We start from the raw sequence: 57,671 nt of genomic DNA on the forward strand, positions 1-57,671 counted from the left end.
GGAACATTGTGTAAGAGAAAACTATTTCCTTTAGAGGGTTACTGAAACTACAGCGTTCCGTTTATACCATCAACAGTAAAGAGGCTGGGAAATGGCGAGACTCCTGCAGGGAAATAGAGCTAAGGTGAGATCCGCGAGTGCAACGAGCTAGCTCACCAGCTCCCCGCGGAAAGCGAGTTATTTCCCAGCCTCGTTCCTCTTATACAGTAAACGGAACAGTTCATTCTCTTCATAAGTAAGAAAGAGACACGGAAATGGTGAGACTCCTGCAGGGAGATAGAGCCAGGGTGAGATCCGCGAGTTGAACGAGCTAGCTCACCGGCTCCCCGCGGAAAGCGAGCTATTTCCCAGCCTCGTTTCTCTTATACAGCAAACGGAACAGCTCATTCTCTTCATAAGTAAAAAGAGACGCGGAAATGACGGGACTCCTGCAGAGAGATAAAGCCAGTATGAGATCTGCGAGTGTAATTAGCTGGCTCACCCAAACTTAAAAACACCTCAGCACAGTAGAAAATAAAGAGCCAAATCATGCTGTTAACACTGCCCCATAAGATCTCTTTTTAATAAACGAAAAAGCAGCCTGGGCTGCTTTTTTTAATTACAATATTATCAATAGTTTCACAACATGTGAATTTTCTGTGAATTTAATTAAGCTGTATTAAAGCTTATGAAAACGCTTTATTCATAAAAAGGAGTGAAAACATGGCGAAAAGAGCTCAAGATTTAAAGGAACAACATCAGCATAATGTCAAGGAGATCCCGAACTCTAAGCAGGGAGTGAAGATTTTTGAACTGCCTGTTCTCTGGTTTACTATTTTTGCAGCAATCACCGTCCTCTGCTTATACACCGGAAATCTGCCGGGTGGCATGATTGGAAGTCTACTGGTAATGATTGTTTTTGGTGAACTGCTTGGTTGGATCGGTGACCGTACTCCAATCGTTAAAACATTTTTAGGCGGCGGGGCGATTATCGCTATTTTTGGTGCAGCTACTCTCGCTTATGTCGGCTGGCTGCCAGAAGCTTCAATTACTTCCATGACAGAATTTATGAAAGACGGCGGATTTTTAAATTTCTATATTGCAGCACTTATAACCGGAAGTATTCTTGGTATGAACAAAGATATTTTGATTAAAGTAGGTTTACGTTATTTTGTGCCGATTTTTGGTGCGGTTATTGGTGCAGCTGCCATAGCAGCTCTCCTCGGTGCACTCGTTGGCTTTTCTTTGAGAGACGCGGTTTTAGTGATCACCATGCCAATTATGGGCGGAGGTATGGGCGCAGGTGCTGTCCCTATGAGCCAGCTTTATTCAGAATTAATGGGGAATGATCCATCCTACTATATTTCTATGCTCGTACCGGCTCTTGCCTTAGGTAACGTATTTGCCATCGTTCTTGCCAGTATGCTCAACTTGCTCGGCAACAAGTATCCTTCACTTACAGGTAATGGACAGCTTATCAGCGGCTTTCATTATAAAGAAACAAAACAGTCGTATGATATTCAAAAAATGGGCATTGGACTACTTGCAGCAATTACATTCTTTGCTTTAGGTTCACTGCTTGGTGACTTCATTCCACTTCACCCTTATGCTCTGATGATTATTGCAGTAGCTGTAGCGAAAATTGCGAATATCATACCGCAAAGTATACTTGATGGCGCCAGTCAGTGGTATAAGTTCGTAGCGAGCAACTGGACATTTGCCTTGCTATTTGGAATTGGTATCGCCTATACGGATCTTGGGACTGTAATTGAAGCATTAACCCTTCAATATATTCTTACTGTCTTTGGGGTAGTACTTGGAGCCATTCTTGGCGCAGGTTTACTAGGAAAACTGGTTGGCTTTTATCCGATCGAGGCTGCGATTACAGCAGGTTTATGTATGGCAAACATGGGCGGTACTGGAGATGTTGCCGTTCTATCTGCTTCCAGGAGAATGGAGCTTATGCCATTTGCGCAAATATCCTCCCGACTTGGCGGTGCACTGATCTTACTGTTAGCGGGATTAATCATCCCACTGTTTATGTAAAAATGAATATTTCAAAGAGAGCGTTGAATTTCAGCGCTCTCTTTTTTCTGTTCCTTCTAAGTTTCATAATTAACAGGAAGAAGAAGCGAGAGACGTTTCTTATGGATTTTAGAGTTACGGAACCTTAACGTAAGAGGACTAAATTATAGGATCTTCCTCCAACCGTATCCTTACGTTTCCACCATCTCCACCTCCCCCGCTTAAAGGCGATTCATTTCCAAGCCTCTTCTCACTACACATGATAAACGGAACTCCTTTTTCTTTATCACCAATGAGAAGAATTTTTAGTCATCTTTCATTATTTATTCCAAACAGATGATTTTTCCACATAATTTTTTCCATAAACTATGTAACCGCTTCACCTGGCATAAAGTCTAAATCACAAGCGTATCATCCAATTTGTAATTACTATAAGTTATGGAAGAAAACCTTACACAACTTGTGACAGAGCTCTTAATATTTGAAATAATCAGCCTATTATAAAACATGGAGGACTGATTATGGATAAAGAAGTGAGTCTGTATAAAGGAAATAAGAAAATTCTATTTATGACTACTTTTGCTTTTTTCTTAAGCTTTGTTGTTTGGTTCAATATGGCGCCTTTTGCCTCAACTATTCAAAAAGCATTACAGCTGTCAAATGAAGAAATTGCTGTGCTGCTTTCCATTAACGTAGCTCTTACAATTCCCGCAAGAATTATTATAGGTATGTTAGTGGATCGTTTTGGACCAAAACATGTTTATACCACCCTATTAATTTCTGTTAGTATTCCCTGCTTTTGGTTTGCTTTTGCCAATTCGTTCTGGCAGCTGTTTATGGCGCGTGCATTATTATCTGTGGTAGGTGCTGGTTTTGTTATTGGAATTCGTATGGTTTCTGAATGGTTTCCTGCCAAGCACATCGGGTTGGCAGAAGGAATTTATGGAGGCTGGGGAAATTTCGGGTCATCAGCCGCTGCATTTTCACTGCCGCTTCTAGCCTTATTGTTCGGTGGTGAAAGCGGTTGGCGCTATGCGATTGCTATAACCGGTATACTATGTATTGTCTATGCGGTTATTTATTTCAGATCCGTCGAAAATGCCCCTTCTGGAAAAGAATTTAAGAGACCGAAGCGAAGTGGTGCCATGGAAGTTACCAGCTACAAGGGCATGGCTGGATTGATTATTATGTCCATTCCCTTATATGCAGCCCTCGCATTAATCACATGGCAATTGAGCAACACTTCACTCATCTCTAATCAGATAGCTATCCTCATCTATGTTATCCTTGCTTCCGTTTATTTTTATAATGTTTATAAAATCTGGGCCGTCAATCGTGATCATTTAAGAAAAGGAGTTCCTAAAGAAGAGCAGTATTCTTTCAAACAAGTGGCTATTTTGGATTTTGCCTATTTTATTACATTTGGATCTGAATTAGCCGTCATTTCAATGCTGCCTATGTTTTTTGAAGCTACCTTCAGCATGGGAGTAGCGGCTGCCGGCATGATTGCCAGCTCATTTGCTTTTATGAATCTTGTCGCAAGACCCGGGGGCGGATGGCTAAGCGACAAATTCGGAAGAAAGAAGACCCTTATCATCTTACTTGGAGCTACTTCTGTGGCTTATCTGGGTATGGCTCAGATTGGATCTGACTGGTCTATTATTGCAGCTGTGCTGCTTACTATGACGTGTTCCTTTTTTGTACAAGCTGGAGAAGGTGCCGTCTTTTCTATGGTCCCTCTTGTAAAGAAACGAATGACCGGACAAATTGCCGGAATGGTAGGAGCTTATGGAAATGTGGGATCGGTTCTTTTTCTAGCCATACTCGGGGTGCTTAATCCTTCTCTCTTCTTTCTAGGCATATCCATTATGGCTTTCTGCTGCTTTATCGCCTGTTTCTTCTTAAAGGAACCAGTAGTAGAACGAGCACCTGCTTTTCAGCCTGTGAAAGAACAGAATGCGAGAAAGTCCGGTGAAGAAGTGGCTATTTAATTTTAAAAAAGGTGATCTCTCAAAAAGAGATCACCTTTTTTAGTATGCTTTTTCAAACAGAGTAAGAAGCCAGTCAAACGACTTGGTTTCTAATTGTGAAATATACTCCTGCCCCCTGCCTGTAGACTGAACATAACAGTATTCTTTATCATCCGGACAGTGAAACCAGCGCTCCTTTATCTTATCCTTGACATTTAAATAGGTCGGCCTGTATTTGTCTTCATGGAAAAAGGACGGAAGTTTCCATATGCTTGGCTTATTTTTATGTTCTTTGGAAGACAGCAGCAAATCACTAGTCAGTCTGGGAAAATAGCCGCACCCTGGAATATCCTTATCTTCAAACAGCTTTTCGGCGGCTAAATAGATCGTATTGTCTATCCGCTTCTCAAAATCTATTTCTGAACCATGAGGATGAGTGCTTTTTACATGGACCGGCAGCTCTTTCTGGCTGTGTTTATCTATTACTTTCCCTACTTTAAGCCAACCATATATAAAGTAAGCCCCCTCTGTCCAGGCTCCTCTTGGATCCAATGGATGAACACGGTCTTTCATGGGCTTGAATCTACTAAAAAACAGGAACACGCTTCCTTTCTTTACTTCATGATTACGAAGATGACTTGCCGCAGAATCAGCCTGTCCAAATGCTCCTAAGTTTGGACCATTTAAAAGCCATGGACTTTCCCCGAGCATCGGGTCATAGTGGGCATAAGCCTGTTGAATAACTTCCCTGCTCTTACTGCTGTAACCCATGGCCGGATCATGAATCAGATCATATAAATTCTCTGCTTTCATACCTTCCAGATAATTTTCTTTAAGCTTTAAATCTTTAAAAGATAACCCTTTCTCATGATATATATCACCAGGAATCGGCAGTACAATATATTTTCCTGTTTTTGGATCATATGGAGAATAACCATACCCGGCGGAGGAATCAAACCCTTTTCTACTGAAAATAAGCTTATTCATTTTAACCTCCTCTTTTTTGATTAATGGTATTCAGTGATAATATAAACCAAGTAAAATAGGCGGCAATACAAATCAAAAGTATTTTCACAAATAATAAAGGAACGACGAACAGTGCTGAATATAGAATGGAGACCCATAAAGCAGTGATCCCCATGATTTTTCCTTTAAGGGGAATCCCTTTATATTTACGGTAATTCTTAATATAGTGTCCAAAATATTTATTTTCCAGAAGCCACCAATACATCCGGTCTGAACTGCGAAAGAAACAGGCTGCTGCTAGAAGCAGTAAAGGCGTTGTTGGAATAAGAGGCAGTACAATCCCTAATACCCCTATGGCTAAAGACAACCAGCCGATTATAATAAGCAGAAATCTCTTAATATTTTTCATGGATGAACCCTCACAGTTTGGCTGTAACTTCTTTCTCTACTTACTGGCAGATTCCCAGCCTTCTCTCCAAGTAAACCAAATCCTTCATATGTTAAAATAGAAGAATACTGGAATGTGTTTAGGAGTGGGAGATAGATGGACAAAAAAGACATTGCCGGCATCCGCCGACAGCTGAAAACAGATAATGATTTATTAAAGATTACAGATATTTTTAACGTGTACATTATGAAGGAAACAACGGATATATACCATCACCAGAGCCAGCCGTTTGAGATGCTTGACCGTGATCAGCAGGAGCTTTTCATGAATAATTTCAAAAAAATACTAACCGGCCAGCTCGATGAAAAACTATTTGAACTAAAATTCCAGCGTGATACAGAAAATCACACACAGCTTATTTTACATAAAGGGCTCCTGAGCAATGATGTGGAAGACTGGAAGGCACAAATGCTGCAAATGACAGAAAAAATTTTAAAAGATCATCCTTATGAAAAAGATGTAGTGCTCACCTATATCCGTGCGGAGTATAGGAAGCCGATGAAAGCCCGAAACGAAGAAGCAGAGGAAAGTGAACGGGATGCCGTTTACTCTAACCCCTTTATCCTTTGCAGTTTGAACAAAACCGAAGAACCAAAAAAAGAAATTCAATTCGATTATATTGAGAAAGAATTTAAATACAAAATTGAAGTAGATCCTGTGATTGACTTAAAGAACCCGATGACAGGCTTTCTTTTCCCTACCATTACGGATGGGGCTTCAGATGTCAATCATATTCTTTATTCAGCATCAAAAGCCAATGAACCAGATTACCGTTTTATCGAAGAAGTATTAAACGGCGAAGAAATCATGACAGCAAAGGAAGACAAGGCAGTATTTGAAGAGGTTATTAAGGATGTTGTCGGTGACCAGTTGAACACCTCCACCCTCTCAAAAGTTTATGGAGAAATTAACCGGGTTGTCGAAGAAAATGAAGACGATGAACCACCTAAACTTGACTATAAAGACGTAGAGCGGGTATTAACTCAAAGTGGTGAGCAAGTGGAACCTGACAGAATTAAAACCGCCTTTGAGCGAATTACGGACGATGAAACTTATGAACTGAAAGCCAGCAGTATCGTACCGAGATATAAATCCAAATCTATTAAAATCAATACAAAAATTGCCAACATCTCCATAAGCCCGCAGGATCTGGAATATGTACGCCAGGTAAACTATAAAGGAAAAAGATGCATAATGATTGAAATCGAAGAAGATGCAGAAATTGACGGATTTAAAATGCTTCCGGAAGCTTTTGGTGAATGACCACTTTTAAAATAAACTGATAGAGTATCTCTATCAGTTTATTTTAAACATTTCCCTCTGCGAATTCCCCCCTTTAAATGAGAATGATCTGAAAATTAATAAAGACCAATCTACCGCTTTTAAAAAACTAATTATATATAGTTCAATTCTCTTTGTAAGATCAGTAATTTCCTCTTTTGTTATCTAATAATTAAAAATCCCTGAAAATTTTCAGAAAATTTACATAAAACGCTTTCATTTTACTGTTCTTTTTATTACAATTATAATCTGAGAACAATTATAATGATTTCTCTTAGAGGAGGGAAAGGTAAAAGTGGACAAAAATGAAATGCATGAAAGCCAAGCAGGAAAATGTCCGGTTTCACACGGAAAAACGAAGGAAGAGAATGCAATTACGACTACAAAAGTAGGTACAACGAATAAAGACTGGTGGCCAAACCAGCTGAATCTTCACATTTTACATCAGAATGACAGAAAGACAAACCCAATGGGTGAAGACTTTAATTATGCTGAGGAATTCGAAAAGTTAGATTACGATGCTTTAAAGCAGGACCTTCATGAATTGATGACGGACAGTCAGGACTGGTGGCCTGCGGATTATGGCCACTACGGCCCGCTTTTTATCCGGATGTCATGGCATGCGGCAGGTACTTACCGTACAGGTGACGGACGAGGCGGCGGCGGGACAGGCAATCAGCGTTTTGCACCGCTGAACAGCTGGCCGGATAATGCCAACCTTGATAAAGCACGGCGTTTACTATGGCCCATTAAGCAGAAGTACGGAAACAAAATTTCGTGGGCAGACCTGCTAGTACTGACGGGAAATGTGGCCCTTGAATCTATGGGGTTAAAGACGTTTGGGTTTGGAGCAGGACGTGAAGACGTATGGCATCCTGAAGAAGATATTTACTGGGGCCAGGAAAAGGAATGGCTTGAAGACAATCGCTATTCAGGGGACCGTGAGCTTGAAAGTCCACTAGCTGCCGTGCAGATGGGGCTTATTTACGTAAACCCTGAAGGACCAAACGGAAACCCTGATCCCCTGGCCAGTGCCCGAGACATCCGTGAGACTTTTGCCCGTATGGGAATGAACGATGAAGAAACTGTCGCCTTAATAGCCGGTGGCCATACATTTGGTAAAGCCCATGGTGCAGGAGATGCCGAAGCACATGTCAGCGCCGCACCCGAAGCCGCTGATATTGAAGAACAGGGATTAGGATGGAAGAATACTCACGGAAGCGGAAAAGGCCGTGATACTATTACGAGCGGCGTAGATGGCGCCTGGACAGCAAATCCAACGACATGGGATAACGGATATTATGATCTATTACTCGGTTATGAATGGGAGCTGACAAAGAGTGCAGCCGGAGCCAATCAATGGAAACCGGTAAGTCCTAAACCAGAAGATCTTGCACCTGATGCTGAAGACCCTTCTGTTAAAGTGGAAACGATGATGACCACAGCTGATATGGCCTTACGAGAAGATCCGATTTATGAAAAAATCTCCCGCCGTTTCCATGCAAACCCGGAGGAGTTTGCAGATATGTTTGCTCGTGCATGGTTCAAATTGCTTCACCGGGATATGGGCCCTAAATCAAGATACCTTGGTCCTGAAGTTCCAGAAGAAGATCTGATTTGGCAGGACCCCATTCCGGAAGTGGATTATGAATTAACAGATAACGAAATTAAAGATATTAAAAAAATCATTCTTAGTTCCGGACTTACTATAAGTGAGCTTGTGACCACGGCTTGGGCTTCGGCCAGCACGTTTCGCGGCTCTGATATGCGCGGCGGAGCAAACGGCGCCCGTATCCAGCTGGCCCCGCAGAAAGACTGGGAAATAAATGAGCCTGAGCAGCTTTCAAGAGTATTATCGGTTTATGAGGCGATCCGCAGTGATTTAAATAAGAAAATCAGTATGGCAGATTTAATAGTTCTTGGGGGAAGTACAGCCATAGAAAGAGCAGCACAGAATGCAGGGGTCGATATAACCGTTCCTTTCACTCCCGGGCGCGGTGATGCTGCACAAGAGCAGACTGATGCTGAGAGCTTTGAGGTATTGGAACCGATGGCTGATGGCTTCCGCAACTATGAAAAGAAAGAGTACACTTTGAGCCCCGAGGAGCTTCTCGTAGATAAGGCTCAGCTGTTAAACCTTACGGCTCCTGAAATGACAGCATTAATCGGTGGCATGCGTGTACTTGGGACAAATTATAAAGGTACAGAGCATGGGGTGTTCACCGAACGAGTCGGTGCCCTATCCAATGATTTTTTCGTAAATCTTTTAGACATGAGTATTGAATGGAAACCTGTGGACTTCAACATCTACGAGGGAAGGAACCGCCAAACAGGTGAACTCGTCCATACAGCCACACGTGTGGATCTCGTATTCGGTTCAAATTCAGTTTTACGAGCTCTTGCAGAAGTTTATGCACAAGATGACAACAAAGAAAAATTTGTTCATGACTTCGCAGCTGCTTGGGTTAAAGTTATGAATGCCGATCGCTTTGACCTTAAACAATCTGATCATTTGCTGATGTCTCAGCAAGTATAATTACCACCACCTTGCCCGAAATCCTTAAGGGAAAAATTTATTTTTTCTTTTTAAGCAAAGGCAAGGTGTTTTTCTTTTTTCTAGAGCAGCTTCCGGAATACGCGAGTATTGGATTCCCCCCTATCTTCCAGCAAAAATTGTTACTCTTCTACTCTTTTATTAAATATTAATCATTTATTGACAGCCTCCCTGCCTCATGCTAGGCTTGTAATCAATTAAATAAATCTCTTATTCAGAGTGGTGGAGGGACTGGCCCTAAGAAACCCGGCAACCGATCAGAAGTGATTGTGGTGCTAATTCCAGCAGAGCAGCTTTAGTTCTGAAAAATAAGAGAGGTGCGTTTAGATAAACCTCTCTTATTTCGAGAGGTTTTTTTAATGCCCAATAATTTAATATCGTAGATCACTATGGTGCGGCCTTTAATTTTAAGGCTGCTTAAAAGGGAAGGCCGGTGAGAATCCGGCACGGTCCCGCCACTGTAATAGGGAGCATTCTGCTTTTGTGTCACTTTCTAAAATTTAGATGGGAAGGCGCAGGATGCAACGAACTTAAGTCAGGAGACCTGCCAAAGTGATTTCTCACTCAACCTACGGGATATAGGGAGGTGTTACGCGCATTGCTCAGAAGCAGTTTGTCTTTTAAAGTATTTTGCGATATCCATCTCTCTTAAACTAAGAGAGATTTTTTTATTTCCTAAAAAAATTCAGGAGGCATGCATATGATCAAAAGTTCAAATATCGGTTACCCGCGAATTGGAGAAAAGCGTGAATGGAAAAAAGCTTTAGAACGATTCTGGAAAGGTAATACATCAGAAAAAGAGCTTTTTAGTGAATTACAAACATTAAGAATTAACGACCTGAAGAAACAGAAAGAAGCCGGACTCGATTTAATTCCCATTGGAGATTACAGCCTGTATGATCACGTTCTTGACACAGCCGTAATGTTCGGATTTATTCCAGAGAGGTTCAGACACCAGGACTCTTCTTCTTTGAAAACTTACTTCGATATTGCCCGTGGAAGCAAAGAAGCCGTCGCTTCAGAAATGACGAAATGGTTCAATACAAATTATCACTATATCGTACCGGAAATTAGTGAGAATGATGAGCCTCGACTTACAGAAAATCGTCTCCTCCATTATTTTTTAGAAGCTAAGGATAAGGCTGGCATTATTGGCAAACCTGTTATTTTAGGACCCGTCAGCTTTTTGAAATTATCAAAAGGCTTCGAAAAGGAAGCTTTACCAAGACTGGTTAATCGACTTGTCCCTTTATACATACAGGTCCTCAAAGAACTCTATGAAGCGGGTGCTGAGTGGGTACAAATGGATGAACCTGTATTAACTACCCAGATGAGCGATGAGGAGTTCAAGTTATTAGAAAGCGTTTATGAGAGAATTAATGATGAAACGGAAAGCCTCCATATCCTTCTGCAAACATACTTTGAGGGAGTTGACCGCTATGAACAGATTATTTCTCTGCCAGTAGATGGAATCGGTCTTGATTTTATTCATGATGGCGGCGCTAATTTAGAAGCTATGAAAAAGTATGGATTTCCGAACAATAAAACGTTAGCAGCTGGTATTATTAACGGCCGTAACATTTGGAAAACCGATCTCACGGCCAAACTGACAAAGCTTGAGATGATAACAAACCTTGTCGACAAAAACAGACTGATCATACAGCCCTCCTGCAGTTTACTGCATGTTCCAGTTACGGTGAAGTCAGAGCAAAATTTAAAGCCTTCTTTAAAGAATGCCCTGGCTTTTGCAGATGAAAAACTTACAGAAATAAAACTCTTAGCTGATGGAATACATCATGGAAAGGAGCCAATCGCTGACAAATTGGACGAGCAGGCTGAGTACCTTAACAGCTTCTGGCACTCTGAGGCACGCACCAACCCTTTCGTTCGGCAGGAAGTGCAGTTATGGGAAGAAACGGATCCCAAAAGAAATGCACCTTACTCAGAACGTCAAAAAAACCAGCAGGAATTTTTCGAACTGCCTCTGCTTCCAACGACGACAATAGGAAGTCTCCCCCAAACAAATGAAGTCCGTCTGGCTCGTAGAAAGTGGCGAAAAGGGGAATGGGCGGATGAAAAGTATGAAGCTTTTATTAAGGAAAGCATGAATGAATGGATCAAGCGCCAGGAAGAAATAGGCCTGGATGTACTCATTCACGGGGAGTTCGAGCGAAATGATATGGTCGAATTTTTCGGTGAAAAATTGGCCGGCTTTGCATTTACACAGTATGCCTGGGTACAATCTTACGGTTCGCGCTGTGTTAAACCTCCTATTATTCACGGTGATATCTCCTTAACAGAACCAATGACCGTTAAAGAAATTGCCTATGCTCAGTCATTGACTGACAAACCGGTCAAAGGAATGCTCACAGGTCCAATTACCATTTTAAACTGGTCTTTCGTTCGCGACGACATTAGCAGATTTGCTGTTACAAAGCAAATTGCCTTAGCCTTACAAAAAGAAATAAGGTTTTTGGAAGAAGAAGGCATCCATATGATACAAGTCGATGAACCTGCCTTAAGGGAAGGACTGCCGCTTAAACCAGATAAACAGCAGGAATACCTTGATCAAGCTGTTTATGCATTTAAGCTCGCAACATCTGCAGTCCAGAATAAAACCCAGATCCATACACATATGTGTTACTCAGAGTTTGGAGAGATTATGGAGGCGATCGATCGATTGGATGCAGATGTAATATCTATAGAAGCCGCACGCAGCCACGGAGAACTAATTACAGATTTTGAGAAAACAAACTACGAAAAAGAAATCGGACTTGGTGTCTATGATATCCATAGTCCGCGTGTGCCAGAGGCTTCAGAAATGGAAAGTTATATTCACCGGGCTTTAGCAGTCCTGCATCCCTCTCAGTTTTGGGTGAACCCGGATTGCGGACTGAAGACAAGGGGGACCAGTGAAACAGTAGAATCTTTAAGAAACATGGTAAGAGCCGCCCGTTATGTGCGCGAGAACATCAAAAAAGCTGGTGATCCTGTTCACTAACCCTTTTAATAATGGTTTTAAAAGTAATAATCTTCTAGTATAATAGAATTATTACTTTCAAAGGGGAGAGAATGATGAGAATATTTGGAATTTCAATTATGCTCTTATGTGTTCTCAGTTATTCCTTCTCACTACATGGGCATGAGTTTAATTCCCACTTTGTAAGTGATAGCCAGGAATTGGTTATATATGATAGTTCACAACCGCTGGATGCAAGTTCAGGTGACTCCTTTATTAAGGCAGCTCCTTTAATTCCAGGTGTGATCATTTTTCTTATAGCCAGCTTAATTAGTGTTCACATTCCTATTTTTAAACGATTACAATATTTGACCCCCGTATTTTACCAGTCGAATTATGTGATCCATCACCTTTGATTCCTAAAAAACTTCAGAATCAAAGGAGGAGATTACAAATGATGTGGTTTCGTTTCATAATGATTGCGATGTTTTCACTGACAGCTCTTTCCCTGTTTACTTATCAGGGTACAGAGATCTACCATGCATTTATGGATTTCTTTAAAAAATAGAGGAAAATCCCCCTTAAGTTCAAGGGGGATTTTTTCATGAAAATTTTAAAATGCTCCAGACCCTCCTCCGCCTCCTCCGACACCAGTTCCGCTTCCGGAAAAACCTCCAGAATTGGTCGAAGCTGAAACGTGATGGTTTGCAGAATCAAAGCTGTTGTTTAAGGTTCCGGCAAGGATGAGAAAAATAACCCAATCATTAGTATTCATGCCAGGTGAAGCAGCCAAGTCCCTTGTACCGAGTCCGATTTGGTATAGAAGGGCAGGAATTTGGTCTTCTTTTTCCCACGTCTTCCAATCGTCTCCTTTTTTAAGAGGCTTAAGATCTTTTTTAAGTCGATGTCCCAATATAGTCAGCGGCTGATAAGCAATCGCAAATCCTATTAAATAGATAAACAGAAGAAGAGAGAAGAACATCCAGGCCAGCTGCCCAAATATCGGAAAAATTATTAGGAAGGGCAAAAGAACTAAAGCAAGGACCAATGCACCCCATCTGGTTCTTGTAGATCTTTCAAAGAGAGACAGCTGTTTATATTCTTTCTTTACTTCTTCCTGCCACTTCTGAAAATTTTCCTGATAAGCTGTATGGTTTTCTTTATTCTTTGTATATTCCTCCAGGTCCTTTGTGCTGAACGTTTCTCCGTCCCCTATCTGATGAAAGAGCCAATCCATTAAGTGATCTTCATGGCTGTATTCTGTGTTGCGGCTGACTACTCGAAAACCTTGGTCAGAAATCTTTTCAATATAACCTTTTCGATATAAGTCAAGAAGCGCCGAGGTTAAAGCTTCGTTCGTTAAATAACCGCCCTTCATAAAGGCAATCATGGCAGGCAGACTCAGTTTCTCCTTAGGGAAATTCATTCCCCCGCTTTCCTGCCGTTGTGCTTCACGTCTGGTTTCCGTTCTTTTCCTCCAGCCGATAATGGTTAACAATAATGCAATGATCAGGAAGGTGCTAAAGATATACGGCGCCCAATTGCCCCAGCGCTCTTCCTGCTTGGCTTTCGCAGCCATATTTGCATCCAATTCAGCTTTATCTGATTGAATAGCAGAAAGCATGTCTTGATCATTTGTTAAGGCGGCTGCTGAAAAAAGATCGGAATCATAAGTTACACGAATGTTTCCATTTCTTCCATCCGGCACTTCTCCCATTGCAAAAACGACAAGTCCACCTGTCTGCACCTCTTCTGTGTTGTAAGCTTCTTCTTCTCCATAAGCCGCTTTAACTTCCGCCGGCGCCGGAGGTTCTACGAAAATTGTTAAATTCTCATACGTTGATTCATTGCTTTCATCAAAAAATGGCCAATAAAAATCAGCTACATCAGAATAAACATCGATTCCATTTTTAATGGTGTAAAAGAGCTGGATGGTTACTTCCTCATCTTCACCACTGCGATGGATTTTATAAATTTCATCCTCCAGTTCGACTTTAAGATCATTTCCGTTTTCAGAAGCATGGAAGTTAGTAATAGAGGTACCTTCTTTAGGGATCAGGCTTCGAGTAATGCCATTAAATTCACCTTCAAAGCTGTAAGTATGGGATTCGGATACTTTCACCTCTCCATTTTCCTGCAACTCAGCATGAATCTCCGTCTGGTCAATTTCAAAGTCTACCGCCAGTGCATAAGTTGGAGAGGCAGCTATAATTATGATCATAAACAATCCAATCAGGATTTTTTTCATCATCTTCCCCCTCTTTCTTTCTCATATATACGATTTCGAAGAGTAAAAGAATTCATTACTCTTGGAATTTCATAAAATGAACTTTTAACGAGAACATCTAACGACGATTGTTTTTGCCGCAAAGTCGTAAATATTTTGCTTTTTCCTATTGGTAAGTGGAACAATCAAAAAAGCTATTATACAAATATTTACACTGATTAAAATTATATAAAGAATAGTCCCGGAAAAAACTGTCGGCAGCATGAGCCTCCAGATTACAAAGTGTGCCAGTTCCCATGGGGAAAATTTTATAATTGAACGTGCAAGAGAGCGGAAAAAGCTTATCCTCCCTCCCTTCTTATCCGTAACCATAAGACCCAGCTTTCTTTTCCCAAAGGTCCCCTGCCAATGAGACTGTTCACTGATAACAAAGTAAAGAACAACAGGCATAGTAATAAATAGAAACCCGGTGAGTTCAGCAGCAACAGGAGATTCTGTGAATAATGGGGTGATTGACTGGCGAAAAATTATAGAGATTGAACCGATAACTACGGTTCCATACAGCGAGATGAGCAGATAATCTAATAAGAACGCATAAATACGAAGTTTAAATGATGCGGGTGTCATATTGTTAGTCCCCCCTTTATTACGTAATGTAGTCTGCTTCCATACTTATTTGATTCATCCTTTTAAAAGACGGCGACCTGAAACTGCATGACGAGGGAATGAGGCAGGATGATGGGGAGAAAATTCTAAAAATTCTAAGGAGGCGTTCATGAGATTTCCTTCTTTCCACCTATTATATTTTATCGTCTATCCTTTTTCTCTCATTTTCTGCAAGTTAAAAAATGTACATATAATAAAAGTAGTTTTTTCTTGATCTTGTAATTGTCCTTTTTTAAGAACTTTTTTTACTATGTATTAATCAAAATCTTTTTAACCAAAAAAGCCCCCTGGTGTCCCAGAAGGCTTTGCAGGTTATTCTATAATTTTCTTACCACCGACAATAGGGAGAACTAATTTACTTCGTACTGGATCGACTGTAATTTTAGTCCCCGCTTCCGGACGAATGGTGTAATTATAATCAGACCCCATCACAACTACTCCAATCCTATGCTGTTTTTCAAAAATATAGTCATCCGGCTGCATGCCCCAATTGAATTTATATTCTTTACCTGGAGTCAATCTATGAGATTTTGAAACTGAATGGCGATTTTGCGGGTCAAGCCATCCTCTTGTGACAATTTCAAATGACCCATCCGGCGCATAATCCACCAGCAGTGCCGTTAAGTTTGCTGCAGGCTTATCAATGCTTGCTCGAATGGACATTTCAGGAGTGCCGCTCAATCTTGCAGGCATCATAAGCTCTTCTGTTTGAAAAGCAAGGCGATTTTCATGCTCTGTTTCTGGGTTGGCGGCTAATTCACTGGCTTTTCGTAAAGGACTATCTATAAAAGAATTACCGCTTTTATTTTTTCCTTTCATTGGTTTAACTTGAAGAGCTCCATCTTTCTGAAAATAGAGAGATATATCTTTTGCATTCTTATCCGGCCAGGAATCATACGTTTTCCAGCTGCCGTCTTCCCGCTGAATGTCCACCATTGGTTCATCCATAATGCCATTATTGATATTGTACAGCTCATGATCAAACCACCGGTTTAATGTGTTAAGCCATTCTTCATTACGGATCGAATATGGATTTCCATGTCCATACTGGTGAAGCCACAGCTTTCTATCAACATTCCCTTGCCCTAGAGCTTCCCACCACTGGGAAAGGTGCTGCATTTTTACATTCCAGTCATTTAACCCATGTACAGCAAAAACGCTGGCTTTCACATTTTGGGCATCTTTAACGTAATTACGCTCATCCCAGAAATTATTGTAATCCCCTGTTTCCCTGTCTTGTAAAAGCTCAATCTCCTGTAAAGTTTTATCGCACATCTCCGAGTTTTCCCGGGTAGTTACAGCTTTTGCAAGAACATCTGTGTCTTCCCCTTGATATCCTCCTGGAGCGACCACTGCACCATTTGCACGATAATAATCATACCAGCTGCTGATTGCAGCAATCGGAACAATCGTTTCCAGCCCATCAACTCCTGTAGCTGCCGCAGCATTAGGAAGAGTACCGTTATAAGATATTCCTATCATTCCAGTACTTCCAGTTGACCAGCTCGCCTCTACAATATTCCCATCACTATCGTAAGCTTTTGCCCGGCCATTAAGCCAGTCAATTACAGCTTTTGTACCCAGCGTTTCATTCTCTCCGCCGGAAGTCGCACATCCATTAGAAAGGCCGCTTCCAAGGCTTTCAGCAAGCACTACCGCATAGCCACGCGGAACAAAGTAATCGTCATAATACCCCGGAAATGAAGGTTCACTCGGTCCAGCTGTATTTGTCTCTTGGTTTTCCGTCAATCTCATTTTATTACTGGAGGATGCTTTTCTGTGATCGGCAGGATGTAAAGGAACATCGACATCATGAAAGTCAATGGGATTCAATCCGGCACGATATGGGCTCATTTCGTATATTACAGGAACCTTAAGCCCTTCCTCTGTTTCCTTTGGTCGAATAATGTCAGCATGGACCCTATCAAGCTTACCGTCCCCATCACTGTCAATGGATGTTTCAATAAATACTTTTTCCTTAATCGCTTCATCATATGAAAAGACCGGCTGTGTCTTACCATCCTTCACTTCTATCTCTTGCACTTCATCGGAAATCGCTTTCTTCTCATCAGCCGAAATGTGAGTGGTAACACCTATAGATAGCAAAATTGATAAAGCAGCTGTATAGAACATACTCCTCTTCCCCAAAAAATCCCTCCTTAATTATTTTCATAATATTTACATTCAATGAAAATATAAGAAATCCTTTCCTTTTTTGGTGAAAAAAGAGAAAACAGTCGGAAGAGCTCAGGGCAATGGCCCCATTAAAGGTGATTTTATTTACTACCGAGCCCGGCTATAGTGTCAGCGACAAAATGGTGTGGAAAAGCAAATAAATGGTATATAAAACTTCTAAGTTGGCAGAACTATATTTTGAAAGGAGGAGATGAGCTATGAATAAAGAACGTGCAAAGGAAATATTCAATTCTTCAGAAATGATTGATGTTACTCACGAGGAACGTCCCGTTTATATTGAGGAAGTCATTGAAAGAAATGAAACCGCACGGATTCATCCTGTAGACCAGCCAAACGTCTACCAGGAAGTACCACTTCATGAACTAAAAGAGACAGGAAAGTAAAAGGTCTCTTTATTCTTATTAAGTAAAGAAATGGTGTTTCTTTTAATATGTGTGAGGAGTAAAACAGCTGGGAAACTTCCCGCGGGGTCGTTAAGCTATCGCTTCACTCGCGTATTTCACCATGCCTCTGTTTTTCCTGCAGGAGTCTCTCAATTTCCCAGCTTCTTTATTAATAGTGGAAACGGAACACGGGAGTCCATGGGGTTTCTATCAAGAAACAATGGTCAGGAACATAAATAAGGTTTCAAAATAAAAAAAGAGCAAGTACCTGTTTAGAGTACTTGCTCTTTAATCTTATTTCATAAATACGTGATTACCGATAACGGTTATTACTTCTTTGCTTTCCAGGTAGTCACTTTGAGCTTTGTCTGGATTGTAAAAGAAAAGTGACCCATTGTCCAAACCTTGATAAGCAAGGGCTTCATTTACAGCACGTTTTGATTCTTCACTGGCTGGATTATTAATTGAACCATTTAATACAGGCGAGAATTGAATACCGTCATTGATTACGTTGTGAATTGTATCAGGGAAAATATCGCTGTCCACACGATTTAGAACAACTGTAGCCACAGCTACTTTTCCTGAGTAGTTTTCACCTTGAGCTTCAGCTTCAACAAGACGGGCAAGAAGATCTTTTTCATACTCGCTTACCCCTTCAGGAAGCTTTAGCTGTTCTCCAGCATTAATACTGAAATCACTTTTATCATTAATGGCTTGAATCTGCTTTGCAGATACACCATTTTCCATCGCAATTTTATAGATTGAATCGCCTTCTTGGACGGTATAAGCGTTTGAACTAGCGAAGCTCTGTGCAGGAAAAGTAAAAGCTAATGCACAGAAAGCTGCTAATCCAGCCATCCACATTTTTTTAAACACTTGAAATCTACCTCCTAGATTTTGATCTATTATAAGTTAACATAAGAGGCAAATCTCTTTCATTATTAATTATTTCCAGTCTTTCCAATCCTTCAAAGAGTTATTTTTATCATATTTTCCGAAGGATCGTGGATAACAAAGCTTTCTCCATCCACTTTTGGTTCATAACCTAATTCCTTTAATCGCTTTATGGCAAGGTCCCTTGTCGCTATATCAGGATATACAATTGAAAAAAACTTTAAGCCTGCATTATTCTCAGCAGAAGGCTGCGCCCCTACTCCAACCCATGTATTTAAACCGATATGATGATGATATTTACCTGAAGAAATAAATACGGCGCGTCCGCCTAAACGGCTGACCGTCTCAAACCCAAGAGCCCTGTAGAAAGCTTCTGTATTTGTAAGTTCCGATACGTGAAGATGGATATGACCTATTACACTTTTTTCCGGGAGAGCTTTCCATGCTGAATCACCCGCAAGTTGAAGCAGTCCTTGAGTGTCTAAGGGATCGATACCCATAATCACCTGGGAATCCTGCCATTTCCATTCAGTTGAAGGTCTGTCTGAATAAATCTCTATTCCATTTCCATCAGGATCTTCTAAATAAAGCGCTTCACTGACAAAATGGTCGGAGGAACCGATAGGAATACGATTCTCTCTTAAATGTTTCAAAACTTTTGCTAATGATAAACGGTCAGGAAGTAAAATCGCGAAATGATAAAGGCCGGTCGTTTGTTCCTGCTTTGGCTGAATATTATTCGGCTGTAAAATAGTTAAAAGAGGTGTTCTTCCATTAGCAGTGAGAACAGCTTCTTTATGGGATCGTCTAAGCACATGAAAGCCGATCGTTTCCTTATAAAACTTTAGTGAGCGTTCTAAATCCACCACTTTGAGCTCCACATGACCAATAAATAGATTTGGATATTTAAAAAATTGCTGTTCCACCATCTTTACCTCCACTAGTTACTTTATGTAAGTTACTATATCAGTACATTGGCTAAAGTAAAGCTATTTGTTCTATTAAGCTAGTATGTCTAATATAATTTATATAAAAATCTATGGAAAAGGCAGGGAAAAATATGTATAAGTTCTATTGTCGAACATATCAGTTCACTTTAAAAATGGTTTCCCAGTTGTCTCCCCTTCGAAAACCGGCCCTGTTAGAAGGCCATAACAGCTTAAGAGAGCTTCCGAAAGTTATTAAAGAAAAAGGGATAGAAAACATACTGATCGTAACAGATCAGGGAATTAAGAACTTAGGGTTAATGGATGAGTTGATAAAGGAGTTAGAAAATCAATCAATAGATTGTGCTATTTATGATCAAACGGTAGCAAATCCAACAATTGAAAATATTGAAGAAGCCATGATGGTTTACAACGCGCACTACTGTCAGGGCATAATAGCTTTTGGAGGCGGTTCTTCTATCGATTGTGCAAAGGCTGCCGGGGCCCGCATCGCTCGTCCGGAGAAAAGCATTCCTCAAATGAAAGGCGAACTTAAAATAAGAAAAGATATACCTTTTCTCGCAGCCGTTCCTACTACTTCAGGAACAGGGAGTGAGGCTACTCTTGCCGCTGTGATCACAAATAGTGAAACACATGAAAAGTATGCAATTAATGACCCCGTCCTTGTTCCCGACTATGCTGTCTTAGATCCCCTGCTTATCATTAAGCTGCCTCCTTCATTTACAGCTTCTACAGGCATGGACGCTCTCACCCACGCTGTTGAGGCTTATATTGGCAGGAGTAATACTCAAGAAACAGAAGACTTCAGCAGAGAAGCGGTCAAGCTCATTTTCGAAAACCTATTAAAAGCATACTCTAATGGAGAAAACGTAGCGGCTCGAGAAAATATGCACAAAGCCTCTCATTTAGCTGGAATGGCTTTTACTAGAGCTTATGTTGGTTATGTACATGCTATCGCGCATACGCTGGGAGGTTTTTATTCAATTCCACATGGTCTGGCTAATGCAATTATACTCCCATATGTCTTGCGATATTATGGAGAAGCAGTGTATAACCCTCTTGCTGACCTGGCGGAGGCAGCAGGCCTTAGTGAGCCAGAAGAAACTGTTGACCAAAAAGCGGTGAAATTTATCGATGCTATTGAAAAAATGAATGAGGATATGAACATACCGAAGAAGATACCTGAGATCGAGGAGAGGGATATCCCGTTAATGGCAAGTCGAGCTTTTCATGAGGCAAATCCTCTTTACCCTGTGCCGAAAATTTTGACTAAGGAAGACCTTAGAATGCTTTACCAAATGATTAAACAATAACTGTAAGATTTGTTTCATTTACTTTAATAGTGTAAAGAGGAAGGGAGATAACTTGCTTTTTAGCGGGGAGCCGGTGAGCTAGCTCGTTCCACTCGCGGATCTCACCATGGCTCTATCTCCCTGCAGGAGTCTCGCCATTTCCCAGCCTCTTTAAATTAAATGGGGAAAACGGAACGCTGTAATCTCAGTAAGCTCTCTAATGGGAACGATCCTATTTTCTTAAATATTTCCGTTACTCCAAAAAACATAAAGGGCCGGGGGAAACGGCGAGACTCCTATGGGAGGGTAGAACAAGGTGAGATCCCGGAGGGCTAAAAGCCCGAGGAAGCTCACCGTTCGCCCATGGAAAGCGAGTTGTTTCCCCAGGCCCGATTCTCTTTATCAAGAAAAACGGAACAAAGGAATTCCCTTCAACTTTCTATCGAATTTATCCTCACTATTCCATTGTTTCTTTACTTCAATAAACATAAAGGGCCAGAGGAAACGGCGAGACTTCTATGGGAGGATAGAACAGGGTGAGCCCATGGAAAGCGAGTCTTTCCCCAGGCCCGGTTTTCTATTAAGGTAAACGGAACCAGTGTGCCCAACTGCTTCCAAATCAGTAAGCTAGAAATGTTATTTCGACAGAAAAGCTCTTTCAAAAGAATAAAACCCGGCACAGAGTACCGGATTTTATTACTTATAAATGTCATCGGCATGGTCGTATCTCATTTTTTCTGACTGAGTTTTTTCTTCCTGTTTTTTCACCTGAGATGTTTTGCTATGGCTGGATGACGTCATTTTTTCATTAATTTTACTTTGATTCTTATAGTCTTCTTCGTTTAGCTGCATATTTCTTTCCTCCTGAGAATTTTGAGTAAAATTAGTTTACCCTAATCGTCAGGTTTCATGAAAAATGATTTACCCGTTCCTCAAATATAAAGAAAATTCTTATTCTCCTTCCACTACATTAATTTGGGAAGCTGCCGCCTTCACGCGTTCACAGGCACTCTCTACAGTTTCTCCTTTGCTTAGCGCTACAGCCATACGACGGCCGACATTTGCGGAAGGCTTTCCAAAAAGTCGGACCTGGGTATTTGGTACAGTTAACGCTTCTTCTACACCCGATATTTGATAATGATTGGTTTCAATAGTTGACTTCACAGCGTGACTGGCTCCAGGTGCGATAAGCTGAATTTCTTCTAACGGAAATCCTAATATGGCCCGAACATGAAGAGCAAATTCTGATAGTTCCTGTGTGACTAGTGTTACCATACCTGTGTCATGGGGGCGAGGAGACACTTCACTAAAATATACTTCTTCTGAGGTAATGAATAGCTCTACTCCAAAAACCCCATAACCGCCAATCCTATCCGTCACTTTTTTTGCAATTGCCTCTGCCTGTCTTATCTGTTCTGTACTCATCTCATGCGGCTGCCAGGATAATATGTAATCACCGTCTTGCTGAAGGTGGCCTATAGGCTTACAGTAAAACGTTCCTGAAGCAGACCGGACGGTTAACAATGTAATTTCAGAATCGAAATGGACAAATTCTTCCACAATAACTCGCGTACTTTTCCCCCGCCCGCTGTTAATGGCTTCTTCCCAGGACTTCTCGATATCTTCTTCTGTTCGGCAAAGGCTCTGTCCCTTACCTGAAGAACTCATAATTGGTTTGATTACACATGGAGTCCCAATTTTAGCTACCGCATCTTTCAACTCTTCCAAGGAGTTGGCAAACTCATACTGAGCAGTCGGTATTTTGAGCTCTTCGCTTGCGAGGCGGCGAATACCTTCACGATCCATCGTCAACTGGGTAGCATAGGCTGTTGGGACAACATTATATCCTTCCTCCTCCAGTTGAAGAAGAATATCTGTCGCAATTGCCTCTATTTCCGGAACAATCAAATCTGGTTTCTCTTGTTCAATTACTTCTCGTAATTGCCTGCCGTCAAGCATATCAATAACGTGGAAACGATGAGCCGTCTGCATAGCGGGTGCGCCTTCATATCGATCGACTGCAATAGTTTCTATCCCTAGCCTCTGAGCCTCTATTATCACTTCTTTCCCTAACTCGCCTGATCCAAGGAGCATCATTTTTTTTGAATAGCTTTGATTTGGTGATCCATACATAGTAAAACCTCCGAATGTTTAGAATTACAGCTATTTTAACGTTAATCAACTAATGTTTTCAATAGTATCATCATAATTTACGAACAATAATTAAAAATTAACTAGTAATGTTCACTATTAACACATTAAGATTGGAGGCTCAGTTTACATTCTTTTCATCTCTTTATTCATTTAATAAGTCGGATTCTTCCTGTACCCACATTTTTTTCTGATAAGCCATTTCCCAAAATAAATACTCCAATTTGCTTGTATGGACAAAAATTTCTACTAGATGAGCCTTCTCTCGTTCCGGCTTATCATCAGCTAGCTCATTCATAAGCTGTTTCATTTTTTTAGCAAGCTCTGTAAATTCATCTGAAGCATACATCTGAACCCAATCTCCGTAGAATTCATGATTACTTGCTCCCTCTACTCGATTTAAAGCTAAGCCGATTTCATTGTAGCTCCACGTACAGGCCAGCACACATGCTACGACCTCAGCTTCTGAACCCTGATGAGCCTTATTAAGCATGTAGCTCGTATAAGCCAGCAATGTTGATGAAGGTGCTGTACTTTCTAATTCTTCTCTGCTTATACCAATCTTTTCCGCATATTTTAAATGGAGTGCCATTTCCTCGTTTAAAGTGGAGTGCAATAAATCAGCAAACAGAGTCATCGTTTCTAAAGTTACTGCTTTTACACTTCCTAAGGCAAATACCCGGCAATAGTCGATCAAATATAAATAATCCTGTTCCATAAAAAACTTGAATTTGTCAATTTCTAAACTGCCATCTCCAATTCCCTTTACAAATGGGTGTTCCAAGTATTTGTCCCAAATAGCTTTACTGCTATCATAAAGTCGATCTGTAAACATTAGACTTACTCCTTCCTTGCTGAATTGTTAAACCACTCATAGAAAAAAACGACCATAGTTTTTGTAAACTGCAAAAGTTCCTCTCTTTTCAGTGATTCATTGACAGCATGTGCCTGGTCAAGAGTTCCGGGTCCATATAAAACAGTAGGAATACCAGCTTCTGCCAGCCAGCCACCGTCGGTGACGGTAAGAGACATTAAATACTCTGCATCAGTCTGGTGGATGAGCTTGTGTGCATTTGAAAGCATTTGTACTCCCTTATAATTTGCATCCACTGAAAAGGCTGGAAAAATTTCTCCTCTATCTTCAATCATAGATGTACCACCCCATGAAAATTGAGGCGGGTGCAGCTTTAACCATGGGTCAGCCTGTGCTGCACGCTGAAGATGTTCTTCCACCTCTGTTATCACCTCTTCATAGTGTTCTTCAGGATAATAATGCACAGTAACCCAAAGGGAGCAGCTATCTGCAATGAAGGCGGGATGCCTTCCTCCTTCAATGACTGCAGGATTAATAGTATTTGAGCCTGGAGGAAAGCCAGGGCTTGACTTTGTTACGGCCCAGTAACGCTCGAGCTCTTGTAAAGCATTTACCATTATCATCATTTTTTCTATAGCACTGGCCCCATGAACACCTCCTCCGGCGTGAACAAAGGACCGCCTGCTGGCATCATGAAAGGTTTCAGAACTTTGTATTGTTATCCAGCCTGTAATAACACCTCCCTGACCTTGTATCGTGCAATTGCTCGTATCCACTACTAATGCCAAATCTGCACTATATCCTCTTTCACAGCAGGACTTCGTGCCAGCTTCACCAACCTCTTCGCCTACTACTGACTCAAAATATATATTTCCTTCTGGTTCAATTCCTGCTTCATCAAGGATCCTCAGTGCAAAAAGCGCCCCCGCTAAACCACCTTTCATATCGGCAGTTCCTCTGCCGATTATCTTATTTTCTGTCACCATACATTTGAATGGATCGCTCACCCATTGCTCATTCTCATCAATTGCTGCCACGTCCACATGCCCATTAATAATAAGGCTCTTTGCTTGATTCTCTAATGTGCCCTCTTTTGTTCCTACTACAACAGGATCACCAGGATACAAATCCCAGGAATCAATCGAAAAATTTAATGCTTTCAGCTGATCAGCAATAAATTTTTGAATGTCTTCACAATTACGAGCAGGCGGACTCACTGTTGGATAAGCTACTAATTTTGACAATAACTCAGTTACTTCGTCTTCTCTTTCTTCTACTTCTTTAAGAAGCTGGGATAACTTATTCTCCATCTAAATTTTGACTCCTTTCCATAACAAAAAACTCGCTCCTTTTAGAGAAGGAGCGAGTTTTTTCTGTCAGTATTGAAATCACTGAAGCAATATCCCGCTTCACTTCCCTACGCTAGTATAATCTAGATCAGGTTATGAGGGTCAAAGCTAAAAAAGCTTCTCTCAGCCGTTCACGGCTCCCCTAGTGAATGTCTTATTTTACTATTAGTCCTAATTAGAACATAAATACCTTAAATCAACAATAGGGACATTATGAAGGCACCTGGTTGCCTCTAAAATTCTTACTAACTCTAACGGTAATTTCACCTTTTAAGTTCCTATATGTCGTGTTCCTAAAGCTTGAATCCTCCTTATTTTTCCTGTACTTTTAAAAAATAAGCAGAATGACCACATCTGGAAGATTGGCTGCTTATATTTTTCACAAAAGTTATAAACGATCATATATGATAGAAATATCCCCCGAGGAGGATATCTAATGAATAACATCTCCGTTTCAGCAATGATTGAATCTTTTAAAGAACTTTTTCCAAAAGAAGCTTCGATTGCCGTCTCTGATGAAAGACAATTTATTTACTACAAACCAAGCAGGCAAGTCGATTTAAAAATTAAACCCGGCGACAAAATTAATGAAAATACCGTTACCTTTGAAGCGTTAACAGGAAAAAAGAAAACATCCAAACATATGAACGCTCAGGTATTTGGAACCCCTTATTTTGGAACAAGCGTGCCTACCATTGATGCAGACGGACACATAGGTTGTGTGACAGCTATCCTTCCATCAAAGCAGCAGCGTTTTTTGTCAACCTTCTTAACACTTCTAATGGAAAATCACTGGCTTCCCGTCCCATATAGAGAAATCATGTATTTGGAAGCACGCAATCGAAAAACATGGGTACAGTCAGAACGGGGAATGGGAACACATAAGTATAGCTTAAGCGAGTTAGAATTGTATTTACCAGACGACGGTTTTCTCCGCTGTCATCGATCTTATATTGTGAATGTAAACTATATTGAGGAGATCCAGCCGGATTCTCATTCTACTTTTCTATTGATTATGAAGGATGGATCCAAAATTCCAGTCAGCCAGACGTATGCCAGCCTGTTTCGAAAGATTCTCTCCTTCTAATTCTGCTTTATGCTGACATTTAGCTGGTTCGTACTAAATATAAGCCTTTTCATCCATATAGCCGTGACCATTAACGATTATGTCGTTAGAATAGTAAGAAAATTGCTATTAAGGAGGCAGCTATGAAACAGCAAATCTATCAGCGAATTCGCAATAATAAGCTTCTAAACCGTGTAGTTACAGAGGAAACAGCATCTTCATGGATTAAAGATGGAATGACGTTAGGATTAAGCGGCTTCACCCGTGCCGGTGATGCGAAAGCTGTTCCGTCAGCATTAGTAGAAAGAGCAAAAAACGAAGAAATTAAAGTTAATGTTTATACAGGAGCATCTTTGGGCTCGGATATCGATCGTTTAATGGCAGAGGCCGGCATTGTTCATAAAAGACTCCCTTTCCAGGCAGATAAAACGATGCGAAAGGAAATAAACCAAGGGGACATGCTGTTTGTCGACCAGCACCTTTCCCATACAGCAGAGGCCATCAGGCAGGATACATTAAGTCCTATCGATTACGCGATATTGGAAGCGGTATCAATTACGGAGGATGGCCACATTATTTCCTCTACTTCGGTAGGAAATTCTTCCATATTCGCTGAGAAAGCTGAATCTGTCATCATTGAATTAAACCTTGCTCAGTCCCTGGCTTTTGAAGGGATGCACGATATTTATGAACTTTCACAGCAAGGAAAACGTCAACCGATCCCGCTGACAGAAGTAGATGACCGAATAGGCACAAAAGGGATAAAGATAAATCCCAAAAAAATTAAAGGAATTGTAGTTACGAATCAGCCGGATTCACCCTCAACAATTGTACCGCCTGATGAAGAAACAGCTGTAATGGCCAGCCATTTAATCGATTTTTTACGCGAGGAGAAGGAAATTGGCAGACTGCCGGAAAATCTCGCCCCTTTGCAGTCAGGTATCGGCTCAGTAGCCAACGCCGTCTTTCACGGTTTATTAGAGTCGGAATTTACCAATCTTGAAGTTTATTCCGAAGTCCTGCAGGATGCTGTATTTGACCTTATGGATGCCGGTAAAGTAAGGTTTGCTTCAGGCTGTTCGATTACGCTGTCAGAGTCTAAAATTAATCAAGTCTACGGGGAAATCGAAAAATATAAGGACAAGCTTGTACTTAGACCTCAGGAAATTTCCAACCATCCGGAGATCATTCGAAGGCTTGGCTTGATTTCTATAAATACTCCACTGGAATTTGATATCTATGGAAACATTAATTCGACACATGTACTTGGAACAAATATGATGAATGGAATTGGCGGTTCCGGTGACTTTACTCGTAACTCCCGTCTGTCTATTTTTGTTACGAAATCGATTGCGAAAGAAGGTAATATATCAAGCGTCGTACCTTTCGTTTCTCATGTAGACCATACGGAACATGATGTGGATGTTATTGTAACAGAACAAGGTTGTGCGGATTTAAGAGGCTTAGCACCAAAAGAACGCGCATCAAAAATTATTGAGAACTGTGCCCATCCGATGTATCGAAAACAGCTCTACAATTACTTTCAAGAGGCTTGTGAAAATAGAGGCGGTCAAACACCACACATTTTAGAAAATGCTTTTTCATGGCATCAGCGCTTCAGAGAAAGCGGTACGATGCTTGAACCATCGCTGCAGCCTTCCTAAAAAAAAGCCCGGGTCTCTTTCTTGAGGACCCGGACTTCCTTATGAAGGCTGAGTAGCCCAAAAAATATGAACGAGACTGGCAAGCAGCACAGAGTCCATATCATGAGCCATATCAATGTGTATCTTCGGGAACCAAATCCCTTTCATTATTGTTGTTCCTTCTTTATCAATCCTGCCTGTCTTTTTCCACGTACTTTCTATTAGAAAGGGTGAATGTTCCTCCAGGGTGACGAGAAGCCTGTGTTTCTTTCCTTCCTGTATTAAAATTGAACCAATCGGTTTGTCTTTTCGAAATACCGTCCATATTTTTTTTCCCGTTTCCTGCTGTATCGTATACGTTTCCTTCGTTTCCTCACTGACTACTTCTAGACTGACCTCTTGTTCCTTATTTCTTTCAGGGAGAGCGTGAAAAAACCGGTTCATCCAGCCGATAATATATTTTCCTTTATGGATTGCAATATCATCAGTAATCCCAAGTTTGGCTGGAGAGTATTTAATTTTCATTGTGGTTAGGCCTCCATATCAACAATATAAATCAGATATCTTCATCATAATGAGGAATACGATAAGAATCAATAACATGACCATATGAAAAGCCCAGCTAAAACCTTTGAAACCCCCTTATTTCTTAAACCGGTTAATACATTGAATAGCCTGCTTTACCGTACCAAGAGTGTGCATATCAGAAAGGTCTTTACCTATTAAAACGGCTTTCCTGGCAAGCTCAGGACGGATTCCGGTAAAAATTGGATGAATGCCAAGAAGCTTAATAATATCATGGATATTAAATAAAAAACTGACGACAAGCTCATCTAATTTATAAACACCCGAAAAGTCAATGATGAGGTAATCGAGATCCTCATCCTTCAGCTTTAAGGGAATTGTATCAAGCAGCTGATCCACCCTCTCATCACTAAGCCGGCCTCCCAGAGGAATAATGGAAACCCCCTCAGAAACAGGGACTACAGCAGTGGAAATTTCATAAATCTCTTTGCGGCTTTCCAGCAATTCACTCGCCGTTAATTTATTTTCAGTAATATCTCTTAATACTGTCTGAATAGCCTGCTGATTGCCAAATCTGACAGGAATACAGGTTAACTCAACATCAACTGGACTTCCATCCACTTTTAGAATGGTAAGCTCCATTTTTTCCGGGACCCGGCCTTTAGACATTATTTCCGAAATTCGCTCGGAAACTAAATTGGCATCCCCTTCTTTAACCATGGACCAGATATTCTGACCGATCAGGAATTCTTTTTTTGCTTCAAAAAACTCCTCTGCCGCCTGATTCGCGTACAAAATATCATGCTCAGAATGAATGATCGTTACATCAAATGAGTATTCAATAACCTGCTTGTATATTTCTTCTCTTTCACTAACCGTGAGGCTGCTGTTTAATCGTTCCATATGTACCTCTCCCCTATGAAGTCAGCTGAATTTTATATCTTACTATTAATTCTCTATCAATATAATTATCCCTGCCTTTTTTTAAATATTTTCCAATTACCTTTTCCGTTCATTTGTAGGATTGTCGAATACGCTCTAAAGAGATAGAATAATATACCAAAATGGGAGGGGTAAAATGGAAAACAGCTTAATTCATTCAGAAGATATATGGTTACTATGGGCCTTTCTTGCAGGGTGGGCAGCCATCAGCATTTATTTAGAGCAGCATTTTAAGTGGGCATCTAAAGTATCCGGAGCCATTATTGCCCTTGTTGGTGCGATGCTGCTTTCAAACGTAGGGATTATACCTTTAGAGTCCCCTGCCTATGATACGGTATGGAATTACGTCGTGCCTTTGGCCATTCCCCTGCTCTTATTTCAAGCGAATATTAAAAAAATCTGGAATGAAAGCGGGCGGCTGCTGCTTCTGTTCTTATTAAGTGCAGCCGGAACTGTTGCCGGTTCTATTATCGGCTTTACTTTATTAAAAGACCTCGTACCTGGACTGGACAAAGTCGCTGCCATGATGACAGAGTCCTATATTGGAGGAGGAGTTAACTTTGCCGCTTTATCTACTAAGTTTGAGGCACCGGGGGAACTCGTATCCTCTGCCGTAGTCGCTGATAACTTAATGATGGCTCTTTACTTCTTTGTTCTCATCGCTATTCCTGCCATCAATTTTTTCACGAACAGGTTCTCTACTCCTTACATTGATGAACGACTTCAAAAAACGAAGGAGTCAGAAGGTACAGAAGCCGCATCCTACTGGGGGAGAAAGGAAATATCTCTACAGGATATCGGCCTTGCATCCGGTACCGCTTTTGTATTAGTGGCCGTATCGTTTCAGCTAGCTGGATGGTTCAATACATGGATACCTTCAGGAGAAGGAGTTTCTGTTTGGCTTAATATTCTGCATGGGATCTTCGGAGATAATTACTTAATGCTGACTACTCTTACCATGATATCTGTCACCTTGTTTCCTAAGTACTTTGAAAACATCCGCGGTTCTCAGGAGATAGGAACTTACTTAATTTACATCTTTTTCGTCGTTATCGGGGTTCCTGCATCTATTCCGCTCATCATTCAAAATGCCCCGCTATTACTTGTCTTTGTTTTCATAGTAGTGTCACTTAATATGCTCTTTTCTTTTGTCTTAGGAAAAATATTCAAGTTCAGTTTAGAAGAAATTATTCTCGCTTCAAATGCTAATATAGGCGGCCCGACAACTGCCGCTGCTATGGCGATTGCCCGGGGATGGACAAAATTGATTGTCCCTATATTGCTCGTAGGAACTCTCGGATATATTATTGGGAACTATATTGGAACAGGAATTGGTGTCTGGTTCAGTAATTTTTAAATAAAAAATCTCAGAGGCATGTGCTCTGAGATTTTTGCTCATTTTTTATTTAGGAGATAAACATCCGTACATATAAGCCATACATTCAAAACCGGCATTTTCTAAAATAGGACGGCTCATTTCTCCCGCATCCACTGTAAGGAAACGGCGCCCTTCTTCTTTGGCTTTCTGCGCTCTCTTCGCCAGCATTGATGTATAGAGACCTTTCTTTCGATACTCCGGGCGAGTAGCTCCGCCCCACAGAGTGGCAAAAGAGGAGTTTTTTTCAAAATACATCCATGAAGCACTCACAAGCTTTTCCTCTTCATAAATACCGTAAAGTTGAAGGCTTTCCGGATTGTTACGCTTATCACTCCAAAGCCTTTTTCCAAGTTCGGCGTGTGAGTTCCCCCACGTATCATTAAGAAGGCTGACGATGTCAACGATTTCTTGTTCTGTAGTTATTTCGATAAGGTTATTTGATGGCTTTTTTTGAATTAATGGCTCATCCTCAGTCAATTCAAGAACCATTAAAGCTTCTTCTTCTCCCCGTTCAAAACCTTTCTGTATTAACAAGTCCATTAGATTGTCTGGTCGGTCATAACTATGTACCTTCCATTCAAACCGCTGGTTCAGCTTTTCAAAATAACGTACTTCTCCTTCGATAACTTCTGCCGCATTTTCAGCTGTTAAATCGGAATAAAGGATATATCCTTCATCACCCATAAGGGAAACGTGCCGGACTACATGGTCGGTAAGTTCCCGTCTATAGCCGCTTGACTGTGAATTAACCCTTAACTCTTGATTATAAAGCTGTAAAACTTCTTCCCTCTTCACTTTTCTTCTCTCCTCTTTTTTATAAAAACATTCTTTTCTCACCTTTATTTAAACCCACAACAAAATTAATAACCTTAGCCGATGCAAGTTAAACCTGATTTTATATATTTAACGAAAAATTCACAAACGATTTTGCCAAAATAAAAAAGCTGATTCGCATTTCAATCAGCTTTCATCGTCGTCCATAATTACCGTGAAATTATAGTTTTCAAACCATTGACTGGTCTCTTGAACCTGCTGAGCAAATTGCTCAGCTTCTTCAAACGTAGGAAAGACCAGTTCTTTCTTATTTATGGCAAACTCTACAGAAACATTACTACCGTTACTGGCAATCACTTTATAATTCAAAGCCTCTCGCCCATCCTTTATTATTATTTATGTTCCCGGAGTAAATGAAAAGCTGAAAAGATCCTTGCCTTTTCAGCTTTTAATCACTATCTTGGTTTTATGATGAGAACAATGTAGCTTTTATCCTCTTCAAAATCCCAATCTACAAATAAATCCTGAATATGGGTTCCTAAGATTTCTCCAAACTTTTCTGGGTCAAACAAGCCTTTCTCCAGTTTCCTTTTAGTGAGTCTAAGCTCTTCAGAATAACCAGATTTTATCAGTTCTTTCTCGATTCTTACGAGAATGCCTTCCCGCAGGATTAATAAGGTCCGATCATTCAAGTAAACGGAGTCCACAACCTCCGGCACTTTTTCCGCAATTTCACTTACCCGGATAACTTCTCTAGTCACCTCTTTTTTATGAGGCGCATCAGTGGAAGCAGATATTTCATCTAATTCTGATTTATCGCTTTTCAATTTACCGATAATTAACCCGGAACGATTAGGAAGGGACCAGTCATAATATAGATTTTGGACTTCCAAATCGGTTTTGATTCTGAAGGCAGCTTTAATATCAGGCAGCAGTTCTCTCATCAAAAGATCTCGTGTTTCTTCCACCTTCGAATAGTTTTCTTGGCCTACCAGCACCCTCTCCATTGGTGCTAAGAAATCACTTAGATAAATTGTAAAATAAGGCTGGCGAATAGACACATATACAGAAGAAGGTCCCTTCCCAAAATTATCTCTAAATAACTTCCCAATAAAACTTGCCATCTCTGCTTGAATAGATTTGTTATCCATAAGAATCATCCTTTAAGAAACCGTATTTAAAACATAACGTCTTCTTGTAGATTCCACTAATAAAATTTTTTTAAACAGAGACTCTGCTACACATTTGCTTTATTGCATAACTCCTCACACAAAATTGCATGTGCGATACAAATGGAGATCATTTCCTCCACTCCATCTGTTTTCATATTACGTAAGGCTTCCGCACACTGTCTGCATAGGTCCGCACAAGCTATACAAATTTCCTCCTCAACAGGGGAGCCATTCTCAACGGTCTCTTGGGCGTGTTGATAAGCAGCGATGCTTTTCTTCGTTAATTGCATACTGGATAATAAATGTAGAGACTCAATATAAGTAAGTTTAATGTTTTGATCCATCGTTCCAAGATCCTCCTAATTTTTACCAATAAAAAAAGCCAAAAAAGGTATGAGGTGTCCTTTTTTGGCTTATGTCCGGCTCTAATTGTCCAGTCCACTTCCACCAATATCTATTAGCTTTTCATATCATTCCAGGTAAACACGATAAAGGAAAAAGTACTTTTGCCTTTTTGCCTATATAATATTTTACCGTTAATTCTCTATTATTTAAAGGTTTTTTTATTATTTTTTAAAAGTGTTATGATCTTGTAACTGTGTGGGCCTCCAAGAACTTTCTAATATCTGTTAGTAAACCCCAGTCACTCCAGTGGACATAATGCCCGCCTCTGACTGGACGATAGGTTATAGGCAATCTTTCTTCTTTAAGCTGCTGAATATGATATTCGGTTCTTTTTTGTTCTTCATTCTCGATTCCTTCAAATGTACCGTAAGCCAGCAGTGTTGGCACCTTCAGCTGTTTAATCAGCGGCCTCATCTTCAAATTGTAGAAGGAAAACATCAGGTTCAAAGCACTCACTGAAAAATCGGCCTGATTCATATAGGCATGTCTAATAAAAGGATCTTCTTTGATCCCTGTTTTTTTACAGAAGGCTGAGAATTTCTCCTCCAGGCCACCCGGCTTTTCCTTATTCGCAAACAGAGGAGCAGCTAATTTTAAGGATGACTGGCCAATAATCCTCGCCCCTAAATTTAATATAGGAAACGCATAGGCAAAGCTCTCAAACTCAGTTTTTGGGATGCGCGGGAATGGTTTATGACCTTGATCGAGAAGAATGAGACGGTTAACTTTTTCAGGAAAATGAACAGCGAAAGATAGAGCTACTGCTCCACCTAGCGAATGTCCGATGACATCTGCTTTTTCGAGGTCCTTCTGATCCATATATTCACTAACCCATTCCCCCAGAAGCCTGTCCGTCCATCGTTTATCAATCCCGGCACTCCTTCCATATCCCGGCAGATCAATGAGGTGTGTTTCGAAGCGGTCTTCAAGGTATTTGGCAATATTTAATCCTTCACTTCCGGTAAATCCTGCCGCCGGAAAAAACAGAACAGGTGAACCCGTACCTATTCTTTCTGCGTAATAGTCATAAAGCAACTCCTGAGCCATTCAACCACCTCCTCTTAAAATACCATAGAAGAAACAATTACATATGTGACTGCAAACAAGATAAGAAGGAAAGAAAAGGCAGCATAAAATAAAAGCGTAGGTTTAGGGTCTTGAGGGGTTAAATCTTGGATATAGGGAGAAAAGCTGAGCAAAAGCCCGCCTAAAATCGTTAACAGGCCAAATAATATATGCACAACTACTCCGAGTACGATTCCGCTGATAAATAAAATAACAGCTATTGTATGATTAAATAATATACGAAGTATCATGAGTTCTTCTCTTCCTTACCTTTATTTTCTTTAGATCATCCGCTTATACCTTAGCGAAATATATTCTTCATCTTCCTTTGTACCAAAACCCTTCTCTTCTTTATCAAATGAAAACCCTCTTGCTTCATAGAATGGAATACCTTTGTCATTCCCTTTTTGGACGGAAACCCATTGTGTTTCAGCTCCCCATTCCTTCTGCTGCCTGGTCACTGCTTCTAAAAGCAAAGTGCCGATCCCTTCATTTCTTCTGTTAGGATTTAAATAAAGTACATAAAGCTCACTATCTATACTTCCTGTCATCCCGCCTCCAGCAGCGCCCACCACATCCTCCCCATCCAGAGCGACAAAATAACCGCCCCAGTCTCTGCTTAACTCGGTTGTTTCTTTAAGAATTCTATCTTTATTGTAATATTCCTTGATTACACGGTTTAAATATTCCGGTTGATAAATGTGCTGATATGTTTCTTTATTACCTTCAATACAAACTTTCCTAATCCCCTCTATATGACTTGCCACAGCCGTAATAACTGAGATCATGTTCTTTCTCCGCCATTCTTTTTCTCCACTGTATAGGAGATAAGCTCTTTAATTTTTCCATCCTTAAACTTATGAAATTTATAGATATCGCAAAATTCATAAGTCTTACGTTTACCGTCTTCTTCTACTAAATCTATCGTTCCGTTTACGGCTGCATTTAATCCATGGGTGATAATGGTTGAAAGAGTAAGTTTTTCGTGAAGTCCGCTTTTCATTGACTGAACAGCTTCTTTTACATCTTTTTTTCCTTCAATTGTAGTTTCTCCTGCTATTCTCCAAATAATGTTATCGGTTACATTTTCAAGGATAAAATCAGTATCATTATTCACAAAGGCTTCATTAAATTTCCGTAAAAGCTCTTCTTTTTGGGTCATTTCAAAAGCTCCCCTCGATCTCGATATTGTTGATTTAATTTTAGCATATATTCCGAATTCCAACCGTGAAAAGAAAGTTAGTTTACCAGAAAAAGATGATAGCTGCTTCTCTCATTGTCCCCTGATCATCTACATAATAAAACACGGACTTCTAAGTCCGTGTTTTCCCGTTTATCTGGAGGCTGCAGCCTGTTTATTTCTCGATGGACGAGCTGTTTCTTCCATTTGTCTTTTCGGTTTAATAAAAAAGGCTAATATTAAAGCAACCACAGCTGTAATGCCAGCTACCACAAATGAAACATTCACACCGTGTATCATCCCGCTTACTCCTTCAGTGGGCCTGGCGCTATTGGTCATAACAGTTACCAGCATTGCTGTTCCTACTGCACCAGAAACCTGGCGCATTGTATTATTCATTGCTGTACCATGGGGAATTCGCTTCTCAGTTAATGTGTTTAATCCTGCAGTCGTTACCGGCATCATAACCATCGCGACACCCAGCATACGAACAGCATTGACTACGGCCAGATAGAAGAAAGTAGTTTCACTAGTTAGATTAGTGAACATAAAGGTGGTGACACTAAGGATGACCAGTCCTGAGATGGCAAGCCATCTTGCACCAAACTTATCAAATAACCGGCCGGTTATAGGATTCATAAAGCCCATGATAAGAGCACCTGGCAGAAGCATTAATCCAGACTCAAAGGCAGTGAATCCTAACATGTTCTGCATAAAAATCGGCAGGATTGTGGCTCCGCCAATTAAAGCAATAAATACAACCATTCCTAAGACGGTCGTTAAAGTGAAGACTTTGTTTTGAAACACCCTGAATTCTAAGATCGGCTGTGCCAGCTTAAACTGTCTTAGTATAAAAATAGTCAAAGCTACCGCGCCAGCTGCCATAGAGATGATCACCTGCTCATCTCCCCAGCCGGCACTACCTGCCGTACTAAATCCATACAGTAGACCCCCAAACCCAATCGAGGATAATAAAATCGATAGTATATCAACTTTTGGAAATGTTCGTTTCGTAACATTTTTAAGAATAAAGTATGCCACTATAAAATCGATAATGACGACCGGCAAGATGACATAGAATAAGCTCCTCCACGGAAACTGTTCCACAAGCCAGCCGGAAAGCGTGGGTCCAATAGCGGGGGCAAAGGAAATGACTAAACCAAACATTCCCATAGCTGCTCCCCTTTTTTCAATAGGATACACAAGCATTAATATCGTCTGCATTAAAGGCATAATAATTCCAGCACCTGATGCCTGAACAACTCTTCCCACCATCAGCACCCCGAAATTAGGAGCTATAGCGCAAATTATCGTCCCTGCACCGAATAATCCCATAGCTGACAAGAATAAAAACCTCGTGGTAAAACGTTCAATTAAAAAAGCGGTAATCGGAATCATGATCCCGTTCACCAGCATAAAAATTGATGTCAGCCACTGAGCTGTACTTGCATCCAAATCCAAATCCTTCATGATATGAGGCAGTGCCGTCGCTAAAAGCGTCTGGTTTAAAATAGCGGCAAAAGCCCCGGAGATCAAGACTAACATTAAAGGACCTCGATTAATCTTCGTGTTAGTACTTGAAGCTTTATAATCGTCAGCCATATTACTCCTTCTTTCTATTACTTAATAGTTCAATTAATTAATATTTCGTCCACCGAAATATAATAACACATAAGGAAAAGAAGCGAAAGAAAGAAGTTCAGTTATCCACCCTTAAAAAGAAAAGCAGAATGTTGGGAATCAAGAACGGTTCCCTTTACACTTAAATGTAATAACTTTGATTAAGAAAGGAAGAGAAAAATGGGACAATCATTAAAAGATAAAGTTGCTTATATTACTGGAGCGGGCAGAGGAATTGGAAAAGCAACAGCCCTTGAACTCGCCCGTGAAGGAGTTCACCTAGGATTAATGGCTCGAACAGAAAGCAGGCTGAAGAAAACAGTAGAAGAAGTAGAAGCTTTTGGTGTAAAAGCAAGCTATGCCGTTGTCGATATCTCAAATCAGGAAGAAGTTAACCAGGCAGTTTCTAAATTGAAAGAAAATATAGGGAAAGCGGATATTCTCATTAATAATGCAGCCATTTCCTCTCGTGGTCAGTTCCTCGAAATCGACCCGCAGGATTGGAAGAAGACAATAGAAGTAAATGTTTTTGGAACCTATCATGTGACAAGAGCGGTTCTTCCGCAGTTAATTGAGAAAAATCAAGGGGACATCATTAATATATCTTCAAGCAATGGGCTTAAAGGAACAGCTGGATCTACAGCTTACAGTGCTTCTAAATTTGCCGTGCAAGGGATGACCGAAGCTCTTATGCAGGAAGTACGACGAAACAATATCCGTGTCAGCACTTTAAATCCGAGCCTTGTTGCTACAGAGTTGGCTTTTGGTAATAAAGTTGACGAACAAGATAAGGAAAAGTACATGCAGCCTGAAGACATTGCCGAATATATGGTCTCTCAGCTCAAACTTAACCAGCGAATCTTTATTAAAACCTCTCTTCAATGGGCAACCAATCCATTCTAGGAATTTGAATCCAGACTCAATAAAAAGGCTTAGAGAAATAAATGTTTTAAGCCTTTTATTGCAAAGGAACTCGACCATTTATAAATGGTCGAGTTCTTTTTCTAAGAAGTATGGGAAGCGGGATCACTTCGCTTTTAATAGAGAAGCAGGCCGGGGGAAACGACTCGCTTTCCATAGGCGAACGGTGAGCTTCCTCGGGCTTTTAGCCCTCCGGGATCTCACCCTGTTCTATCCTCCCATAGGAGTCTCGCCGTTTCCCCCGGCCCTTTTTGAAAATAAGTATGATCGGAACTTGAAGTTCTTCTTGTGCTATTCAATAACTAATAATAGATTTCACAGTAAAGAGAACAACCTTATACCTTATCAAAAGTGAGAGTGAGTAAGCATTTAGTCTGTGTTTAAAATCCCAAGATAAGCTTTCCAGGGACCTACATCATCACAATACCTATGAGCCATCACCCGAACGATTTGGGAGATATGTGTTAAGTCGTGGACAGCCCATGTAGCCAATAGCTCTCTTACTCGAACTGTACCAAGGGCTGGATGATGCCCTTTCCTCTCTAACTGATCCTTTACTTGGTTTAACTGCAGAACATTATTTTTGCGAAGCTCTTTAAAATACTCAATTCTTTCTCGAATGGTATGGTTTGTTGTCTTTCCCAAATGAGAATGACGGTCAAATGCCGGAAAGGATTCACTTTCTCCCTTTTCAAGAATATGTGATAAACGAGGAATCCAATTGTACTTTTCCGCCTCTATGAGATGGTCGACTACTTCGGAGACATTCCATGTACCTTCTCCTTCATTGCAAGTAAGCCATCCATCTGAGACACCTGAAAGAAAAAAATTCAAGGTCTGAGGGGTACGCTCCAAAATTTCTATATTTTCCTGAAGATTAAAATTCATCAGTTCCCACCTCCACTGATTGAGCTTAATCGCACTTCATCATTTTCCTGTTCATAATAGGACAGGACAGCTTCCACATAATATATATCCCCATAACAGGCATCATACTGAACAGCTTCTTCACGAACACAGCTATAATCTCCGGTATGTGCCAGTTCATCATACTTTTCTGCAGAAAATTCAATCGCTAGCTCCTGCGTATATTTCCCACCATTTTGCCTTACATAGTCTATAAATCCCGCTCCAAAATTATAAGCCTGGAGAGCGAGTTTAATATCATTATCTGCCTGATTTAATGTATTAGCAAAATAGGAAACTCCCTGTCTGATAGAAAGCTCGGGATCGTCAATACATCCTACCGAACCGCACAGAGACTCCGAAGCCTGCATGGGATCTGACCCTCTGCCGCCGGATTCCTGCATCATTAATGCAAGGATGAGATCTGTATACTCGCCAATCCCTTCCTCTTCTGCATACTTTTGAACTTCATCTTCATATTGTAATACCTGGGGGGAGATGTTTTTTTCCTTATTTGTAAAAGTAGTAAAACCTTCTCCAATATCACTTGCGTTGATCCAATGCATAAAACCAATGAATAAGAGAATAGGGAGAACGAACTTTATAATACCCTCCGTAAATACTTTACTTACAGACTTGGACTTTTTCTTAGGCATGTTCTCCCCTCCCTCCATAATAAATACCCTAACTATTCTATCATTAAATGTCTCGCCATACTTTTGGGAAGTTTTAAGAATGAAAGACTACTTTTTAGAAAGACAGAAAAATATACGGAGCAGCTTATCGAAATTCTCAATCTTGTAATCTTTCCCATTATGTTTCCCTTCCATAAACCGCTTTTCCTATTTACTGATAATACTATTAAGCTGTGAGGTGCCGATAATATTAGGGTTACCTGATGCAAGAGATACAAAAGCACCTGTCACCCTCGTTCTTCTTTTTACGGATTACCTGCTGACTTTGTTTCATAAAAAAATCCAGAACTGTTCAAACAGTTCTGGATCCTATATGCCAGCCTATAATGAGAGAATCTCCTTCACTTAGTTATAACTTAATGGTCGTACACCGTCACGTACCGCAATAAATTCCGGACGCTCTTTCCCGCCGGAGAATGGCTCTACGAGTTGATTCTCCACGCTGTTAAAGACCATAAATAAGTTATTTCTATCATACGGTGTAATGTTACCATTAGATCCGTGCATCGTGTTGCTTTCAAAGATTGTAATAGAACCAGCTTTTCCAGTCGGTACAGAAATACCGTCACCTTTTTCAGCCAGCCATCTTAAGCTTTCATGATCCGGCACTCCAAGTTTCTGCTTCTGAAGGGATTCCTTGTAATTGTCATCAGGTGTTTCACCTATACAGCTGACATAATAGTTATGGGACCCTGGTATAAGCATCAATGGCCCGTTGAATGTATAGTTATCAGAAAGTGCGATTGATACACTTAATGCTCTCATACGCGGCATTCCATCTTCTACATGCCATGTTTCAAAATCAGAATGCCAGTCGAATTCTTTTCCAGTAAAACCAGGCTTATAATTGATTCGGGATTGGTGAATATAAACGTCGCTTCCTAGTAAATAGTTTACTATGTCTAATAAACGTTGATCATTAGTTACATCTTTAAAATAGTTGTCATCTTTATGGACATGAAAGATTGAGCGGATCTCATCACTCTCTGGTTCACGGATAACTTTATCTGACTTCACATCACTACTGTCATCCTTTAGTTCAAAAATCCCTTTTTGCATGTCAGATACTTCTTCATCTGTAAAAAGATTATTAACTTGAAGGAAACCATTTTTTTCATAGAAATCGAGCTGCTCTTTTGAAAGAGGAGCATTATGATCATTGGAACGGTCAGTATGAATAACTGGATCCTTTCTTTCCAAGATCTCCGGCTTGTTATTTTGTCTTGAAGGATAAAGATCTTTCATGACTACACTCTCCTTATATTAATAAAAGATTTTCACACATTGAAGCCGATTCTAATGATGTCGAATAATGCTGGCATATAGCGAGAAACTCTCCCACGTACGGGACACTTTCCCACATGAAAATGAATTAAACTACTATTTTAAGAAAATTTAGATAAAAGCAGGAATAAGTCGAAAAAGCGCAAAATATTAAGATAATTGCCTTTGTATTCTCTCAGAAGGCTAATTTCCGAACACATCACTCCTCACCGCCCTGTTTGCTATCTGATTTCTGGACATTTTGCTGTTATTTTTATCTCTGTAAAATAGAGATAACCGTTACTGTATAAACATTTCTTTAAGAATTACCTTCTGACTTTCTCAATTGTTTGGTTGCTTTATTGCTTTTTACTATTTTTCACTAGCATAAAAATATATTAAAATAATAAAACCCAGAGCCTGGACTCTGGGTTTTCCATAATAGAAGTTTAATAGTTTACAGCAGCCTGAGAATTAATTCTTCCATACTTGAAATAGCTTCCTGTTCCATTAATTCTGTCAGCTGTATTTTGAATAGCTGCACGGATTTGCGTATTACTCCTTCCCTGTCCAGCGAGCAGTCCAGCAAGTCCGGCAACATGCGGAGAGGCCATCGAGGTACCGGACATATAGGCATACCCATTATTTGGAACCGTTGAGGCAATATCAACTCCTGGGGCCGTTACATCTACCCACGTTCCATAGTTTGAAAAAGAAGCTCTTCGATCATAGCGGTCGACCGCACCTACTGCAATAACGTTTGCGTAAGACGCTGGTTCAAAGGTTGTAGATACCCCATCATTTCCTGCAGCAGCCACTACAACTGATCCTTTGCTCCATGCATAATCTACAGCGTTTTTTAAAGTCTGAGTGTCACAATCACATCCTAAAGACAGGTTGATGACCTCAGCTCCTTGATCGGCAGAGTAGCGGATAGCGTCAGATATGGCCGTAAGCGATCCACTTCCATCAGCCCCCAGCGCACGGACAGCTAAAACACGAGTGTTCGGAGCCATTCCAGCAACACCTTGAGCATTATTGGTTTCAGCTGCTGCCGTACCGGCGACATGAGTCCCATGTCCATTTAAATCCATTGGATAATAATCATAATCAACAAAATCATATCCGCGAATCGTTTTATCATTTAAATCGGGATGATTATAATCTACACCAGAATCGATAACCGCTATCGTCTGATTGCTGTTTCCTCTAGCAACATCCCACGCAACTGGTGTTTTAGTCAACTGAGGACCATATTGAGCGCTGCTATAATAAGTATCATTTGGTGTCCAATCAGCGGAAAATTCATAGTTTGGTTCCGCGTATTCTATGTTAGGATTTTTATTTAAAGCTTTAACTGTTTTTTCTACATTTTTAACTTTAAGCACTTTATATTCTGAGTCTACAACGTCCTTATCCGGAACTTCGTCAGCAGCCAGTTCTTTTAATGCTGAGGCTTGTGCCGCTTTACCTTTACTTTCTTTAAATTTAACGACTACCTCCCCTTTAACATATTCGTCTTTCTCCACCTGCTTGCCCAGTTGCACTTTCGGCAGCTCAGCTGTCTTCTCGGCAGCGGATGTCTCGCCGACGCTTGGCAGCAGTGCCATAGAAACAGCCATCGATAATACGGCTAATCGTTTAAACTTCATAAAAATTCCTCCTTATCTTGGGATAATAATACATTCACCAAAATAAGGAGGAATTCCTTCTGTTTTAACTTGGGAAAGAAAGCCCACTATATGGGGCTTTACTCATCAATTTGTCTTATCATTTGGGAAACTTATTCCTTTCCTAAAATCAAAAGACCGTGTACTTTCTTCATTACATAGGGTCCGGCCAACTCTTTTGGCGGCACACCATAATACGATTTCACAGCTACTTTATCAGCTTTTTTCTGCTCTGCTACAAATTGATCAATTTTAGCTTCAGGTATACTGCGTGGTTCAATCACAACCGTTTGATCTATTCTAACACTATAATTTCCAGTAATTTTAAGTTTCTTTTTACCGAAGTAGAGTTCTTTTATCGGTTCGATCATTCAAATACCCTTTCCTATGCAATCTTTATAATGAATTTTTTTATTGGCAGCGGCTTTTTTTTTTTTATGTACCTGCTGCCTTTTTTTATGATTCCCTCTAAAAAATAATGAATGATTCCCTGCAATGCAGGAAATGATTCATTTACTTCCCTCCTTTAGTCACCATCATCCTAATTCCTATACCCTATAACCAATATTTCGACAAAAAAATACATAATCCTTCCTTTACATGAAAATATTATATGAAATATTAGGACCTTGTACCAATAAAAAATAGACACCCCAGGAGGTGCCTTATGGTTTATTAATTTCTTTTATTAACGTAATAAGCGTAGGTGACACAGTATTCATATCGATAAGACCATCTTCACACTCTTTTACTTTATCCAGCTGCTGCAGAAAGTAATCATCCCTGCATTTAAACCTGAGTGTTCCTGAACAAATCTTTCCCTTTACATTTTTCACTTGTTGATGAAGCCACTCTCTCTCCAATACTTTCCTCTCCTTTTTTCCAAGGTCTATTTGACAGTATAGGAGAGCAACTGTAAAAATATACGTACTATTTTTGTTTATTCATTGTCCTTATTATTCAGATATTCATTGAGCTCCCCGTCACTATTACTATGGTTTTTCATTTGGCTTAATCGGCCATTACGGTGCTCCCCATTATTTTTATTTTCCTTAAATTGATTGTCCTTTTTCTTTCCTTTATTCTGACTCATTGAAAACACTTCCTTTTCATTTAACTTTTTCTTAGTTTCAGCGAAAACCATTAAATTATACAGCTTGTTCTTTCTCCTTAAGCCATTCCCCGGGAAATATGTTTTTCCTAAATTAAGATATTGGCGGTCTTTTCATTGACCATCCGCGTCCACTCTATTTAAAAGTTTTTTACAATTTTTATACATATGGAAAAATTGGGTTGTCGATGGATTTAGCTTTATTTTATACTTATATATATATTGATAAAAGCGGAGGTTGTAAAATGGTTATTCGCTTAGTTACATTTTTTTTAATTGGAATTATATTATTTACCGTTTTTTCTATCTTCCTGACCGACCTTTTAGGATATCTTTGGACAGTATTAGCTGTACTTCTCGTACTGGGAGTGGCTTATTTAACCTACCACTATATAAAGAAGATACTGCTGCTTTTAAAGGATGAACATTAAGAGAAAAGGATAAGAGGACCGTTTTCATAAAATCAAAAAAACATCCGGAGACGGATGTTTTTTATTTGGATTTATGCATTTGACAATGTACCTGCCTCTATTCCGTATTTCCTTAATGTTTCTCGTATTTCTTTCTGAAGTTCTTCTGAAGGGATGTCCATTGGCAGTCTTAAATAGGGGTCAATTTTCCCCATCATTCCTAAAGCAGCTTTTACAGGCGCAGGGTTTGTATCTTTAAAAAGCACATCATTTAACTCCATCAGTTCATAGTGAAGCTTTTGTGCTCTTTTCACATCTCCTTCAAACCAGGCGTCATGCATTTCAGCCACTTTGCCAGGAAGAACATTTGCTGTTGCGCTTACAGATCCTGCTCCGCCAATTGCAAGCATTGGGTAGCAGAGAAGCTCAATCCCCGAGAATAGTAAAAAGTCTCTGCCGCATCGTTCAAGAACTCTATTTACATGTTCAAAGTCTTTGTTTGACTCTTTGACTCCAACAATATTCGGACAGTCTTTAGACAACTGAGCGAGAGTATCCACATGGAGATTCTGTGCCGTACGGCCCGGGATATTATAAATAATGATCGGGATCTCCACAGAATCTGCGACTGTTTTAAAATGCTTGTAAAGCGCGTGCTGACTTGGTTTATTGTAATATGGCACGATAACCATAGCGGCATCAGCACCGATTTCTTCTGCTTTTTTCGTCAGCCTTAACGTCTCCTCATGGTTTGTTGATCCTGTGCCGGGTACAAAGGGGACACGGCCATTGATGGTATTATAAGAGTTTTCCATCACTTGCTCACGTTCCTCCAGTGTAAGTGAGCTCGGTTCTCCTGATGTCCCTGTTACAGAAATACCATGTGTTCCATTGGCCAATTGAAACTCAATCAGCTCGCTCATTTTTTCAAAGTCAATGGAACCATCTTCACGAAAAGGGGTAATGACTGGCGTGATTGATCCTCTTAATTTTGATTTAATTTCTCTATAGTCTATTGGCATAGTTTTTCCTCTCCTTCCTTATAATCCTGCTTCCATTATATTTGTCTGGGCATGAAATTCTTTGGCTGTAAAGTCAGCAATAAAATTGTTCCACTCAAGTACGACAGCCTCCCCATAGCCAATTAGAAACTCCCTGAACAGCTGGACATGCAGTTCACCAGGGGGATTCGCTGAATGAACTTCGCACATTCCTTTTGCTTTTATTCCTTGAAAATAAACGGTCACCTCATATGTTCCTGAACATGGAAGAAAGCATTCGTCATTATACTTAATATGGACAGATTTCCCTTGACCGTCCATACATCCATAAATCTGATAATTTCTGCCCAGGTATTCGCTCATCTGTTCTACTTTACCTTCTGTTAAAAGCCCTCTCAGTAGAGTAGAGCCTATTTTTTGCTCGTTTTTAGAAAGCTTAGAAACCGTTGTAACTTCAAATCGGCCTTTACTGTCGATTTTGAGCTGCTCCATATCGCCTTTTCCTCTATGGCCATATTTGTAGTCAAAGCCTGCTATGGCATGCTTTACTCCAAGGCCGCACAAATAGTCATTCACAAATTGATCGTGAGGAATTGCGGCCACCTGCTTGTTAAATTCCACGACATACATTAAATCTACACCAAGGTTTTCAAAGATCCTTGCTTTAGTTTCCAGCGTTGTCAAATAGTGAGTAACTTTAGTTCCTTTCGGAATGACAGAGGAGGGGTGCGGAAAAAAAGTCATGACCGCGAGCTTCAATTTTTTTCGAGCGGCAATCTGTCTCGCTTCCTTAATAATTTCTCTATGCCCCAGATGAACCCCATCAAAAAATCCCATTGCCATAACGCAAGTCTCACTCTTGTCCTTAATCTCCTGTTTTATAGGAAAATCAATGAAAATTTGTTTCATTTGCACCACCCCCTCTTTTCAGTTATGAACTCACAAGATTGTATTTTCCTTCAAAGAACGTCAATGGCTCTCCATCCTGAAGACTGAGGTTTATCACTTCACCGACGTATAAAATATGATCTCCGGCTTCATGGGTGTTATAAACGTTACAAGCGAGGCTTACCAAAGAATTTTCCAAAACAGGCATGCCCTCAAAAGAGTCAAATACAACCTGTCGATCTTTCAGCTGTCCTGCAAAAATCATAGACAATTCCTGCTGGGCATCCGACAAAATGTTGACGGTAAACTTTTGGGATTTCTCTATCACCTGCTTCATTTTCGCCTGCTTCCCGACGGATATAAGAACAAGCTTCGGGTCAAGAGAAACTGACATAAAAGCATTGGCCGTCATGCCGTGTACTTCACCTTCTGCTTCAGAAGCGATAACAGTGACCCCTGTTGCAAATTTTCCCATTGCCGTTCTGAACATACGATCATCCATATTTATCACCTCTTTACAAATTTTATATCACAAATGTCGGTTTGCGTTTCTTAAGCTTGGCAGGTTTCTTATCAACTTTCTCTCCGCTGTGTACATCAAGGACTTCAGTCGCTTCCTCAAACCAGCAGTCAGGAGCAGCATGCCCCCAGAATGTCTGGCGCATCGGATCGTCCAGATCCCAGCGAATCGGCTTAAAGTCCGGATCACTCGTTAAATAATCGCCGTTATAGAGTTCAATCCGGTGTCCATCCGGGTCTCTTAAATATAAAAAGAATGCGTTGGACAATCCATGGCGTCCTGGTCCGCGTTCAATATTTGGGCCGTATCCCATTGATGCGAGCACATCACAGCCGTCAATTAAGCTCATGGGATCCTTCAGCCAAAAACCTATGTGATGAAGACGCGGTCCCTCGCCATTCATAAATGCCACATCATGAACACTTGGTTTGCGGTGAAGCCAGGCAGCCCAAACTTTCTCCTCTTCTCCCGCGGTATATTCAGAACAAGAAAAGCCAAGTTCCTTCATATAATAATCCTGAGTTGCTTCAACATCTGAAACCATACAGTTAAAGTGGTCGATTCTCTGAACTTTCGCCCCTTTATATATGTCGTATTGCTGAAGCTTCCGTTCTACCGAATCCATCCGGGCATAAAATTCGACCGGCAGCCCAGCAATATCCTGATAACGAAAAGAGCGGCCCATGGCATGCTGTTGATCCATCCACTTCACTTTATAGCCATCCTGTTCCAATTTGGCAGCCAGCTTATCTAAATCTTCTTCTGACCTGACTTTATAACTGATAACTTCAAGAAACGGCGTATCCTTTTTCTTCAGGAGCAGGCTGTGGTGGTTATGCTCTTCTAGTCCTCTGAAATAAATTTCCTGTTCGTTAGCTTCTGTCTCTACAAAGCCCAGGGCATCATAAAATTTCCTGGATTTTTCAAGATCCGTTACATGTAAAACCGCCCGCCCTGATCGGATAATATCGAAACTCATAGTCTCACTCCTTATACTTTTGTAAAATCAGGTTTCGTTGATTTAATATTTTTTAAGAAATCGTTGATATAGGCTTTATATGGTTCTTTATTAAACTGGTCAAAATAGGTCATGCCCATTTTCACAGGATCACCAAAGAAGTAATACTCATAATGAGTCTGTCTGCTTCCGAAAGCACTCATTGTCACATCCCAGGCTAAACGGAACAACTTCACACGGTCATAACCCTGAAGATTCTTTGACTGCATCGCACGGTCAAGCAGCGGGCCGATTTCTTCATGGTGGAAATCTTCTTCTGACGGAATTCCCATAAGACCAGATGCTCCAAGGATACGAAGAATTTCAGTAATTCTAGGATAGACACGCGGGTACCAGTTTCGAGCAGCATTTAATGCTTCAAAGTCAGGGGTCATTGTCCCCCACTTATCGAGCTTGGCATTATGCTCTGCCTTATAAAGATGGGATTTCATATTTTCCAAAATCAGCATAACTTCCGTTCCTTTATCCATCACGTGCTGGAACTTATCGATTCCAATCGAATCCATAATGCTTAAAATAATCCCCAGTACAAATTCTGTCTTAACAATGTTTTTCGCAAGGACTTGGTGGGACATATGGACAACAGCATTCGTTTCAAGGAAGGTACGATTGCAAATCGATGAATTGCCGCAAACAAAAACTTTCTCCCATGGAACAAAGACGTTGTCGAAGTAAACAATGGCATCTCCTTCTTCAAATCGGCTGCTGAGCGGATGGTCCCATTCTGTTTTTCCATAATCAAAGGACTCACGGCTAAGGAATTTCAGGCCTGGCGTATTGTTTGGTACTACAAAAGCCAGAGAATATGGATCATCGAGTTCGCCGGCTTTTTTAACAGTAGACGGAAAGACAAGAATTTCATCCGTAATCCCGCCCTGTGTGGCAAGCAGGCGGACACCATCTACTACAATACCGTCCCTTCGTTTCTCTACTAAGTGAAGAGCCACATTCGCATCTTTCTGTTCATGCTGGGCTTTCTGGCGGTTCACTTGTGGATGGATCAGTGTATGTGTTAAGCTCACATCATTTTCACTGGCGTATTCATAGTAGTTTTTTGCGTTTTCTGCAAACATGGGGTCAGCTTCAGCAAATAAGTCGCTGGCCACCCCCATCGCCATGACTTCTGCATTTAAATAGTCAGGAGAGCGTCCCATCATACCGCCCGATAAGCGGGCCCATTCCTGCGTAGCTTCTCTTCGTTTGATTAAATCCTCAATCGTTTCCGGGCGGTAAAAGGTCATTCCCACCTTGTCACCGGTCTTAGAAGAAGTGTAAAGCATTTTTTCTGGCTTTTCGTACTGAAGATCATATAGTTTAGCCATCGATTGAATGACATTTTTAAATGCCGGATGTGTGGTCGGATCTTGGACTCTTTCTCCCCCGATATATACATTGTTGCCTGCCTTTTTAATCCGATCTATATATTGAGCACCTGTTTTTGCTGGCATAGTAAAAACCCTCCTTATTTTTTACCAAACTGGGGAATGCGGTGATCACCTAACGCTACGTGTATAACCTGCATTTCTGTATAAAACTCGAAGGCATAATAGCCGCCCTCACGTCCAATGCCGCTATGCTTAGCCCCCCCAAAAGGTGTTCTTAAATCACGTACATTCTGGGAGTTTATCCAAAGCATTCCTGCATCTACAGCCTGGGCCACGCGGTGTCCCCGCTGAATATCTTTTGTCCATACATAACCAGCCAGGCCGTAGCGGACATCATTGGCAAGCTCAATAACTTCTTCCTCATCCTTAAAGGTCATGACCGCTAACACAGGTCCAAATATTTCTTCCTGTACAACACGCATTGAATTATCGGCATTAAGTAAAAGTGTCGGTGGAACAAAATTTCCTTGCTTGAACTCTTCCGGCACGTCTCCCCTGTAAACATCGCAGCCTTCTTGTTTTGCCAGTTTTAAATAAGAGGTCACGTTGTCATAATGGTTCTTATGAATTAAAGGACCAACCTGTGTACGATCATCAAGAGGATCACCGACACGAATGTTATCTACACGTTCTTTTAAGGCAGCGATGAAGGAGTCTGCTATATCTTCATGGATGTATAAACGGGAATTCGCTGTACAGCGTTCACCATTAAAAGAGAAAATCCCCCAGGTACAAGCATCAATAGCTCGTTCAAAGTCGGCATCTTCAAAAACAATGATCGGTGATTTACCTCCAAGCTCCATAGAAAAACGCTTCAGAGCGTCTGCACCATTTTTCATAATTTCAGAACCTGTAGCCGTTTCACCTGTGAAAGAAATTAAGTTCACATCTTCATGAGCAACAAGGGATGCCCCAGCACTTTCCCCAAAACCATGGACGACATTGAAGACCCCATCAGGAAGTCCGGCCTGATCAATAATCTCTGCCAACTTATTAGCTGTCAGCGGCGACCATTCAGCTGGTTTCAAAATAACTGTATTGCCTGTGGCAAGCGCCGGAGCTATTTTCCAAGTTTCCAGCATAAAGGGAGCATTCCAAGGTGTTATCAGTCCGGCTACACCGACAGGCTTATGGATCGTGTAATTTAAAAATTCGTCATCTACTTGATACGCTTTACCGACCATGCGGCTTGATACCATCTCGGCATAAAAACGGAAATTTTGGGAAGCGCGGCTGACCATTTTTTTCGTAATACTTAAAGGCAGCCCTGTATCATAAGATTCAAGTGGTGCCAGCTCCTCAGTATGTTCATCAATTAGATCAGCTATCTTATAAACATATTGAAGCCGCTCGCTTTGCTTCATTTTTCCCCATTCACCTTTAAAAGCTTTTTTTGCAGCTAAGGCGGCTTTATGTATATCTTCTTCTCCGCCTGAAGCAACACGATTTATTTTTTCCCTTGTAAAAGGGCTGATATTTTCAAATTGCTCACCGGATTCCGCTTCCATAAACTGTCCCCCAATATAGAGCTGCACATCGTGTACTCCAGCAATCGTTTTTCTTTTCAGTTCTGATGCCGTCTGACTGTTACTCATTCTCATCCTCCTCTATATTTGATAGCGCTTTCTTTATCGTCAAATAAAGGTTTGCAAATATTTACTAAACTCTGTATATTCAAATTATCATAGCGGTAAATATATTAAAAATATCTATAATATTTACTTTTCATATTAAAAAAGTATTCATAAACACATACAGAAGGGAGTCATTACATGGATTTAAAACAATTGCGTTATTTTAGAGCAGTTGCTGAGGAACAACAGGTAACCAAAGCAGCTAAAAGACTTCATATGGCACAGCCTCCTCTCAGCCAGCAAATAAAATTAATGGAGGAAGAATTAAACCTGAAGCTGTTCGATCGTAACGGCAGAAAACTAGAGCTCACAAAAGCTGGTGAAATTCTTTTTGAAAAATCCGGAAGACTCCTCCTTGATTTTAGTGAAGCTCTTGTGGAAGTAAGAGAAACAAATGAAGGTATCCGAGGCAAAGTTCATATCGGGTCTACAAAATCATGTTTTTCATATTTAAGCAGAGCTCTCCAGCTTTTCAAAAACCAGCATCCAAGTATTACCTACCAGCTCAGGGAAGGAGACACTTATTTCCTGGAGGAATGTATAAAAAAACGTGAAATAGAGCTTGCAATCGTTCGTCTTCCTATGCATTCAGACGAATTTAACATCATATCCCTTCCTTCAGAACCATACATACTCGTTACTCCTGATAACTGGAAAATTGAAAATCAAAACGGCTCTATTGATTTTAAAGAGCTGCGAGATCTTCCTCTAATGCTCCTTCACCGTATTAGTGGGGTAGGACAATTTGAGCTGGTGGTAGAAGAGTGCCGCAGAAATGGGATAGACCCCCATGTCATCTGCGAATGTCCAGATGCCGCAATGCTCCTGTCACTCGTAGCTAATGGAGTTGGTGCTACCATTGTCCCTGAATCCACACTGCACGCGTTTGCTTTTAAAAATGTAAAAAGTTATCAACTTAAAGGGACAGAAATTCAGTCGGAAGCAGCTGTTATCTGGCATAAAGAACGCTATTTAACTAGAGCATCTCAACGTCTGATTCAAGTTCTCGAAGATCAGGCAAGTTATGTAGAAGCATAATTCCAAACAAAAAAGCTGTCTCGCTCGTCGGAGACAGCTTACTCTTTTCATCCTATCGAAAATCCTTTTTTGAGCTGGATTCCCTTATGGTGACTTACTTTTTTTCATTGAGCCGCATCAACATTCTCTTTCTTCCATGCTTCTTTTTGCTTTTCACGCGTCAGAAGGCTGACGCTTACGAAAATAATTGTTGAAATAGGCAGAGAGTATAATAAAGGATCTATATGTGTCCAAGGATATGGAAGTAAAAAATCGCGGCCGAACAAAGCCTGTGAAAGACCAAATGCTGCAGACTGAGAACTTTTCAGAAATAAAAAACCAAATACACTTATTAGGAATCCGGCAATAATACTGGCAGCTGCCCTTTGTTTTGTAGCTCCCTTCCAAAATAATGCTCCTGTTAAAGCCGGCAAGAAACCTGCTGCACAGATACCAAACCAGAAGGCTGTCGCCTGAGCAATAATTCCGCCTGGAAGCAAATAAGCCAAAATTACTGCGAGCACCATTCCGACAATAACCCCAAAGCGATTTGGACTGATTTTCCCTCCGAAAATCCTTCTCACACCAAGGGTATGAAGGATATCTTCTCCAAAGGAAGATGCCTGAACATGGATGAGGGAGCTGACTGTTGAAATCGTTGCAGAAAGAAGGGTAAGCGTAAACAGGTAAACAAACCAATTCGGCATAATATCATTAATCAGCCGGGGGATGATAAGGTCTGTATTTCCTTCAGCTGCCTGAATGGCAAGCTGGCTGGACGTTTCCATAAAATAAACATTACTGAGGGGACCAATCATATAAGCGGCACCAGCCATAAAAAATATAAAAATTCCACCAACGATCACTGACCTGTAAAGAGAGCGGTCACTTGATACCGTCATGCTTCTCATGACAAGCTGCGGCTGTGCAAGAACCCCAATTCCTACACCTAATATCATAGTACTGACAAGTGTCCACCACATGGGAGACCAGAGGTCGGGCATGCTCATCCAGCCATTATGTCCATCTGCTGCAAGATTGTCAGGCACCATACTTCCTAATGTGTTTAAAGCCTTGTGACCATCGAACAGGCCCCCCACTGCCTGATAAGTTACAAATAGAAATAGCACCATGCCTAAAAGCATAATGACGGCTCCAAAGGCATCTGTATACATCACCGCTTTAATCCCGCCAGTGATTACATAAACGGCTACAATTACCGCAAGCAGCAGGAGTGCCGCGTTAAAATTCATCGCCAGCGATTCCTGCAGAAACCTTCCTCCTCCAATAAGTACTATACTCGTATAAGCGGGCATAAATATAAAAATCATCGAACCGGCAAATATAGTGATAAATTTCGAGTCATAATACTTCCCTAAAAAAGTTGGAAACGTAGAAGCATTGATTTTTAAAGACATTTGCCGGATTCTTTTCCCAAACACAGCGAACGCCACGAATATTCCTAATACGATATTTAAAAAAGCGAGCCATAAGAGTCCCATTCCATAAACTGCGGCAACGCCGCCGAAGCCTACTAGCGCTGATGTACTGATAAAAGTAGCTCCATAGGAAAGTGCCATAATAATAGAGTTTGTATTACGTCCCCCGACAAGATAATCTTCAGCTGTGACTGTTTTCTTATAGCCATAATAGGCAAGAATAGTCATGACACCGATATAGACCGCAACGAGTGGAAGCAATATCGCAAGATTCATCCCTCTCCCCCTCCTTTATTCCACATCACGGCACCGTACACGATACAAACGATTGGAGCTGCTATTGTACCAAACCACGCAAAGCCCACCCAAAAATCATCAAAACCGAGCATATAAATTCCTCCTTTTGGCTTGTTTAATAATAGAGGGATAGTGTTTTAAAACAAAATCCACCTACAAGTAAACGCTTACAAATTATTCTGAAATATGAAACAATTTCAGATTACCACTTGCTTTTTTATTTGATAAATACAATATTTGTAGCCTTAAGGGACGAAATTTATATACTTATAAAAAAACAGGCCCTGTGGCCTGTTTTTAGTAATGCTGAAAAAAAATTCTCTTGTCCAGCCATTATTTAAACCTTTCATGGATATTATTCATTTTATAGGTAGCATGCTGAAACTCGGCAAGTTCGAGGGATAATGCGAAAAAGTGGTCTTTTGCATAGGGTCCCGTATGCTTTTTTAATACAGAAAAGATACGCTCACACACTTCTTTTTTATCCTCTTCCTTTCGTCCGCTCCCTATTTTTACAATAGCATGAAGAAATGCATCATCTTCTTTTCCATCCGCAATTTGATAGTAATTGACTTCGTGAGCTCTAGAACGAATACCGCCGGTTGGAAACATGTCCTTACGCTCGATGAGTACATCATTGATACTTTTAAGAATCTCCTGGATGTCGACATGTTTTAAAAGGTTATCGGTATATTCCAAAATAACATGAGGCATGTTTCCCCTCCTTAATAAACCGTATTTTGCAGCCGGCCGATTCCTTCTATTTCGGTGATTACTTCATCCCCGGCTTTCGTGTCAATCGTTCCTTTAGGAGTTCCCGTTAAAATAACATCACCTGGATTAAGAGTCATAAAGCTGCTCAAGTATTCAATGAGGGCGGGAATACTGAAAATCATATCCTTTGTGGATCCCTCTTGCACTTTGCTGCCATTAACATATGTTCTTAATTGCAGATTCATCGGGTCCTCTATATCTTCACAGTTGACCAGCCACGGACCAATCGGAGTGCTGGCGTCTCTATTTTTCACTCTTAAATTAGGACGGTAGTAGTTTTCCAGGTAATCTCTAAAGGCATAATCATTGGCAATGGTGTATCCTGAAATAAAATGATAAGCCTCAGCTTCACTAACTTGTTTCGCTTGATGCCCGATAACAACCGCCAGTTCACATTCGTAATGCATATTTGTGACATCTTCCGGCCTTTTTGTAAAACCTCTGTGCCCGATAAAGGTATTCGGACCTTTAAGAAAAACTAGAGGCTCTTCTGGTGCATTAAATTCCAGTTCACTGGCATGGTCGAAGTAATTAAGCCCTAATGCAAAGCATGTTCTCGCTTCTAATGGCGGCAGCCAGACAACTTGCTGTTCACTGACAATTTGCCCATTAGACAGTTTAATCCCTTCTTCTGTATAGAACGCCTCAAAAATTTTCCCCTCGTACGCTACGCGCGCCTTTTTCATAGCCGGTCCCTCCTCACGCTGTTTTCCAGACGACCCACCTCATCGATTTCTATAGTGATTAAGTCACCGTCTCCAGCTAATGGAGGATGTGCTCCAGTTCCTGCAATTAAAAGGTCTCCTGCATTAAGCGTCATAAATTCAGTTACATCACGAAGCAGTTCAGGAATAGTACGTACCAGGCGGCTCGTGTGAAAATCCTGCATTAGTTCGTTATTTATAAAAACTTTTATGCCTAAGTTATGCGGGTCGCTGACTGCTGCTGCCGGTACAATCCACGGCCCCACCGGACAGAATCCGTCTCTTGCCTTTTCTTTAACAGCCGGACGAAACAGACTGTTATGCGGAAGGCTTACATCATTCACAATAGTAAACCCTTCGATATAATCAAATGCGTCTTTAGCTGAAACTTTTTCAGCTTTTATTCCTATTACGATACCAAGTCCGGCGGATATTTGAATTTGATTTGAATTTAAAGGAAGCGGAATGGCTGACTGGTGTCCAGTTAATGTATTAATTGGTTTAATGTAAAGAACCGGGGCCTTAGGCGGCTGGTTATAAGGGGCTTCTTTAAATCTCTCCTTCATAATCTCTACTTCAAAACGGTCGTTAAGGAGAGTTCCATACACTGTTCCATTAACGGGTGAGGCCCAGGAATGAATAAAATTATTATGAGTATTTAGAAGCTGAGCATCAATTTCTTCTAAAAAGTGGTGTCCATTGATTCGCGCTTTTACTTTTGTCATTAAATTTCGCCTCCTTTGTTTTTTAAATATTCAATAATTATAAAATATCATTTGCTTATTTATATTAGAAATATGTATAACCTTTATATTCTATATGATTAAAGTATTATGAGTTAAAGAGTTAATATTTTCTGTTGAGAAGATTCTTTTTAATGGGCGGGTATTAATTATAAGGAGAGAAAAGAGCTGGGAAATGACTCGCTTTCCGCGGGGAGCCGGTGAGCTAGCTCGTTGCACTCGCGGATCTCACTCTGGCTCTATCTCCCTGCAGGAGTCTTGCCATTTCCCTTCCTTTTCTCTGAGAAGGGAAAAAAGACGGTTCCGTTTCCGGTAGTAAGAGAAACGCGGCTGGGAAATAACTCGCTTTCCGCGGGGAGCCGGTGAGCTAGCTCGTTGCACTCGCGGATCTCACCCTGGCTCTATCTCCCTGCAGGAGTCTCGTCATTTCCCTTCCTTTTCTCTAAGAAGGGAAAAAAGACGGTTCCGTTTCCGGTAGTAAGAGAAACGCGGCTTGGAAACAACTCGCTTTCCGCGGGGAGCCGGTGAGCTAGCTCGTTGCACTCGCGGATCTCACCATGGCTCTATCTCCCTGCAGGAGTCTCGCCATTTCCCAGCCTCTTTAACGTTGATGGTGTAAACGGAACACTATATTTGGACTCTCCCTTAGTCCTCTTACGTTAAGGTTCCCTTAATCAATTAATCATAAAGGGCCGGGGGAAACAACGAGACTCCTATGGGAGAAAAGAACAGGGTAAGATCCCGGAGGGCGAAAAGCCCGAGGAAGCTTACCGTTCGCCCATGGAAAGCGAGTTGTTTCCCCTGGCCCTGTTCTCTTTATCAAGGTAAACGAAAAATCGGTATTTCTTTCAACTTTCTATCAAATTTATTGTCACTATTCCATGTTTCTTTACTTTAATAAACATAAAGGGCCGGGGGAAACGGCGAGACTCCTATGGGAGGATAGAACAGGGTGAGATCCCGGAGGGCGAAAAGCCCGAGGAAGCTCACCGTTCTCCCATGGAAAGCGAGTTGTTTCCCCTGGCCCGGTTCTCTTTATCCAAGGTAAACGGAACTCCTTTTCATAAATCTTAAGATAAAATCCTCAGATAATTCCCTATAGAATCCAGTCAAATAAGTTTACTAAATTGAGATTTAAAGAAATTCCAAATTAGTTCTGTCGCATCAAGCTGTTCACAAACTGCGCCTGCCCCCATCTTTTTTTGAAATGCAGGACCTCCTGGCCATGTATGGCCCGACTCGCTCATAGCATAAAAGACTACCTCGTTATTTTGAGATTTGTAAGTTACTTTCGTCACTTCCCCTGTTTTTTCCTTATGTTCTTCTACAGGAAAAGGAAGGGACTTTGCAAACTCATAAACGGTCTGCTCTGCTGATAATAGCTGATCAATTTCATAATCAGAGGTATAGTTTCCATCAAAAGGAACGACGGGATCTTTTTCCCCCATGAAGAAAATCAATGGCATAGGCTGCTTCCAGTGCGTTTTTTCTGCTATTTCTTTAACGACTGGTCCTCCCACGCCTCCTACCCCTGCAAACTTTTCCGGATATTCAATTGCTAATTTAAGAGAAAAAGCTGAACCATTTGAGAAACCGTTCAAAAATATTTTTTCTTCATCAATAACCTTCTTCTTACTAAAAACATCAATTATATTCAAAATAAAGCCAGCATCATTGATCTCATTTTGACAGGAAAGGTTTTTATTCCTTCCTTCGTTCCATTGTCTTGTCATTGGTTTATTCTGCTCTACCATGAGAGCTTCTGGAAAAACAAAGCAGGCCTCTTCTATCCATTGCCTTTCATACCATGTCGTAAGCGCCATATGATGCTTTGCGCTGCTTCCAGCTCCATGAAAGCAGAATACAAGGGGCACTGGCCCCTTGTTACTTTCCGGCAGGGTATAGTAATATACTCTTTCTCCATCCTTCGATGGCATTGTTTCTTTTATTACTTGGATTTGTGATTTCATTGTTATCCTTTCTATCATGCGTCTTTTTCTATTAATTTTCCCTCATAGTCTACCACTTCTTTATTTAATGGTGTCAGAGAAAAGCCAGTATATCCATATATAATCGCAATCAATGGAGTAATAAAACATAGAAAAGAATATGGAATATAACCCATCCCTATGTTAAGGGTAGACATTATGAAAACGCCTGTTACTCCCCATGGGATTAAGGGATGAATAATAGTTCCAGCATCCTCTAAAGTGCGTGATAAGTTTTTTGGATGGAGATTTGCATTTTTGTAACTCTCCTCAAGCATCTGTCCTGGAAGTATGATAGATAAGTACTGCTCCCCTATCGTTACATTGACACCAAGGCAGGATAATACGGTAGCAAGCACCACGTTTCCGCGGTTTTTCAGGAAATCTCTGATTCCGTTAATTGCCGCATGGGCAAT

General features: G+C 40.7%; 55 protein-coding genes and 3 riboswitches (1 of these 58 cut by a window edge). Of the genes, 13 read left to right on the top strand and 42 right to left on the bottom strand.

What is annotated here, in order from left to right; translation table 11 throughout:
* Window positions 1–702: 702 nt before the first annotated feature.
* Both B7E06_RS13485 and B7E06_RS13490 read left to right on the top strand, forming a co-directional pair.
* Window positions 703–2,025: a 2-hydroxycarboxylate transporter family protein gene (locus B7E06_RS13485; RefSeq protein ID WP_082234490.1), complete on the top strand. Its 1,323-nt coding sequence runs from the start codon at window positions 703–705 to the stop codon at window positions 2,023–2,025.
* A gap of 500 nt (window positions 2,026–2,525) precedes the next feature.
* On the top strand, window positions 2,526–3,995 hold the full coding sequence (locus B7E06_RS13490; RefSeq protein ID WP_143414497.1) for a NarK family nitrate/nitrite MFS transporter: 1,470 nt from the start codon (window positions 2,526–2,528) through the stop codon (window positions 3,993–3,995).
* A 39-nt stretch (window positions 3,996–4,034) separates the two neighbouring features.
* Here B7E06_RS13490 and B7E06_RS13495 read toward each other — a convergent pair whose 3' ends face one another.
* Window positions 4,035–4,961: an Nmad3 family putative nucleotide modification protein gene (locus B7E06_RS13495; RefSeq protein ID WP_082234492.1), complete on the bottom strand. Its 927-nt coding sequence runs from the start codon at window positions 4,959–4,961 to the stop codon at window positions 4,035–4,037.
* A 1-nt stretch (window position 4,962) separates the two neighbouring features.
* The gene (locus B7E06_RS13500) at window positions 4,963–5,349 is read right to left on the bottom strand and encodes a YbaN family protein (RefSeq protein WP_082234493.1); all 387 of its coding nucleotides are present in this window, start codon (window positions 5,347–5,349) and stop codon (window positions 4,963–4,965) included.
* A gap of 135 nt (window positions 5,350–5,484) precedes the next feature.
* Between B7E06_RS13500 and B7E06_RS13505 the strand changes: the two genes are divergently transcribed.
* The 3 genes from B7E06_RS13505 (at window position 5,485) to metE (ending at window position 12,224) form a co-directional block, all read left to right on the top strand.
* A complete protein-coding gene (locus B7E06_RS13505) occupies window positions 5,485–6,651 on the top strand; it encodes a DUF4317 domain-containing protein (RefSeq protein WP_082234494.1) in 1,167 nt (388 codons plus the stop codon).
* Between the two features lie 328 nt (window positions 6,652–6,979).
* On the top strand, window positions 6,980–9,205 hold the full coding sequence (gene katG, locus B7E06_RS13510) for a catalase/peroxidase HPI (protein WP_082236009.1): 2,226 nt from the start codon (window positions 6,980–6,982) through the stop codon (window positions 9,203–9,205).
* A gap of 225 nt (window positions 9,206–9,430) precedes the next feature.
* Window positions 9,431–9,538: riboswitch (SAM riboswitch) on the top strand.
* Window positions 9,539–9,596: 58 nt separating this feature from the next.
* Window positions 9,597–9,789, top strand: a riboswitch (cobalamin riboswitch).
* Window positions 9,790–9,917: 128 nt separating this feature from the next.
* Window positions 9,918–12,224 (top strand): 5-methyltetrahydropteroyltriglutamate--homocysteine S-methyltransferase, encoded by a 2,307-nt coding sequence (gene metE / locus B7E06_RS13515; RefSeq protein WP_082234495.1) that lies wholly within the window; start codon window positions 9,918–9,920, stop codon window positions 12,222–12,224.
* 571 nt (window positions 12,225–12,795) lie between these two features.
* Here the strand turns inward: metE and B7E06_RS13525 are convergent.
* The 3 genes from B7E06_RS13525 to B7E06_RS13535 all read right to left on the bottom strand — a co-directional run bounded on the left by B7E06_RS13525 (window position 12,796) and on the right by B7E06_RS13535 (window position 17,223).
* Window positions 12,796–14,433, bottom strand: a complete 1,638-nt coding sequence (locus B7E06_RS13525) for a DUF2207 domain-containing protein (RefSeq protein WP_082234497.1) — start codon at window positions 14,431–14,433, stop codon at window positions 12,796–12,798.
* Window positions 14,434–14,514: 81 nt separating this feature from the next.
* On the bottom strand, window positions 14,515–15,036 hold the full coding sequence (locus tag B7E06_RS13530; RefSeq protein ID WP_082234498.1) for an RDD family protein: 522 nt from the start codon (window positions 15,034–15,036) through the stop codon (window positions 14,515–14,517).
* Window positions 15,037–15,387: 351 nt separating this feature from the next.
* Entirely contained in the window at window positions 15,388–17,223 is a 1,836-nt protein-coding gene (locus B7E06_RS13535; RefSeq protein WP_425432196.1) for a Xaa-Pro dipeptidyl-peptidase, read from the bottom strand.
* Between the two features lie 245 nt (window positions 17,224–17,468).
* On the opposite strand from B7E06_RS13535, the gene B7E06_RS13540 reads away from it, so the two are divergent.
* Window positions 17,469–17,654, top strand: coding sequence for an H-type small acid-soluble spore protein (locus B7E06_RS13540; RefSeq protein ID WP_082234499.1), 186 nt, complete (start codon window positions 17,469–17,471; stop codon window positions 17,652–17,654).
* 294 nt (window positions 17,655–17,948) lie between these two features.
* Here B7E06_RS13540 and B7E06_RS13545 read toward each other — a convergent pair whose 3' ends face one another.
* Both B7E06_RS13545 and B7E06_RS13550 read right to left on the bottom strand, forming a co-directional pair.
* Window positions 17,949–18,530: a cell wall hydrolase gene (locus tag B7E06_RS13545; protein WP_082234500.1), complete on the bottom strand. Its 582-nt coding sequence runs from the start codon at window positions 18,528–18,530 to the stop codon at window positions 17,949–17,951.
* 92 nt (window positions 18,531–18,622) lie between these two features.
* A complete protein-coding gene (locus tag B7E06_RS13550) occupies window positions 18,623–19,474 on the bottom strand; it encodes a VOC family protein (protein ID WP_245807737.1) in 852 nt (283 codons plus the stop codon).
* 134 nt (window positions 19,475–19,608) lie between these two features.
* On the opposite strand from B7E06_RS13550, the gene B7E06_RS13555 reads away from it, so the two are divergent.
* Window positions 19,609–20,808, top strand: a complete 1,200-nt coding sequence (locus tag B7E06_RS13555; protein ID WP_082234502.1) for an iron-containing alcohol dehydrogenase — start codon at window positions 19,609–19,611, stop codon at window positions 20,806–20,808.
* 675 nt (window positions 20,809–21,483) lie between these two features.
* On the opposite strand, the gene B7E06_RS21890 is transcribed toward B7E06_RS13555, so the two are convergent.
* The 4 genes from B7E06_RS21890 to B7E06_RS13570 all read right to left on the bottom strand — a co-directional run bounded on the left by B7E06_RS21890 (window position 21,484) and on the right by B7E06_RS13570 (window position 25,062).
* Window positions 21,484–21,639 carry a hypothetical protein gene (locus B7E06_RS21890; RefSeq protein ID WP_179134053.1) on the bottom strand — a complete coding sequence of 52 codons (156 nt, stop codon included), beginning with the start codon at window positions 21,637–21,639 and terminating at the stop codon, window positions 21,484–21,486.
* A 99-nt stretch (window positions 21,640–21,738) separates the two neighbouring features.
* Window positions 21,739–22,920: a formate-dependent phosphoribosylglycinamide formyltransferase gene (purT, locus tag B7E06_RS13560; protein ID WP_082234503.1), complete on the bottom strand. Its 1,182-nt coding sequence runs from the start codon at window positions 22,918–22,920 to the stop codon at window positions 21,739–21,741.
* 163 nt (window positions 22,921–23,083) lie between these two features.
* Window positions 23,084–23,773, bottom strand: coding sequence for a thiaminase II (tenA, locus tag B7E06_RS13565; RefSeq protein WP_082234504.1), 690 nt, complete (start codon window positions 23,771–23,773; stop codon window positions 23,084–23,086).
* A 5-nt stretch (window positions 23,774–23,778) separates the two neighbouring features.
* Entirely contained in the window at window positions 23,779–25,062 is a 1,284-nt protein-coding gene (locus B7E06_RS13570) for an acetylornithine deacetylase (RefSeq protein ID WP_082234505.1), read from the bottom strand.
* Between the two features lie 87 nt (window positions 25,063–25,149).
* Window positions 25,150–25,255, bottom strand: a riboswitch (TPP riboswitch).
* 282 nt (window positions 25,256–25,537) lie between these two features.
* Between B7E06_RS13570 and B7E06_RS13575 the strand changes: the two genes are divergently transcribed.
* Together B7E06_RS13575 and scpC are read left to right on the top strand one after the other, a co-directional pair.
* Window positions 25,538–26,188, top strand: coding sequence for a LytTR family DNA-binding domain-containing protein (locus tag B7E06_RS13575; RefSeq protein ID WP_082234506.1), 651 nt, complete (start codon window positions 25,538–25,540; stop codon window positions 26,186–26,188).
* Window positions 26,189–26,310: 122 nt separating this feature from the next.
* Window positions 26,311–27,831: a succinyl-CoA:acetate CoA-transferase ScpC gene (scpC, locus tag B7E06_RS13580; RefSeq protein WP_082234507.1), complete on the top strand. Its 1,521-nt coding sequence runs from the start codon at window positions 26,311–26,313 to the stop codon at window positions 27,829–27,831.
* A 39-nt stretch (window positions 27,832–27,870) separates the two neighbouring features.
* On the opposite strand, the gene B7E06_RS13585 is transcribed toward scpC, so the two are convergent.
* Together B7E06_RS13585 and B7E06_RS13590 are read right to left on the bottom strand one after the other, a co-directional pair.
* Window positions 27,871–28,335: a hypothetical protein gene (locus tag B7E06_RS13585; protein WP_082234508.1), complete on the bottom strand. Its 465-nt coding sequence runs from the start codon at window positions 28,333–28,335 to the stop codon at window positions 27,871–27,873.
* A gap of 117 nt (window positions 28,336–28,452) precedes the next feature.
* Window positions 28,453–29,238: a PAS domain S-box protein gene (locus B7E06_RS13590; RefSeq protein ID WP_082234509.1), complete on the bottom strand. Its 786-nt coding sequence runs from the start codon at window positions 29,236–29,238 to the stop codon at window positions 28,453–28,455.
* A gap of 175 nt (window positions 29,239–29,413) precedes the next feature.
* On the opposite strand from B7E06_RS13590, the gene B7E06_RS13595 reads away from it, so the two are divergent.
* Complete coding sequence (locus B7E06_RS13595) at window positions 29,414–30,634, top strand: DUF819 family protein (protein WP_082234510.1); 1,221 nt, start codon at window positions 29,414–29,416, stop codon at window positions 30,632–30,634.
* A gap of 45 nt (window positions 30,635–30,679) precedes the next feature.
* Here the strand turns inward: B7E06_RS13595 and B7E06_RS13600 are convergent, their stop codons facing one another.
* From B7E06_RS13600 to B7E06_RS13640, 9 genes are all read right to left on the bottom strand, one after another.
* A complete protein-coding gene (locus B7E06_RS13600) occupies window positions 30,680–31,450 on the bottom strand; it encodes a GNAT family N-acetyltransferase (protein WP_082234511.1) in 771 nt (256 codons plus the stop codon).
* A gap of 165 nt (window positions 31,451–31,615) precedes the next feature.
* On the bottom strand, window positions 31,616–31,798 hold the full coding sequence (locus tag B7E06_RS13605; RefSeq protein ID WP_082234512.1) for a hypothetical protein: 183 nt from the start codon (window positions 31,796–31,798) through the stop codon (window positions 31,616–31,618).
* Window positions 31,799–31,884: 86 nt separating this feature from the next.
* Window positions 31,885–32,580: a Na-translocating system protein MpsC family protein gene (locus tag B7E06_RS13610; RefSeq protein WP_082234513.1), complete on the bottom strand. Its 696-nt coding sequence runs from the start codon at window positions 32,578–32,580 to the stop codon at window positions 31,885–31,887.
* Between the two features lie 86 nt (window positions 32,581–32,666).
* Window positions 32,667–32,945, bottom strand: a complete 279-nt coding sequence (locus B7E06_RS13615) for a hypothetical protein (protein WP_082234514.1) — start codon at window positions 32,943–32,945, stop codon at window positions 32,667–32,669.
* Between the two features lie 238 nt (window positions 32,946–33,183).
* Window positions 33,184–34,053 carry an alpha/beta fold hydrolase gene (locus tag B7E06_RS13620; RefSeq protein WP_082234515.1) on the bottom strand — a complete coding sequence of 290 codons (870 nt, stop codon included), beginning with the start codon at window positions 34,051–34,053 and terminating at the stop codon, window positions 33,184–33,186.
* Window positions 34,054–34,067: 14 nt separating this feature from the next.
* Complete coding sequence (locus tag B7E06_RS13625; protein WP_082234516.1) at window positions 34,068–34,322, bottom strand: hypothetical protein; 255 nt, start codon at window positions 34,320–34,322, stop codon at window positions 34,068–34,070.
* A gap of 30 nt (window positions 34,323–34,352) precedes the next feature.
* A complete protein-coding gene (locus B7E06_RS13630) occupies window positions 34,353–34,859 on the bottom strand; it encodes a GNAT family N-acetyltransferase (RefSeq protein ID WP_082234517.1) in 507 nt (168 codons plus the stop codon).
* Window positions 34,856–35,233, bottom strand: coding sequence for a nuclear transport factor 2 family protein (locus B7E06_RS13635; RefSeq protein ID WP_082234518.1), 378 nt, complete (start codon window positions 35,231–35,233; stop codon window positions 34,856–34,858). The genes B7E06_RS13630 and B7E06_RS13635 overlap by 4 nt, the downstream gene beginning before the upstream one ends.
* 171 nt (window positions 35,234–35,404) lie before the next feature.
* Entirely contained in the window at window positions 35,405–36,853 is a 1,449-nt protein-coding gene (locus B7E06_RS13640) for an MDR family MFS transporter (protein ID WP_082234519.1), read from the bottom strand.
* A 198-nt stretch (window positions 36,854–37,051) separates the two neighbouring features.
* Here B7E06_RS13640 and B7E06_RS13645 point away from each other — a divergent pair, with 198 nt between their 5' ends.
* Complete coding sequence (locus B7E06_RS13645) at window positions 37,052–37,774, top strand: 3-ketoacyl-ACP reductase (protein ID WP_082234520.1); 723 nt, start codon at window positions 37,052–37,054, stop codon at window positions 37,772–37,774.
* Between the two features lie 387 nt (window positions 37,775–38,161).
* Here the strand turns inward: B7E06_RS13645 and B7E06_RS13650 are convergent, their stop codons facing one another.
* From B7E06_RS13650 to B7E06_RS21895, 7 genes are all read right to left on the bottom strand, one after another.
* Window positions 38,162–38,680, bottom strand: a complete 519-nt coding sequence (locus B7E06_RS13650; RefSeq protein WP_082234521.1) for a DinB family protein — start codon at window positions 38,678–38,680, stop codon at window positions 38,162–38,164.
* Window positions 38,680–39,354 (bottom strand): lysozyme family protein, encoded by a 675-nt coding sequence (locus tag B7E06_RS13655; protein ID WP_082234522.1) that lies wholly within the window; start codon window positions 39,352–39,354, stop codon window positions 38,680–38,682. Before B7E06_RS13655 ends, B7E06_RS13650 begins: the two co-directional genes overlap by 1 nt.
* Window positions 39,355–39,738: 384 nt before the next feature.
* A complete protein-coding gene (gene thpD, locus B7E06_RS13660; protein ID WP_082234523.1) occupies window positions 39,739–40,638 on the bottom strand; it encodes an ectoine hydroxylase in 900 nt (299 codons plus the stop codon).
* Window positions 40,639–41,105: 467 nt separating this feature from the next.
* Window positions 41,106–42,308 carry a S8 family peptidase gene (locus B7E06_RS13665; RefSeq protein WP_082234524.1) on the bottom strand — a complete coding sequence of 401 codons (1,203 nt, stop codon included), beginning with the start codon at window positions 42,306–42,308 and terminating at the stop codon, window positions 41,106–41,108.
* Window positions 42,309–42,439: 131 nt separating this feature from the next.
* Window positions 42,440–42,697 (bottom strand): hypothetical protein, encoded by a 258-nt coding sequence (locus B7E06_RS13670; protein ID WP_082234525.1) that lies wholly within the window; start codon window positions 42,695–42,697, stop codon window positions 42,440–42,442.
* Window positions 42,698–42,991: 294 nt separating this feature from the next.
* The gene (locus B7E06_RS13675) at window positions 42,992–43,189 is read right to left on the bottom strand and encodes a hypothetical protein (RefSeq protein ID WP_082234526.1); all 198 of its coding nucleotides are present in this window, start codon (window positions 43,187–43,189) and stop codon (window positions 42,992–42,994) included.
* A 77-nt stretch (window positions 43,190–43,266) separates the two neighbouring features.
* Window positions 43,267–43,419, bottom strand: a complete 153-nt coding sequence (locus B7E06_RS21895; RefSeq protein ID WP_179134054.1) for a hypothetical protein — start codon at window positions 43,417–43,419, stop codon at window positions 43,267–43,269.
* Between the two features lie 263 nt (window positions 43,420–43,682).
* On the opposite strand from B7E06_RS21895, the gene B7E06_RS13685 reads away from it, so the two are divergent.
* On the top strand, window positions 43,683–43,868 hold the full coding sequence (locus B7E06_RS13685) for a hypothetical protein (protein WP_082234528.1): 186 nt from the start codon (window positions 43,683–43,685) through the stop codon (window positions 43,866–43,868).
* A 71-nt stretch (window positions 43,869–43,939) separates the two neighbouring features.
* On the opposite strand, the gene hpaI is transcribed toward B7E06_RS13685, so the two are convergent.
* From hpaI to hpaE, 6 genes are read right to left on the bottom strand one after another with little or no spacing between them, the layout of a single operon-like run.
* Window positions 43,940–44,863 carry a 2,4-dihydroxyhept-2-ene-1,7-dioic acid aldolase gene (gene hpaI, locus B7E06_RS13690; RefSeq protein WP_082236011.1) on the bottom strand — a complete coding sequence of 308 codons (924 nt, stop codon included), beginning with the start codon at window positions 44,861–44,863 and terminating at the stop codon, window positions 43,940–43,942.
* Window positions 44,864–44,887: 24 nt separating this feature from the next.
* Entirely contained in the window at window positions 44,888–45,757 is an 870-nt protein-coding gene (locus B7E06_RS13695; RefSeq protein WP_082234529.1) for an FAD synthetase family protein, read from the bottom strand.
* 22 nt (window positions 45,758–45,779) lie between these two features.
* The gene (locus tag B7E06_RS13700) at window positions 45,780–46,238 is read right to left on the bottom strand and encodes a flavin reductase family protein (protein ID WP_082234530.1); all 459 of its coding nucleotides are present in this window, start codon (window positions 46,236–46,238) and stop codon (window positions 45,780–45,782) included.
* A gap of 22 nt (window positions 46,239–46,260) precedes the next feature.
* Window positions 46,261–47,235 (bottom strand): 3,4-dihydroxyphenylacetate 2,3-dioxygenase, encoded by a 975-nt coding sequence (gene hpaD / locus B7E06_RS13705; RefSeq protein ID WP_082234531.1) that lies wholly within the window; start codon window positions 47,233–47,235, stop codon window positions 46,261–46,263.
* Between the two features lie 11 nt (window positions 47,236–47,246).
* The gene (hpaB, locus tag B7E06_RS13710; RefSeq protein WP_082234532.1) at window positions 47,247–48,722 is read right to left on the bottom strand and encodes a 4-hydroxyphenylacetate 3-monooxygenase, oxygenase component; all 1,476 of its coding nucleotides are present in this window, start codon (window positions 48,720–48,722) and stop codon (window positions 47,247–47,249) included.
* Window positions 48,723–48,736: 14 nt separating this feature from the next.
* Window positions 48,737–50,254 carry a 5-carboxymethyl-2-hydroxymuconate semialdehyde dehydrogenase gene (gene hpaE, locus B7E06_RS13715; RefSeq protein WP_179134055.1) on the bottom strand — a complete coding sequence of 506 codons (1,518 nt, stop codon included), beginning with the start codon at window positions 50,252–50,254 and terminating at the stop codon, window positions 48,737–48,739.
* A 177-nt stretch (window positions 50,255–50,431) separates the two neighbouring features.
* On the opposite strand from hpaE, the gene B7E06_RS13720 reads away from it, so the two are divergent.
* The gene (locus tag B7E06_RS13720; RefSeq protein WP_082234533.1) at window positions 50,432–51,331 is read left to right on the top strand and encodes a LysR family transcriptional regulator; all 900 of its coding nucleotides are present in this window, start codon (window positions 50,432–50,434) and stop codon (window positions 51,329–51,331) included.
* Window positions 51,332–51,435: 104 nt separating this feature from the next.
* On the opposite strand, the gene B7E06_RS13725 is transcribed toward B7E06_RS13720, so the two are convergent.
* From B7E06_RS13725 to nhaC, 7 genes are all read right to left on the bottom strand, one after another.
* Complete coding sequence (locus tag B7E06_RS13725; protein WP_082234534.1) at window positions 51,436–53,025, bottom strand: sodium:solute symporter family protein; 1,590 nt, start codon at window positions 53,023–53,025, stop codon at window positions 51,436–51,438.
* The gene (locus B7E06_RS22340) at window positions 53,022–53,138 is read right to left on the bottom strand and encodes a symporter small accessory protein (protein ID WP_342743633.1); all 117 of its coding nucleotides are present in this window, start codon (window positions 53,136–53,138) and stop codon (window positions 53,022–53,024) included. The genes B7E06_RS13725 and B7E06_RS22340 overlap by 4 nt, the downstream gene beginning before the upstream one ends.
* 241 nt (window positions 53,139–53,379) lie before the next feature.
* On the bottom strand, window positions 53,380–53,760 hold the full coding sequence (locus tag B7E06_RS13730; protein WP_082234535.1) for a 5-carboxymethyl-2-hydroxymuconate Delta-isomerase: 381 nt from the start codon (window positions 53,758–53,760) through the stop codon (window positions 53,380–53,382).
* A gap of 11 nt (window positions 53,761–53,771) precedes the next feature.
* A complete protein-coding gene (locus B7E06_RS13735) occupies window positions 53,772–54,506 on the bottom strand; it encodes a fumarylacetoacetate hydrolase family protein (protein WP_082234536.1) in 735 nt (244 codons plus the stop codon).
* Window positions 54,503–55,249, bottom strand: a complete 747-nt coding sequence (locus tag B7E06_RS13740) for a fumarylacetoacetate hydrolase family protein (RefSeq protein ID WP_082234537.1) — start codon at window positions 55,247–55,249, stop codon at window positions 54,503–54,505. Before B7E06_RS13740 ends, B7E06_RS13735 begins: the two co-directional genes overlap by 4 nt.
* A 1,127-nt stretch (window positions 55,250–56,376) precedes the next feature.
* Window positions 56,377–57,237 carry a CE1 family esterase gene (locus B7E06_RS13745; protein WP_179134056.1) on the bottom strand — a complete coding sequence of 287 codons (861 nt, stop codon included), beginning with the start codon at window positions 57,235–57,237 and terminating at the stop codon, window positions 56,377–56,379.
* Window positions 57,238–57,251: 14 nt separating this feature from the next.
* Window positions 57,252–57,671, bottom strand: the end of a protein-coding gene (nhaC, locus tag B7E06_RS13750; protein WP_082234539.1) for a Na+/H+ antiporter NhaC. The gene runs 999 nt beyond the window's last position; the window shows 420 of its 1,419 coding nt (coding positions 1,000–1,419); the start codon falls outside the window, past its right edge; its stop codon occupies window positions 57,252–57,254.

This window comes from Halobacillus massiliensis (genome assembly GCF_900166625.1).
GTDB lineage: Bacteria > Bacillota > Bacilli > Bacillales > Halobacillaceae > Halobacillus_A > Halobacillus_A massiliensis.

Excerpts from the sequence above, each read along its gene's own strand:
- B7E06_RS13485 (WP_082234490.1), top strand. The coding sequence starts at position 703 with ATGGCGAAAAGAGCTCAAGATTTAAAGGAACAACATCAGCATAATGTC.
- B7E06_RS13490 (WP_143414497.1), top strand. The coding sequence starts at position 2,526 with ATGGATAAAGAAGTGAGTCTGTATAAAGGAAATAAGAAAATTCTATTT.
- B7E06_RS13495 (WP_082234492.1), bottom strand. The coding sequence starts at position 4,961 with ATGAATAAGCTTATTTTCAGTAGAAAAGGGTTTGATTCCTCCGCCGGG.
- B7E06_RS13500 (WP_082234493.1), bottom strand. The coding sequence starts at position 5,349 with ATGAAAAATATTAAGAGATTTCTGCTTATTATAATCGGCTGGTTGTCT.
- B7E06_RS13505 (WP_082234494.1), top strand. The coding sequence starts at position 5,485 with ATGGACAAAAAAGACATTGCCGGCATCCGCCGACAGCTGAAAACAGAT.
- katG (WP_082236009.1), top strand. The coding sequence starts at position 6,980 with ATGCATGAAAGCCAAGCAGGAAAATGTCCGGTTTCACACGGAAAAACG.
- metE (WP_082234495.1), top strand. The coding sequence starts at position 9,918 with ATGCATATGATCAAAAGTTCAAATATCGGTTACCCGCGAATTGGAGAA.
- B7E06_RS13525 (WP_082234497.1), bottom strand. The coding sequence starts at position 14,433 with ATGATGAAAAAAATCCTGATTGGATTGTTTATGATCATAATTATAGCT.
- B7E06_RS13530 (WP_082234498.1), bottom strand. The coding sequence starts at position 15,036 with ATGACACCCGCATCATTTAAACTTCGTATTTATGCGTTCTTATTAGAT.
- B7E06_RS13540 (WP_082234499.1), top strand. The coding sequence starts at position 17,469 with ATGAATAAAGAACGTGCAAAGGAAATATTCAATTCTTCAGAAATGATT.
- B7E06_RS13555 (WP_082234502.1), top strand. The coding sequence starts at position 19,609 with ATGTATAAGTTCTATTGTCGAACATATCAGTTCACTTTAAAAATGGTT.
- B7E06_RS21890 (WP_179134053.1), bottom strand. The coding sequence starts at position 21,639 with ATGCAGCTAAACGAAGAAGACTATAAGAATCAAAGTAAAATTAATGAA.
- purT (WP_082234503.1), bottom strand. The coding sequence starts at position 22,920 with ATGTATGGATCACCAAATCAAAGCTATTCAAAAAAAATGATGCTCCTT.
- tenA (WP_082234504.1), bottom strand. The coding sequence starts at position 23,773 with ATGTTTACAGATCGACTTTATGATAGCAGTAAAGCTATTTGGGACAAA.
- B7E06_RS13570 (WP_082234505.1), bottom strand. The coding sequence starts at position 25,062 with ATGGAGAATAAGTTATCCCAGCTTCTTAAAGAAGTAGAAGAAAGAGAA.
- B7E06_RS13575 (WP_082234506.1), top strand. The coding sequence starts at position 25,538 with ATGAATAACATCTCCGTTTCAGCAATGATTGAATCTTTTAAAGAACTT.
- scpC (WP_082234507.1), top strand. The coding sequence starts at position 26,311 with ATGAAACAGCAAATCTATCAGCGAATTCGCAATAATAAGCTTCTAAAC.
- B7E06_RS13585 (WP_082234508.1), bottom strand. The coding sequence starts at position 28,335 with ATGAAAATTAAATACTCTCCAGCCAAACTTGGGATTACTGATGATATT.
- B7E06_RS13590 (WP_082234509.1), bottom strand. The coding sequence starts at position 29,238 with ATGGAACGATTAAACAGCAGCCTCACGGTTAGTGAAAGAGAAGAAATA.
- B7E06_RS13595 (WP_082234510.1), top strand. The coding sequence starts at position 29,414 with ATGGAAAACAGCTTAATTCATTCAGAAGATATATGGTTACTATGGGCC.
- B7E06_RS13610 (WP_082234513.1), bottom strand. The coding sequence starts at position 32,580 with ATGGATAACAAATCTATTCAAGCAGAGATGGCAAGTTTTATTGGGAAG.
- B7E06_RS13615 (WP_082234514.1), bottom strand. The coding sequence starts at position 32,945 with ATGGATCAAAACATTAAACTTACTTATATTGAGTCTCTACATTTATTA.
- B7E06_RS13620 (WP_082234515.1), bottom strand. The coding sequence starts at position 34,053 with ATGGCTCAGGAGTTGCTTTATGACTATTACGCAGAAAGAATAGGTACG.
- B7E06_RS13625 (WP_082234516.1), bottom strand. The coding sequence starts at position 34,322 with ATGATACTTCGTATATTATTTAATCATACAATAGCTGTTATTTTATTT.
- B7E06_RS13630 (WP_082234517.1), bottom strand. The coding sequence starts at position 34,859 with ATGATCTCAGTTATTACGGCTGTGGCAAGTCATATAGAGGGGATTAGG.
- B7E06_RS13635 (WP_082234518.1), bottom strand. The coding sequence starts at position 35,233 with ATGACCCAAAAAGAAGAGCTTTTACGGAAATTTAATGAAGCCTTTGTG.
- B7E06_RS13640 (WP_082234519.1), bottom strand. The coding sequence starts at position 36,853 with ATGGCTGACGATTATAAAGCTTCAAGTACTAACACGAAGATTAATCGA.
- B7E06_RS13645 (WP_082234520.1), top strand. The coding sequence starts at position 37,052 with ATGGGACAATCATTAAAAGATAAAGTTGCTTATATTACTGGAGCGGGC.
- B7E06_RS13650 (WP_082234521.1), bottom strand. The coding sequence starts at position 38,680 with ATGAATTTTAATCTTCAGGAAAATATAGAAATTTTGGAGCGTACCCCT.
- B7E06_RS13655 (WP_082234522.1), bottom strand. The coding sequence starts at position 39,354 with ATGCCTAAGAAAAAGTCCAAGTCTGTAAGTAAAGTATTTACGGAGGGT.
- thpD (WP_082234523.1), bottom strand. The coding sequence starts at position 40,638 with ATGAAAGATCTTTATCCTTCAAGACAAAATAACAAGCCGGAGATCTTG.
- B7E06_RS13665 (WP_082234524.1), bottom strand. The coding sequence starts at position 42,308 with ATGAAGTTTAAACGATTAGCCGTATTATCGATGGCTGTTTCTATGGCA.
- B7E06_RS13670 (WP_082234525.1), bottom strand. The coding sequence starts at position 42,697 with ATGATCGAACCGATAAAAGAACTCTACTTCGGTAAAAAGAAACTTAAA.
- B7E06_RS21895 (WP_179134054.1), bottom strand. The coding sequence starts at position 43,419 with ATGAGTCAGAATAAAGGAAAGAAAAAGGACAATCAATTTAAGGAAAAT.
- B7E06_RS13685 (WP_082234528.1), top strand. The coding sequence starts at position 43,683 with ATGGTTATTCGCTTAGTTACATTTTTTTTAATTGGAATTATATTATTT.
- B7E06_RS13695 (WP_082234529.1), bottom strand. The coding sequence starts at position 45,757 with ATGAAACAAATTTTCATTGATTTTCCTATAAAACAGGAGATTAAGGAC.
- B7E06_RS13700 (WP_082234530.1), bottom strand. The coding sequence starts at position 46,238 with ATGGATGATCGTATGTTCAGAACGGCAATGGGAAAATTTGCAACAGGG.
- hpaD (WP_082234531.1), bottom strand. The coding sequence starts at position 47,235 with ATGAGTTTCGATATTATCCGATCAGGGCGGGCGGTTTTACATGTAACG.
- hpaB (WP_082234532.1), bottom strand. The coding sequence starts at position 48,722 with ATGCCAGCAAAAACAGGTGCTCAATATATAGATCGGATTAAAAAGGCA.
- hpaE (WP_179134055.1), bottom strand. The coding sequence starts at position 50,254 with ATGAGTAACAGTCAGACGGCATCAGAACTGAAAAGAAAAACGATTGCT.
- B7E06_RS13720 (WP_082234533.1), top strand. The coding sequence starts at position 50,432 with ATGGATTTAAAACAATTGCGTTATTTTAGAGCAGTTGCTGAGGAACAA.
- B7E06_RS13725 (WP_082234534.1), bottom strand. The coding sequence starts at position 53,025 with ATGAATCTTGCGATATTGCTTCCACTCGTTGCGGTCTATATCGGTGTC.
- B7E06_RS22340 (WP_342743633.1), bottom strand. The coding sequence starts at position 53,138 with ATGCTCGGTTTTGATGATTTTTGGGTGGGCTTTGCGTGGTTTGGTACA.
- B7E06_RS13730 (WP_082234535.1), bottom strand. The coding sequence starts at position 53,760 with ATGCCTCATGTTATTTTGGAATATACCGATAACCTTTTAAAACATGTC.
- B7E06_RS13735 (WP_082234536.1), bottom strand. The coding sequence starts at position 54,506 with ATGAAAAAGGCGCGCGTAGCGTACGAGGGGAAAATTTTTGAGGCGTTC.
- B7E06_RS13740 (WP_082234537.1), bottom strand. The coding sequence starts at position 55,249 with ATGACAAAAGTAAAAGCGCGAATCAATGGACACCACTTTTTAGAAGAA.
- B7E06_RS13745 (WP_179134056.1), bottom strand. The coding sequence starts at position 57,237 with ATGAAATCACAAATCCAAGTAATAAAAGAAACAATGCCATCGAAGGAT.